Annotated in this window: 54 protein-coding genes and 3 pseudogenes (1 of these 57 cut by a window edge); 27 read left to right on the plus strand and 30 right to left on the minus strand. The window is 67.5% G+C overall.

Translation table 11 applies throughout. From position 1 onward, the window contains the following. Positions 1 to 64: 64 nt before the first annotated feature. A complete protein-coding gene (locus tag ABD225_RS07505) occupies positions 65 to 199 on the minus strand; it encodes a hypothetical protein (RefSeq protein WP_344083083.1) in 135 nt (44 codons plus the stop codon). 89 nt (positions 200 to 288) lie between these two features. Here ABD225_RS07505 and ABD225_RS07510 point away from each other — a divergent pair, with 89 nt between their 5' ends. Beyond that, positions 289 to 567, plus strand: coding sequence for a ribonuclease E inhibitor RraB (locus tag ABD225_RS07510; protein ID WP_344083086.1), 279 nt, complete (start codon positions 289 to 291; stop codon positions 565 to 567). Here the strand turns inward: ABD225_RS07510 and ABD225_RS07515 are convergent. From ABD225_RS07515 to ABD225_RS07525, 3 genes and pseudogenes are all read right to left on the minus strand, one after another. Beyond that, positions 555 to 1118, minus strand: a pseudogene (locus ABD225_RS07515) (GNAT family N-acetyltransferase). The gene ABD225_RS07510 and the pseudogene ABD225_RS07515 sit on opposite strands and share 13 nt — an antisense overlap. Further along, positions 1115 to 1492 carry a hypothetical protein gene (locus ABD225_RS07520; RefSeq protein WP_344083088.1) on the minus strand — a complete coding sequence of 126 codons (378 nt, stop codon included), beginning with the start codon at positions 1490 to 1492 and terminating at the stop codon, positions 1115 to 1117. The pseudogene ABD225_RS07515 and the gene ABD225_RS07520 overlap by 4 nt, the downstream one beginning before the upstream one ends. Positions 1493 to 1503: 11 nt before the next feature. After that, the gene (locus ABD225_RS07525; protein WP_344083090.1) at positions 1504 to 2070 is read right to left on the minus strand and encodes an NAD(P)H-binding protein; all 567 of its coding nucleotides are present in this window, start codon (positions 2068 to 2070) and stop codon (positions 1504 to 1506) included. Here ABD225_RS07525 and ABD225_RS07530 point away from each other — a divergent pair. Continuing rightward, a complete protein-coding gene (locus ABD225_RS07530; protein ID WP_344083092.1) occupies positions 2069 to 4012 on the plus strand; it encodes a glycoside-pentoside-hexuronide (GPH):cation symporter in 1944 nt (647 codons plus the stop codon). The genes ABD225_RS07525 and ABD225_RS07530 overlap by 2 nt on opposite strands. Before the next feature lie 78 nt (positions 4013 to 4090). Here ABD225_RS07530 and ABD225_RS07535 read toward each other — a convergent pair whose 3' ends face one another. The 5 genes from ABD225_RS07535 to ABD225_RS07555 are packed head-to-tail and all read right to left on the minus strand — an operon-like array spanning position 4091 to position 6362. Next, on the minus strand, positions 4091 to 4486 hold the full coding sequence (locus ABD225_RS07535) for a PIN domain nuclease (RefSeq protein ID WP_344083094.1): 396 nt from the start codon (positions 4484 to 4486) through the stop codon (positions 4091 to 4093). Then, complete coding sequence (locus ABD225_RS07540; RefSeq protein WP_344083096.1) at positions 4483 to 4692, minus strand: type II toxin-antitoxin system VapB family antitoxin; 210 nt, start codon at positions 4690 to 4692, stop codon at positions 4483 to 4485. The genes ABD225_RS07535 and ABD225_RS07540 overlap by 4 nt, the downstream gene beginning before the upstream one ends. After that, positions 4664 to 5854, minus strand: a complete 1191-nt coding sequence (locus ABD225_RS07545) for a hypothetical protein (protein ID WP_344083098.1) — start codon at positions 5852 to 5854, stop codon at positions 4664 to 4666. The genes ABD225_RS07540 and ABD225_RS07545 overlap by 29 nt, the downstream gene beginning before the upstream one ends. After that, on the minus strand, positions 5851 to 6228 hold the full coding sequence (locus tag ABD225_RS07550) for a sigma factor-like helix-turn-helix DNA-binding protein (protein ID WP_344083100.1): 378 nt from the start codon (positions 6226 to 6228) through the stop codon (positions 5851 to 5853). Before ABD225_RS07550 ends, ABD225_RS07545 begins: the two co-directional genes overlap by 4 nt. Then, on the minus strand, positions 6120 to 6362 hold the full coding sequence (locus ABD225_RS07555; protein WP_344083102.1) for a sigma factor: 243 nt from the start codon (positions 6360 to 6362) through the stop codon (positions 6120 to 6122). Before ABD225_RS07555 ends, ABD225_RS07550 begins: the two co-directional genes overlap by 109 nt. Positions 6363 to 6535: 173 nt before the next feature. On the opposite strand from ABD225_RS07555, the gene clpB reads away from it, so the two are divergent. Then, complete coding sequence (clpB, locus tag ABD225_RS07560; protein ID WP_344083104.1) at positions 6536 to 9094, plus strand: ATP-dependent chaperone ClpB; 2559 nt, start codon at positions 6536 to 6538, stop codon at positions 9092 to 9094. Between the two features lie 24 nt (positions 9095 to 9118). Here clpB and ABD225_RS07565 read toward each other — a convergent pair whose 3' ends face one another. Both ABD225_RS07565 and ABD225_RS07570 read right to left on the minus strand, forming a co-directional pair. Further along, entirely contained in the window at positions 9119 to 10084 is a 966-nt protein-coding gene (locus tag ABD225_RS07565; RefSeq protein WP_344083106.1) for an NAD-dependent epimerase/dehydratase family protein, read from the minus strand. 30 nt (positions 10085 to 10114) lie between these two features. Further along, positions 10115 to 13219, minus strand: coding sequence for a hypothetical protein (locus ABD225_RS07570; protein ID WP_344083108.1), 3105 nt, complete (start codon positions 13217 to 13219; stop codon positions 10115 to 10117). 102 nt (positions 13220 to 13321) lie between these two features. On the opposite strand from ABD225_RS07570, the gene ABD225_RS07575 reads away from it, so the two are divergent. Together ABD225_RS07575 and ABD225_RS07580 are read left to right on the plus strand one after the other, a co-directional pair. After that, positions 13322 to 14023: an LppX_LprAFG lipoprotein gene (locus tag ABD225_RS07575; RefSeq protein ID WP_344083110.1), complete on the plus strand. Its 702-nt coding sequence runs from the start codon at positions 13322 to 13324 to the stop codon at positions 14021 to 14023. Between the two features lie 64 nt (positions 14024 to 14087). Continuing rightward, positions 14088 to 14990: an MFS transporter gene (locus ABD225_RS07580; protein WP_344083112.1), complete on the plus strand. Its 903-nt coding sequence runs from the start codon at positions 14088 to 14090 to the stop codon at positions 14988 to 14990. Positions 14991 to 15151: 161 nt separating this feature from the next. On the opposite strand, the gene ABD225_RS07585 is transcribed toward ABD225_RS07580, so the two are convergent. Next, positions 15152 to 15277: a hypothetical protein gene (locus ABD225_RS07585; protein WP_344083114.1), complete on the minus strand. Its 126-nt coding sequence runs from the start codon at positions 15275 to 15277 to the stop codon at positions 15152 to 15154. Positions 15278 to 15563: 286 nt separating this feature from the next. Here ABD225_RS07585 and ABD225_RS07590 point away from each other — a divergent pair. The 5 genes and pseudogenes from ABD225_RS07590 to ABD225_RS07610 form a co-directional block, all read left to right on the plus strand. After that, positions 15564 to 16142: pseudogene (locus tag ABD225_RS07590) on the plus strand (AAA family ATPase); the annotation flags it as partial. Between the two features lie 132 nt (positions 16143 to 16274). Next, positions 16275 to 17678, plus strand: coding sequence for a GntP family permease (locus ABD225_RS07595; protein WP_344083116.1), 1404 nt, complete (start codon positions 16275 to 16277; stop codon positions 17676 to 17678). 12 nt (positions 17679 to 17690) lie between these two features. Then, the gene (locus ABD225_RS07600; RefSeq protein ID WP_344083118.1) at positions 17691 to 18227 is read left to right on the plus strand and encodes a gluconokinase; all 537 of its coding nucleotides are present in this window, start codon (positions 17691 to 17693) and stop codon (positions 18225 to 18227) included. A gap of 37 nt (positions 18228 to 18264) precedes the next feature. Then, positions 18265 to 18954 (plus strand): LppX_LprAFG lipoprotein, encoded by a 690-nt coding sequence (locus tag ABD225_RS07605; protein ID WP_344083120.1) that lies wholly within the window; start codon positions 18265 to 18267, stop codon positions 18952 to 18954. Beyond that, a complete protein-coding gene (locus ABD225_RS07610) occupies positions 18935 to 20671 on the plus strand; it encodes an MFS transporter (protein ID WP_344083122.1) in 1737 nt (578 codons plus the stop codon). Before ABD225_RS07605 ends, ABD225_RS07610 begins: the two co-directional genes overlap by 20 nt. A 252-nt stretch (positions 20672 to 20923) precedes the next feature. Here ABD225_RS07610 and ABD225_RS07615 read toward each other — a convergent pair whose 3' ends face one another. Beyond that, positions 20924 to 21808 (minus strand): META domain-containing protein, encoded by an 885-nt coding sequence (locus ABD225_RS07615; RefSeq protein ID WP_344083124.1) that lies wholly within the window; start codon positions 21806 to 21808, stop codon positions 20924 to 20926. A 116-nt stretch (positions 21809 to 21924) separates the two neighbouring features. Between ABD225_RS07615 and ABD225_RS07620 the strand changes: the two genes are divergently transcribed. Further along, on the plus strand, positions 21925 to 22875 hold the full coding sequence (locus tag ABD225_RS07620) for an intradiol ring-cleavage dioxygenase (RefSeq protein WP_344083126.1): 951 nt from the start codon (positions 21925 to 21927) through the stop codon (positions 22873 to 22875). A gap of 42 nt (positions 22876 to 22917) precedes the next feature. On the opposite strand, the gene ABD225_RS07625 is transcribed toward ABD225_RS07620, so the two are convergent. Both ABD225_RS07625 and ABD225_RS07630 read right to left on the minus strand, forming a co-directional pair. Beyond that, entirely contained in the window at positions 22918 to 23781 is an 864-nt protein-coding gene (locus tag ABD225_RS07625) for an alpha/beta fold hydrolase (RefSeq protein ID WP_344083128.1), read from the minus strand. Next, complete coding sequence (locus tag ABD225_RS07630; protein ID WP_344083130.1) at positions 23774 to 24559, minus strand: exodeoxyribonuclease III; 786 nt, start codon at positions 24557 to 24559, stop codon at positions 23774 to 23776. Before ABD225_RS07630 ends, ABD225_RS07625 begins: the two co-directional genes overlap by 8 nt. A gap of 194 nt (positions 24560 to 24753) precedes the next feature. On the opposite strand from ABD225_RS07630, the gene ABD225_RS07635 reads away from it, so the two are divergent. From ABD225_RS07635 to ABD225_RS07645, 3 genes are all read left to right on the plus strand, one after another. Beyond that, positions 24754 to 25989, plus strand: coding sequence for a putative glycoside hydrolase (locus ABD225_RS07635; RefSeq protein WP_344083132.1), 1236 nt, complete (start codon positions 24754 to 24756; stop codon positions 25987 to 25989). A gap of 138 nt (positions 25990 to 26127) precedes the next feature. Then, a complete protein-coding gene (gene pyrE, locus ABD225_RS07640; protein WP_344083134.1) occupies positions 26128 to 26682 on the plus strand; it encodes an orotate phosphoribosyltransferase in 555 nt (184 codons plus the stop codon). Between the two features lie 94 nt (positions 26683 to 26776). Beyond that, entirely contained in the window at positions 26777 to 27448 is a 672-nt protein-coding gene (locus ABD225_RS07645; protein WP_344083136.1) for a LemA family protein, read from the plus strand. Between the two features lie 86 nt (positions 27449 to 27534). On the opposite strand, the gene ABD225_RS07650 is transcribed toward ABD225_RS07645, so the two are convergent. Genes ABD225_RS07650 through ABD225_RS07660 form a run of 3 tightly spaced genes read right to left on the minus strand, consistent with a single transcriptional unit; the run spans position 27535 to position 30007 of the window. Continuing rightward, positions 27535 to 28710 (minus strand): acyl-CoA dehydrogenase family protein, encoded by a 1176-nt coding sequence (locus ABD225_RS07650; protein WP_344083138.1) that lies wholly within the window; start codon positions 28708 to 28710, stop codon positions 27535 to 27537. A gap of 47 nt (positions 28711 to 28757) precedes the next feature. After that, positions 28758 to 29558 (minus strand): PIG-L deacetylase family protein, encoded by an 801-nt coding sequence (locus ABD225_RS07655; RefSeq protein WP_344083140.1) that lies wholly within the window; start codon positions 29556 to 29558, stop codon positions 28758 to 28760. Between the two features lie 5 nt (positions 29559 to 29563). Then, positions 29564 to 30007, minus strand: coding sequence for a MarR family winged helix-turn-helix transcriptional regulator (locus ABD225_RS07660; protein ID WP_344083142.1), 444 nt, complete (start codon positions 30005 to 30007; stop codon positions 29564 to 29566). Between the two features lie 101 nt (positions 30008 to 30108). Between ABD225_RS07660 and ABD225_RS07665 the strand changes: the two genes are divergently transcribed. Continuing rightward, positions 30109 to 31953, plus strand: a complete 1845-nt coding sequence (locus ABD225_RS07665) for an ABC transporter ATP-binding protein (RefSeq protein WP_344083144.1) — start codon at positions 30109 to 30111, stop codon at positions 31951 to 31953. A 25-nt stretch (positions 31954 to 31978) separates the two neighbouring features. Here the strand turns inward: ABD225_RS07665 and ABD225_RS07670 are convergent, their stop codons facing one another. Then, positions 31979 to 32623, minus strand: coding sequence for a DedA family protein (locus tag ABD225_RS07670; RefSeq protein WP_425564364.1), 645 nt, complete (start codon positions 32621 to 32623; stop codon positions 31979 to 31981). Between the two features lie 176 nt (positions 32624 to 32799). Here ABD225_RS07670 and ABD225_RS07675 point away from each other — a divergent pair, with 176 nt between their 5' ends. From ABD225_RS07675 to ABD225_RS07690, 4 genes are all read left to right on the plus strand, one after another. Continuing rightward, positions 32800 to 34395, plus strand: coding sequence for an alpha/beta hydrolase (locus ABD225_RS07675; protein ID WP_344083146.1), 1596 nt, complete (start codon positions 32800 to 32802; stop codon positions 34393 to 34395). 96 nt (positions 34396 to 34491) lie between these two features. Further along, positions 34492 to 35433 (plus strand): ABC transporter substrate-binding protein, encoded by a 942-nt coding sequence (locus tag ABD225_RS07680; protein WP_344083149.1) that lies wholly within the window; start codon positions 34492 to 34494, stop codon positions 35431 to 35433. Positions 35434 to 35437: 4 nt separating this feature from the next. Further along, complete coding sequence (locus tag ABD225_RS07685; protein WP_344083151.1) at positions 35438 to 36301, plus strand: amino acid ABC transporter permease; 864 nt, start codon at positions 35438 to 35440, stop codon at positions 36299 to 36301. Beyond that, positions 36298 to 37077: an amino acid ABC transporter ATP-binding protein gene (locus tag ABD225_RS07690; protein WP_344083153.1), complete on the plus strand. Its 780-nt coding sequence runs from the start codon at positions 36298 to 36300 to the stop codon at positions 37075 to 37077. The genes ABD225_RS07685 and ABD225_RS07690 overlap by 4 nt, the downstream gene beginning before the upstream one ends. A 31-nt stretch (positions 37078 to 37108) precedes the next feature. On the opposite strand, the gene ABD225_RS07695 is transcribed toward ABD225_RS07690, so the two are convergent. The 4 genes and pseudogenes from ABD225_RS07695 to ABD225_RS07710 all read right to left on the minus strand — a co-directional run. Beyond that, the gene (locus tag ABD225_RS07695) at positions 37109 to 37741 is read right to left on the minus strand and encodes a TetR/AcrR family transcriptional regulator (RefSeq protein ID WP_344083155.1); all 633 of its coding nucleotides are present in this window, start codon (positions 37739 to 37741) and stop codon (positions 37109 to 37111) included. A gap of 154 nt (positions 37742 to 37895) precedes the next feature. Next, positions 37896 to 40664 carry a phosphoenolpyruvate carboxylase gene (gene ppc, locus ABD225_RS07700; RefSeq protein WP_344083157.1) on the minus strand — a complete coding sequence of 923 codons (2769 nt, stop codon included), beginning with the start codon at positions 40662 to 40664 and terminating at the stop codon, positions 37896 to 37898. A gap of 74 nt (positions 40665 to 40738) precedes the next feature. Then, the gene (locus ABD225_RS07705) at positions 40739 to 41545 is read right to left on the minus strand and encodes an LLM class flavin-dependent oxidoreductase (protein WP_344083159.1); all 807 of its coding nucleotides are present in this window, start codon (positions 41543 to 41545) and stop codon (positions 40739 to 40741) included. Between the two features lie 331 nt (positions 41546 to 41876). Beyond that, positions 41877 to 42221 (minus strand): annotated as a pseudogene (locus ABD225_RS07710) (AAA family ATPase); the annotation flags it as partial. Positions 42222 to 42279: 58 nt separating this feature from the next. On the opposite strand from ABD225_RS07710, the gene ABD225_RS07715 reads away from it, so the two are divergent. Both ABD225_RS07715 and ABD225_RS07720 read left to right on the plus strand, forming a co-directional pair. Continuing rightward, on the plus strand, positions 42280 to 43878 hold the full coding sequence (locus tag ABD225_RS07715; protein WP_344083161.1) for an alpha-amylase family glycosyl hydrolase: 1599 nt from the start codon (positions 42280 to 42282) through the stop codon (positions 43876 to 43878). 64 nt (positions 43879 to 43942) lie between these two features. Next, positions 43943 to 44866 carry an aminoglycoside phosphotransferase family protein gene (locus tag ABD225_RS07720; protein ID WP_344083163.1) on the plus strand — a complete coding sequence of 308 codons (924 nt, stop codon included), beginning with the start codon at positions 43943 to 43945 and terminating at the stop codon, positions 44864 to 44866. Positions 44867 to 44958: 92 nt separating this feature from the next. On the opposite strand, the gene ABD225_RS07725 is transcribed toward ABD225_RS07720, so the two are convergent. Beyond that, positions 44959 to 45420, minus strand: a complete 462-nt coding sequence (locus ABD225_RS07725; RefSeq protein ID WP_344083165.1) for a DinB family protein — start codon at positions 45418 to 45420, stop codon at positions 44959 to 44961. After that, positions 45417 to 45803, minus strand: a complete 387-nt coding sequence (locus tag ABD225_RS07730; protein WP_344083167.1) for a VOC family protein — start codon at positions 45801 to 45803, stop codon at positions 45417 to 45419. The genes ABD225_RS07725 and ABD225_RS07730 overlap by 4 nt, the downstream gene beginning before the upstream one ends. Positions 45804 to 45969: 166 nt before the next feature. On the opposite strand from ABD225_RS07730, the gene fbaA reads away from it, so the two are divergent. The 6 genes from fbaA (at position 45970) to ABD225_RS07760 (ending at position 51585) form a co-directional block, all read left to right on the plus strand. Further along, entirely contained in the window at positions 45970 to 47001 is a 1032-nt protein-coding gene (gene fbaA, locus ABD225_RS07735) for a class II fructose-bisphosphate aldolase (RefSeq protein WP_344083169.1), read from the plus strand. A 145-nt stretch (positions 47002 to 47146) separates the two neighbouring features. After that, on the plus strand, positions 47147 to 47551 hold the full coding sequence (locus tag ABD225_RS07740) for a DUF3151 domain-containing protein (protein WP_344083171.1): 405 nt from the start codon (positions 47147 to 47149) through the stop codon (positions 47549 to 47551). 15 nt (positions 47552 to 47566) lie between these two features. Next, entirely contained in the window at positions 47567 to 48367 is an 801-nt protein-coding gene (locus ABD225_RS07745; RefSeq protein WP_344083173.1) for a GNAT family N-acetyltransferase, read from the plus strand. Positions 48368 to 48588: 221 nt separating this feature from the next. Continuing rightward, positions 48589 to 49080, plus strand: a complete 492-nt coding sequence (locus ABD225_RS07750) for a SigE family RNA polymerase sigma factor (protein ID WP_344083175.1) — start codon at positions 48589 to 48591, stop codon at positions 49078 to 49080. Then, entirely contained in the window at positions 49077 to 50144 is a 1068-nt protein-coding gene (locus tag ABD225_RS07755) for a hypothetical protein (RefSeq protein ID WP_344083177.1), read from the plus strand. Before ABD225_RS07750 ends, ABD225_RS07755 begins: the two co-directional genes overlap by 4 nt. Positions 50145 to 50298: 154 nt before the next feature. Then, positions 50299 to 51585, plus strand: coding sequence for an adenylosuccinate synthase (locus ABD225_RS07760; RefSeq protein WP_344083179.1), 1287 nt, complete (start codon positions 50299 to 50301; stop codon positions 51583 to 51585). A 2-nt stretch (positions 51586 to 51587) separates the two neighbouring features. Here the strand turns inward: ABD225_RS07760 and ABD225_RS07765 are convergent, their stop codons facing one another. The 5 genes from ABD225_RS07765 to ABD225_RS07785 all read right to left on the minus strand — a co-directional run. Continuing rightward, positions 51588 to 51959, minus strand: a complete 372-nt coding sequence (locus ABD225_RS07765) for a GntR family transcriptional regulator (RefSeq protein ID WP_344083181.1) — start codon at positions 51957 to 51959, stop codon at positions 51588 to 51590. Then, positions 51956 to 52864, minus strand: a complete 909-nt coding sequence (locus tag ABD225_RS07770) for a hypothetical protein (RefSeq protein ID WP_344083183.1) — start codon at positions 52862 to 52864, stop codon at positions 51956 to 51958. The genes ABD225_RS07765 and ABD225_RS07770 overlap by 4 nt, the downstream gene beginning before the upstream one ends. A 139-nt stretch (positions 52865 to 53003) precedes the next feature. Then, positions 53004 to 55238: a HelD family protein gene (locus ABD225_RS07775; protein WP_344083185.1), complete on the minus strand. Its 2235-nt coding sequence runs from the start codon at positions 55236 to 55238 to the stop codon at positions 53004 to 53006. Positions 55239 to 55289: 51 nt separating this feature from the next. Continuing rightward, on the minus strand, positions 55290 to 55742 hold the full coding sequence (locus tag ABD225_RS07780) for a helix-turn-helix transcriptional regulator (RefSeq protein ID WP_344083187.1): 453 nt from the start codon (positions 55740 to 55742) through the stop codon (positions 55290 to 55292). A gap of 90 nt (positions 55743 to 55832) precedes the next feature. Beyond that, positions 55833 to 56140, minus strand: the 3' portion of a protein-coding gene (locus ABD225_RS07785) for a hypothetical protein (protein WP_344083189.1). It continues 154 nt past the right edge of the window; the window shows 308 of its 462 coding nt (coding positions 155–462); the start codon falls outside the window, past its right edge — the gene reads right to left on this strand; its stop codon occupies positions 55833 to 55835.

Consider the following 56140-nt stretch of genomic DNA (forward strand, 5'->3'; position numbering starts at 1 on the left):
CGAGCACGACACCAACGCTGATGGCTATTGATCAGCCCGGATGCCGAATTAACTCAGACACACCTCAGGAGGGCCGCACTTGGCGTCCCACGAAGAGGGTCAGGAAGATCGCGGTGAGCGCGCCGAAGGCATGAACCGTGGCCAATGCTCGGGCCAGGAAGGGCAACTGCCACGTGCGAGGTCGGGCACCGGGCGGCATATGGCGGAGCCTTTCGCGTCGTGGGGCGGCACCGCAAGTGCCGCTCACCGTCGGCGTTCGGCGCTCGCCGATCGTTAAGGTGTCGTCTCGTGAGCGAGCACTTGCTGGTTTTCCCTGAGCGCGACGATGCCGACGAGGTGGCCGAGGAGTTGCGGGAGGAGGGCTTCACCGAGGTCCGCGTCATCCGCCAGCCGCTGGCGGGGGAGGACGACGCCGAGTCCGATGAGTGGGCGGTCTATGTCCGCGAGGCCAATGTCGCCGACGAATCCGGGGCGGTTGCCTCAGGTCTGAAGGACCGGTTCGAGGCGACGGTCGAAGAGCGGGGCGGCTGGTACGACCCCGAACCTGAGCCGCGTTACGACCCCTGAGCGAGCCATTCGTCGCGGCTGATCTCGGCGAGCCACTCGCCCTGCTCGACGCCGGGCAACGGATCCTCCCAGGTGCGGTGCTCGATGCGGGTATGCCGCATGCCGAGCTTCACCATCACCGAACGGCTGCGTTCGTTGGCGACCATCGTTTCGCCCTTGATGCGTTCCAGGCCGACGGTCGTGAAGCCGTGCTCGATGACGGCCCGGGCACCCTCGGTTGCCAATCCGCGACCCCACGCGGATCGGGATAGGCGCCAACCGATTTCGGCCCATCCTGGCCCCTCGGGCGTAAGCAGCCACCAGCCGACGAAGCGGCCTCGGTGATAGCCGCACCACTAGCCGAGGCCCATCGCGTCGTGGGTTGGATCCATCCGCGCCAGCTGCCGCTCGCACACCTGTTCCGGCGTGCGGGGGCGGTCGAGATAGCGCATGACTTCTTCGTCGGCATCGAGTGCCGTCAGCTCGGGCAGGTGGTCCCAGGTCAGCGGCTGCAACTCGAGCCGGTCTGTATGCAGGACCGGCTTGCCTCGTGGCGGTCGGCGCGGGGTCATTGGCTAGCTCGCACGGTCGCGATCACGGCGTCGTCGATTGTTCTGGGGGACAGGCCGATTGCCTCGCCGAACTCGGTGGTGTCGAGGGAGAGGTCGGCGCCGATCAGGTCGTGCGGAAGGCGGGCGAGGTCGAGGCCGGAGTCCATTTTCTTCAGGCGCAGGCGAGCGGCTTCGGCGCGCATTCCCAGGGCCAGGGCGGCGTTGGGCACGCCGACGACGGGTCGGCGGGGATGGCCGAGGGCGCCGAGCATCACCCGGGCGAGCCGGTCGAAGGAATAGTTGTCCGTGGCGATCGGCATACTGCCGCTGATTCGGCCCTCGAGTGCGAACGAAACTGCCTGGGCCACATCGCGATCGGTGACGGCAGCGCTCATGCCGCGGGGCCCTATCCGACGGGCATCCGGCGGAGGGGGTCCACGAGGTAGGACTTCCACATCGGCACCACCCCAGGAACTGCGCCAAAGACGAAAGGGATTTCCAGGGTTGTCACGACCTCCGGGCCGGCGGCTCGGGCCTCGGCGGTCTGCTCGCGCCGGGCCTGGATATAGGGATGCGCACCGGCCAGGTTGAGCTCTGGGCGGAGCCGATCGAAGTGGCTGAAGTAGGACCCGAGGATCACCATCGTGCCCACCCGAGCTCGACGAGCGGCGGCGGCGACGGCGACGGTGGGAGCGACCTGCATACGCCGGAAGTAGTCGAGAGCAGGTGCGGGGACGCGCTCGCGATCGTCGGGACCGAGGCCATGGATAACGGCATCGGCGCCGTCCAGGAGGTCGTCGAGATCGCGGGGCGCGGCGCTGGTCAGGTCGAGGGCCACGGCGCTGGTGTTGGGGGCCTCCGGTGACGGCCGTCCCGATCGGGAGACGCCCACGACCTCATGGCCGGCCGCCGCGAGATGGGTCACGATGGAGCGACCGAGGAAGCCGGTCGAGCCGAGGATGATGACGCGCATGAGGGCCTTTCGAGGGGAGGGCGACATTCTCGCCCTCCGCTTCGGCACGCGCTTCTTCACCGGGTGGCCGGTGACCGCGATCCGGACCGGGGGGCCGGGGGATCCGCATACGGTCTGCACGGACGGGGGTGAGGTGCGGGCCCGCGCGATCGTCATCGCGACTGGGGTGGACTACCGGCGCATCGGCATACCGACCATCGACGAGATGGTCGGGCGCGGAGTGAACTATGGCGCCGCGATGACGGCGGCGCGCGAGATGGAGGACCAACCGGTCTTTGTCGTCGGCGGTGGGAACTCGGCGGGGCAGGCGGCGGTGCACCTGGCGCGCTTCGCCCGCTCGGTGACGATCCTCATCCGGCGGCCCGATCTGAGCGCGACGATGTCGGGCTATCTGATCGACGAGATCGACCACAATCCGCGAATCACGGTGCGCGGCAACGCTGCCGTCGTAAATGGTGGCGGGGAAGAAGTCCTGGAGTGGATCTCGATCGACGACACGCGCATCCTACCGGCCGGTAATCTGCGCGCCATGAGTGTCGAGAGCCCCGCCGACCTGCGCACCTCTGCCTCGCCGGACTTCCGCCGCAACCAGTGGACGTATGGCGTGGGGACCCTCGGGCGGGACGCGGTCTACACATTGGTCAGCTTCTATCTCGTGGTCTATCTGACCGAGGTCCTTAACCTCCCGGACTCGACGATGTGGTGGGTCTCCGGGGTGCTGCTCGCCGCGCGGCTGCTCGATGCCTTCCTTGACCCCGTGGTCGGCGCGCTCGTCGACAGCACACGCAGCAGGTATGGGCAGTTCAAGCCCTGGCTGCTCTTCGGTGGGCTGGCGTCGGGCATCGCCACGGTGCTGCTGTTCACGGACACCGGGCTGACGGGCGGCGCCTTCGTCGCGGTCTTCGGCGTCGTCGTGCTGCTCTGGGGGTTGATGTGGTCGGCGCACGACATCTCCTATTGGGGGATGCTCCCGGCGCTGTCGATCAATCCGGCCGAGCGGGAGCGGCTGGCGGCGGTCGCCAAGACCTTCGCCTCGATTGGTCAGTTCGCCGCCGTCGCAGGCGTGCCCGTGGCCGTGGCGGCGCTGGCCGGGGGCATCGAGGGCGGCACGACCGGCTCGTGGCGCACCATCGCCATCATCCTCGCCGTGATCATGGTCGCACTGATGCTGGTGCCGATCCTTGCCGTCCGCGAGCGCACCGATGTCGACCTCGAGGGGGAGCGCACGGGGCTGCGGGAGCTACTTCGCGCGCTCTTCCGCAACGACCAATTGCTCTGGGCCGCAGCGGCATACCTGCTCTTCATGCTCGGCTATGGCACGACCGGAGCTTTCGGTTGGTACTTCTTCAAGTACGCCTATGGCGACGAGGCCGTCTTTCCGGTCTTTGCGCTCTTCGTCGGTCTCGGCCAAATCGCCGGCCTTGCCACCTTCCCGCTCGCCCGCCGACGGTGGTCCCGCGGCCAGCTCTTCACCTGGTCGACAGCGCTCATCGTCGTGACGTATGCCGTGTTCTTCGTTGCGCCGATGAATATCGTCGTCCTCGGCGGGCTCGCGTTCGTGATGTTCTTCCTGGCGAGCTTCATCATGCTGCTCATGCTCGTCTTCCAGGCCGACACGATCGAGTATGGGCAGTGGAAGCTCGGCCGCCGCAACAACGCCGTGACCTTCGCCCTGCAGCCGTTCATCAACAAGACCTCGGCCGCGATGAACACCTGGATCGTGTCCGCGACGGTGATCATCGCGGGGATCAACGAGGCGGATACCGCCGCCGATGTCACCCCCGGCGGGATCACGATGATGAAGGTCGCAATGCTGCTCATCCCGGCGCTTCTCATTATCGCTGGGTATGCCGTGTGGCGCCGCAAGTTCGTCATCGACGAGTCCCTGCACGCCCGCATCGTGGCCGAGTTGGAGCCGGAGTTGCGCCCCCACGGCGGTTGATCGGGCTCCGCGATATTCGCGCGACCCCCTCGCGTGAGTGATAGCTGGGCAATAACCCTGCTTTCGCTCACGCGAGCGTCACATGACCCGGGCCACCGGCTGGCCCGTGACCCTGGAGATCGCCTCATAATCCCGGTCATCGGTCAGGACGCTGACTTTGGCCGATTCGGCGGTGGCCGCGATCACGAGGTCGATGGCTTTGGCCGAGCGATGCTGACCCGACTCGGTCAGGAACTGTTGCACCTCCTGGGCGCGCTCGAAGCTGCGCTCGTGCATGGGAATCCAGGTGAACGCTGCCTTGAGGAAGTCCTGCTTTCGTCGGCGATCCGCGAGCGACCGCGCGGAATAGAGAAACTCCAACTCAACTGCTGGGCAGATCGCGATGACTCCCGCCTGGATTTCTCGATCCCAACTCGTGAGTCCACCAAGAATTCGGAAAAGAGCAGACGTGTCGAGCAGATAGTGCGGCCTCATCGATAGCGGTCCGAGGCGCCGATGAAGTCGGCATAGTCACCGGCCTCGCCCATCGCGCGCAACTCCCGAAGAGCGGTCATCCGTCGGTGCTCGTCACGCACGTGACGCAGCGCCGCGTTGACGGTGTCCTTCTTGGTCCGGGTGCCGAGGGCATCCGCAGCGCCCGACAGCAGATCGTCATCGATCTCGATGGGGGTTTTGGTCATGGACATGGTGAGTCTCGATATCGTAGGTATCTTGCGTTGATTTCCAGGATACCTCGGGGTTGCAATGTTCGCACGCGACGGCGGTCAGGGGCGCTCGCGGCGGCGACGCACCGACGTGGTCGGTGATCAGCGGCCGGCCGTCCTGCCAGGCCGGCCGGCAACCCCACCCATCCCAGGAGGCGAGGCCCGTGCCCTTCTGGCCAGGCAGGGGTATGGCCGCCCCATCCGAAAGTCGGAAGGGCCGGGCCTGGGTGCGGCGCTCTTCATTGCTGGGTATGCCGTCCAGCGGCAGCCGGTCGAGCTCGGTCTGCTCCTGCCAGCGCACGAGAATGCTTTGGCCATCTGGACTGAGCGAGGCTGCGATCGCGTTCTCGCCCATGTGGCGTTGGGTCGTATCGCTGAGCGTCACGCCGGTCTCGCGCCACGCGGTGTCCCCAATCGTCCACGTGCTCGCGCGCAACTCCACAGTCGAAGGACTGCCGCTTGTGAACCCAAGCAGGGTGTCCCCGTCCAGCCAACCGGCGATGACGAATGGGGCTTTTGTTGGTGCGGGAAGAATGACGGGGGCCGCATCAGGGGCCTGGGTGTCGACCAACTGACCCTCGTCGACCTCACTGACGCTTTCGGGGAACACGACATACCGGGAATCGGGGCTCCACAATCCCTGACCTAGACGAGTATCGCCGAACGGGAAATTGATGTAGCTGCGACGAGTCAAGCCGTGCACGACAGCGTCAAAGCTGACCCATTGGCCATTCGGCGATACGGCGGGAGCAGAACGCGGTTGGGGCGCCATGTCGCCCCGCACCACGTCACCGTTGTGGCCCACAAGCCAGAGGGGACCGCCGTCCGTCGATATCGCCAACAGCTTGGGCCCGTAGTGGTCGGACGAGTACTTGCTCAACAACGGTTTCCCCACGGCCATGGGGTATGTCGTCTCCGTCGGACTCGACGTGCCGGCGGGTGGTGCGGAGTCGAGGGTGGTGGCCGGCCACACGGCATACCCCAGCGCCGCGGCGGCGGCCAGGGTGGCGGTGGCGCCGGTGACCCGACGACGCACGGTGGAGCGTCGCCCGGCGGCGAAAAGCGCCTCCGGGTCGGGGGTCGGGCTCGCATCGACGTCCGCGAGTTCGCGGAGCAGATCCTGCAGATCGGTGCTCATCGGGGCACCTCCTCCTTGCCGAGATGGATGGCGAGATCCGGTGCCACAGTGCGCAATCGGGCGAGGGCATCGCGGGTCTGGCTTTTGATGGTGCTCACCGATTTGCCGAGGAGGGCGGCCGTCTCGACCTCGGTGCGGTCTTCATAGAAGCGCGCGACGATCACCGCGCGCTGCCCGGGGCTCAGCTCGCGCAACGCCCCCGCAAGCCGCAACCGCAGGTCGACATCGTCGGTGCCATCCGGCACTGCGAGCGTATGCCGTTCGGTCACCTCGACCGGATCCGGCTGGTGGCGCCGCCAACGCCAGGCATCGATGGAGCGGGTGTACATGATGCGGCGGACATAGGCGTCGGGGCGCCGTCGAGTCGGTGCCAATGCTGCGCCGCCTTGATCAGGCTCTCTTGCACCAGATCTTCGGCCGCGTGGCGGTCACCGGTGAGCAGCACGGCTGTGCGGACAGGGGCAGGCCAGCGCGCTTGCACGTAGGCCGAGAACTCGTCGCGCTGCATACCCACCCCTTCCCGGTGCCGATTGTCCGTCTCGACGGCACATACGTCCGTAACCCGCGGTTTGGGTGGGTCGCGCCAGAAAGAATCCAAAGTTGAGCGGAATAGACTCAACTTGACTAAGGTTGATTAGACCAGAAACCGCCATCACCCCTGCTCAAGGAGTCATTCCCTTCATGGAACTCAAGCCGACCACGAAGGTTGCCGAGATCCTCGCGATCGCTCAGCGCGCGGCCCAAACGACCGGCAACCCCGAGATCACGCCCGCCCACATCGCACTCGCCGCGGTGGAGGTCCCCGAGACCACGGTGCCGGCCTTGCTGGCCGCCGGTGGCACCAGCCCCGAGGCGATCGCCTCCGCCGCGCGCGCAGAGATTGCCAAGCTGCCCAAGGTCAGTGGAGCGAGCAGCGGCCCCGGCTTCGGTCAGTCCGTCATGCCCGTGCTCAACCAGGCCGACACGCTGATGAAGGCGTGGGGCGACACCTATATGTCCGTCGACGCGCTGGTCCTCGCGCTCGCCGAAAAAGGCGCGCTGAAGGGTGTTGACGCCAAGGCCGTCGAGGCGCAGATCGAGCATCTGCGCGCCGGCCGCAAGGTCACGACCGAGAACCCGGATGCGACGAGCGAGGCTCTCGACAAATACTCCACCGACCTGACCCAGGCCGCCCGCGACGGCAAGCTCGACCCCGTCATCGGCCGGGACACCGAGATCCGTCGCGTCGTCCAAGTCCTCTCGCGGCGCACCAAGAACAACCCCGTTCTCATCGGCGAGCCCGGCGTCGGCAAGACTGCTGTCGTCGAGGGTCTGGCCCAGCGCATTGTCGATGGCGACGTCCCTGAATCGTTGCGGGACAAGCGACTTCTCTCCCTCGACCTCGGGGCGATGGTCGCCGGGGCGAAGTATCGCGGAGAGTTCGAAGAGCGGCTCAAGGCTGTCCTCGAGGAGATCAAGGCCAGCGACGGCCAGATCATCACCTTCATCGACGAACTGCATACGGTCGTCGGCGCAGGGGCCACTGGCGAAGGCGCGATGGACGCGGGCAACATGCTCAAGCCGCTCCTCGCCCGCGGCGAGCTGCGGCTTGTCGGCGCGACGACTCTCGACGAATACCGCAAGCACATCGAGAAAGACCCCGCCCTGGAGCGCCGCTTCCAGCAGGTCTTCGTCGGCGAGCCGAGCGTCGAAGACACCATCGCGATCCTGCGCGGCCTGAAGGAACGCTACGAAGCGCACCACAAGGTCGAGATCGAGGACAGCGCCCTCGTGGCCGCGGCCTCGCTGTCCGACCGCTACATCAGCGGCCGGCAACTGCCCGACAAGGCCATCGACCTCGTCGACGAGGCGGCCTCGCGCCTGCGGATGGAGATCGACTCCAGCCCCGTCGAAATCGACCAGCTGCGGCGGTCTGTCGACCGCATGAAGATGGAGGAGTTGCATCTCGCCCGCGAGACCGATGACGCCTCCAAGGAGCGGCTGGCCAAGCTGCGCAAGGACCTCGCCGACTCCACCGAGGAGTTGGGTGCCCTCGAATCCCGTTGGGAGGCAGAGAAGTCCGGCCTCAACAAGGTCGGTGACCTCAAAGTTCGCCTCGACGACCTGCGCACGCAGGCCGAGCGGCTGCAGCGGGAGGGCAACTACGAGCAGGCGTCGCGGCTGATGTATGGCGAGATTCCCGCCCTCGAGAAGGACCTCGCCAAGGCCAATGAGGACGAGATCGCCCGCGGCACAGCGGATTTGATGGTCAAGGAGCGCGTCGGTCCCGACGACATCGCCGAGGTCATCTCCGCGTGGACCGGCATCCCCGCCGGCCGCCTGCTCCAGGGCGAGACCGAAAAGCTGCTGTCGATGGAATCGATCATCGGGGCGCGCCTGATCGGCCAGGGCGGCGCCGTACAGGCGGTCTCCGATGCGGTGCGCCGCAGCCGGGCCGGCCTCGCCGATCCCGACCGCCCGACCGGCTCGTTCCTCTTCCTCGGCCCGACCGGTGTCGGCAAGACCGAGCTCGCAAAGTCGTTGGCGGACTTCCTCTTTGACGACGAGCGCGCCATGGTCCGCATCGACATGAGTGAGTATGCCGAGCGGCACGCCGTCGCGCGCCTCATCGGCGCGCCTCCCGGCTATGTCGGGTACGACGAGGGCGGGCAGCTGACCGAGGCGGTGCGCCGACGGCCATACAGCGTGGTCTTGCTGGATGAGGTGGAGAAGGCGCACCCGGAGACCTTCGACATCCTGCTGCAGGTGCTCGACGACGGGCGCCTGACCGACGGGCAGGGGCGCACGGTGGATTTCCGCAATGTCATCCTCGTGCTGACCTCCAATATCGGCAGCCAGTTCCTTATTGACCCGACGCTGTCGCAGGAGCAGAAGAAGGACGCTGTCATGTCGAGCGTCCGCGCGGCTTTCAAGCCCGAGTTCCTCAACCGGCTCGACGACGTCATCATCTTCGATGCCCTGAGCCAGGAGGAGTTGGCGCACATCGTCGACCTGCAGGTGCGCCAGCTGGCGACCCGCCTGCGCGACCGGCGGATCACCCTCGACGTCACCGATGCTGCCCGCGACTGGCTGGCCAAGACCGGCTACGACCCGGCGTATGGCGCCCGCCCCCTGCGCCGGCTGGTGCAGCGCGAGATCGGCGACCGGCTGGCCCGCGCGGTCCTCGCCGGCCAGGTCCGCGATGGCGACACCGTCACGGTCGGTCTCGACGCCGCCGGGGACACGCTCACGCTCGCCTGAGGGCGCGGCATACGCTCGCCGAGATCAGGCGAGCGACGCCGCGACGGTTGCGCGGACGGCATTGTCCAGTGAGCGGGGGGTCAGGCCCAACACCGGGGCGTATGCCGCGGGGTCCAGCCCGAGGTCCCGCGCCAGAATGTCTCGGGCGAGCCAACTCGTGGTGAGACCCGCGCCGGCGCCGGTCAGGCGCCGGCGCGCCTGCTCCGCGCGCAGCCCCGCGGCGAGCAGTCCGGTCGGAATTGTCACCACCGGACGGCGTGGCCGATCGAGCGCCTCGACGATCACCCGGTTGAGGCGCTCGAAGGTGTAGTTGTCGGTGACGACCGGGTGATCCCCGGCCGGGATCCACCCCTCGACCAGGCCCGAAACGGCCTGCGCGACATCGAGATTGGTTGCCGCGGCGTTCCGTCCGGCCGGCGAGAACACAACCGGGAACCGGCGGGCCGGGTCGATGAGATAGGACTTCCACATCGGCACGATCCCCGGCAGAGAACCAAAGACGAAGGGAATCTCCAGCATCGACGTGCTCGCGGCGCCCGCATCGGCGTGAACGCGGCGCTGTTGGTCCGCCCGCGCCTTGATATAGGGATGGCGCGCACTCAGTTGCCACTCCGGGTGGAGTCGGTCGAAGGCAGTGAAGTAGGACCCGAGGACAACGAATCGCGCCACGCCGCAGCGCCGCACGGCATACGCCACCCGCTCGGCCGGCGCGACGAGAAGGCGTTGGAAGAAGGTCGTGGCGGGACGCGGAATGCGTACGCGCTCATCGGGTCCCAGGCAATACACGACCGCATCGGCGCCGGCCAAGCAGGCGTCCAAGTCAGTGTCGCTCGCCTCCACCACATCCAATGAGTCGTATGCCGCGGCCGGGGCCTCCGGGCACGGCGCACCTTCGCGGGAGTAGCCGACAACCGCGTGACCCCTCCGCGCTAACTCGGCCACGATCGTGCGCCCGAGGAAACCGGTGGAGCCGAGCACTACCGCACGCATCAGGCAGCGACCTTTCGTCAGTGACTCGGCCTACTCACCAAAAATTCTGCCGAGGTCTGTCAGGCTGCCATACCCCTTCTCTTGCATCACGCCAAGCCCGCTCGCGGGGCTCTGATCGGCCGGGGTGTCACCCTTACGCGCAAGACGGGGCTGGTTCTTCGCAGCCCTTTCCAGCGCTCTGTAACTCGCTTCGGACAGAACCCACCCCAGCGGGGCAGAGGTCGAGGGTGCAGTGGCCTGATAGGCGACATAAGTCGTCGTTGGTCGCCATTTGTTCACCGCGGTGATCGCGGCAGCGCTGCCGCGACCGGCAAAGAGTTGGTCGGCCGCGAACAACTGCTGCACCCGACGCAATTGCGCGTCGGCGCCAAACAGGACCTTGGTGCCCCCGAGGAAGGTCTTCGGCGGGACCAAGAACTCCTGAGTGCGGCTGCTGGGCCGGGCGGCCAGGTCACTTCCGCGGCCGTTGTCGAAATACACCAGCACCGGCACCCACAGGGTGCCGGAGCGCATCGAAAGCACCCACGAGTTGTGGTTCCGGACCAGCGGGAGCCACTGCGGCGCGAGATCCGCCACGGTCCCAACTCCGGTGTTCTCGATATAGCCGCCGTCAACGAGTTGCTGGTTGGCGGCCGCGGAGCACAAGGCCGCGGACGGGGTCACGAACGGGAAACGCGCCGCCAGCATCGCCGCCGTGCTGGTACTCAGCGAGATGCCGCACGCGTCCGTCAGGCGAACCACATCCAGGCTCGCTGGCGACCGGCCCGTGACGGTGCAGTCATCGATAGGGCTCTTGGCCGGTGTGCCCGATGAAGGGTCCTTGATCCCGCTCAATTCGACCTGCGACACGAGGGCCCGGCATCGATTCGTGGCCGAGGTCGAGTTGAGGACCAGCGCGCCAGTGATGCCAGACGGCGCTGCCGTGCTGAGGAACGGCGACTCCAGTTTGGGGACCGCTCGTTCCCACGCCATCTCCATCTGCCCCGCGCGATCAAGCCAGCGCCAATCAGCTCCCACGCGGGCCAGGATTGGGACGCCGGTCGCGGCATACACGATGTCTGTAACGGTCAGGCCGACCGTCGCCACGGACAGCGCCTCGGGCCGGCTCATGCGCTCGGTTGCGGCTGCTGCGTGACCGGGCGGGAGGACGCTGGCGACGGCCAGGCCCACCGCGCCCCCACTGGCGCCGGACGACATGAGGGCCGTGGTGCATCCTGGCTTCCCCATGCTGGCGAGCCTGTCGAGGGCGAGCGATGTCCACACGGCGGCGCGGATCCCGCCGCCTTCCGCGGCATACACAAAGAGGGGGCGAACGTTGTAGTTCGTGTCCGGTAGGGGAATGTCGCAGGTGTTGGCGCGGGCCCAGTTCGCCAGCACCTGGCTCCAGGAATGACGGTGCGTCGGAACGAAATCGGGGAGGGTTCGGATGCCGTGGACGTCATCGCCGCCGCCCCGCACCGTGCCGAGAATTGTGGCAAGGATCAGCAATGTGGTCACGGGGGCCGAGGCTCGACGGACCAGGGGGAGCCAAAAGAACTCGGGCGCCCCTCCTTGTTGGAGGATGACGACGACCGTTCCGACGAGGCCCGAGATGATCGTGACGCCGACGAGAAAGGTCGCGATCGGGCCGAGGATCTGCGAGACATCCGCTGCGTACGAGCCGAAGGGAATCACCGCGAGCACCAAAATGCCGAGGAGGACTGGAGCCAGCCACTGTCGTGACGTCGTAAGCCCAGGAGTCAGGATGCGCAAGATGGCCGCCCAGACTCTGCGCGCTGGCATGGGCGCGCTCGAGGCGTGATTGAGGCGGTGGATGGCGAAGGCAGCGGTCGGCCAGCCGAACACGCAGATGACGATGCCGAGGGCGAGGAGCCACGATGCCATGGCCGGTCGGTCCCCGAGGGCCACTTCGCCGGCGAATGCGCGGATGAGTCCAACGCCCGGGAGCATGAGCAGGGCGATGGCCAGGCCGTCACCCAGGGCAATCGCTCGTTGTGCTTGTTCGATCGACACTGACGGCTTTGCCTTGCGGGACAACCACTTTGGGAGGTCGCTCGCGGTTGTCATGCGACCGGTGGCATCAGGGCTAAAGGTGTGATTGACCCATCGCACGGCGGTTGACACGGCAGCGATGACGAAGGGGATGCTCGCGAACAGCGCAACGCGCGACGAAGTGGGCGACACGCCACGTGCGTTGGCGATACCAGCGAGCAGGAGGACGGCCACCGGGCTGGCCCACCAGAGCCAAAGGACGGGTTTCGTATGGGGATCGGGCACCGTGGCACTGGCCCGCATCACGACGTTGTGGCTGCGCATGCGCCCGAGCACGAAGATCGTGCCAGCCACGAGCACGGTTGCCACGCTCGCCCACAGCAGGTGCGCCCAGCCACGCTGCTCGGCCCAGCGTCGCTCAATATCCGGGATCTGCTCCAGCAGGTCAGGTCCCTTGCCCAAGCCGAGTAGCGCCAACGGCAGCACGATCAGCAGTGAAAAGCGTTGGGCGTATGCGGCTTTCGCCCACCCGACGGCCACTCTTGCCGGAGCCAAGCCGAGCTCCCAGCGAGTCCTTCGGTCCTCGTTATGCGCGCGAACGGCAAGAACGCTGGCACCAAGGATCAGTAGCCACTTGAGTGCGGTGATGCCCGGAAGCACGGTGGCGGCTTCGGACGCCTTGAGAGCGATCAGCATCGCCGCGTTCTCGGTGACGTCGACGGCAGCTGCGAGCAGGACCACCGATCCGACCCGCGCCCAGCGGGCCGATCTCTCCCAGGTCGCCTCACCCGTGGGAGTCAGCTCGATCACGCTGACATTCGTCCGCCGACGAAGAAGCAAACCAACCGTGCCGTAGAGCGCAATGAAACAGAGGTCGAGCGCGGCATACGTCGTGATCCACGCGTGGCTCGGAAGGTCGGAGCGGCTTTGGAGGAGACTTTGCCAGTCGGACACGGTCTCTCCCCAGGCAAATGGGGCGCCGGGGCTCGTCAACGAGGTGGGGCTGGTGGTGCGTCCGCCGGGCAATAGCACCTGATCGAGCAAGCCGTTGACCTCACCCAGGGCCACGTAGGTCCCCACGATCATCCACGCGAGCGCGCCGCGCAGCCAGGGAAGGCGAGGAAGGGGGACGGGCAGCGGCATACCGGCACTCCTGTGGTCGTCGACGGGCAGCGACATCGTCTCGCTTCGGGCGGCGCCTGTCTCCCCTTTGGGAGTACCGGTCATAACCGTGGGCCGTCGGTGGTGCCGGGTATCGTCATCGCCAAGCGTCGACGCCTCGCTCTTTTCACAGCGCTGCTGTGCCTCCCGCTCGCCCTGGTTGGGTGCGAGGACAAGGCGGCCACGGCCGACCCGGCTGCGGCGCTGGCCAAGGCCAAGACCACCCTCGACACAGCCAAGGCCGTCACGCTCAAACTGACATCGAGCGCCTCGATCCCTTCGGGGCACAACGGTGTTTCGGGCGCGGAGGGCACTGGCCTCATCGATGCCACGACGCCGAAGTTCAAGGGCAAGGTCAGCGCGGTCGTCAATGGCACGCCGGCCACGGTCGACATGGTCGCGATCGGCGACAAGACGTGGATGTCGCTGTTCACACCCAAGCTCGTCCCGGTCGACCTCGAAGACCTCGGCGCGCCCAACCCGGGCAATCTCTTCAAGCCCGACGCCGGCCTGTCGAGCCTGCTGACCAAGGCGACGAATCCGGTCGCCGGGGCGGATCAGCGCTACGGCAAGGAAGTCCTGACCACCTACACCGCGAAGGTCCCGGGCAGCGTCATCAAAAGCTTGCTTTACCTCGGCGACGACGCGGCGACCTTAGGCATCGAGAAGACGAGCGGCCAACTGCGGCAGGCCAAGCTGACGGGGGAGTTCTATACCGGGACGCCCGCGACCTACACCGTCGTCCTCACGGATTACGGGAAGACCATTGCCATCCCGGAGCCCTGACGCGTCTGCCGGGCCCGCTGGCCCGTCCGGCTCGGCCGGCTCGATTGGTGCGGCTGGCTCGGGCGTGACCGAGGTGAGCACGCGTGCCCGAACGCTGCTGACCTTCGCCGCCATCGCCGTCGCGTTGGCGGCCGCCGACACCTATGTGGTCGTGCTCGCCCTGACCGACATGATGCAAGGCGTCGGTCTCGGCATCGAGAGCCTCCAGCGCGCGGCTCCGATCATCTCGGGCTTCCTCCTGGGGTATGTCGCGGTGCTCCCCCTTATCGGCCGCCTCGCCGACCTTCTCGATCGCCAGCGCGTTCTGCTGGGATGCGTGGCGATCTTCGTAGTCGGCTCCGGCGTCACTGCCCTGGCCGTGGACCTGGCCGTCCTAGTCGCCGGCCGCGTCATCCAGGGCATCGGTGGCGGCGGCCTGGTCCCGGCCACGCTGGCCATCGTCGCGGCGCTCTGGCCGGAGGACCGCCGCGGCCTCCCGCTGGGGATCGTCGGCGGAGTCCAAGAGCTCGGCTCCGTCCTGGGCCCCATCCTGGGCGCCCTCATCCTCGCCGTCGCCGACTGGCGGGCAATCCTCTGGCTCAACGCTTTTGGTGGAATCGTCTTGGCGCTGCTGATCGCGCGCGTGGGCGGGCGGGGCCCTGATTCCGGTAGGACAGCGAGTGGCGAGGTGGCTTCCGGGGGGCGAGCGCGCGGCATGCGTCGAGTAGTTGTTGGGGCGGCACTCGTCTTTCTCGGCCTGGCGCTCTGGGCACCCGATTTCCTGGCCAGCAGCGTGAGCCTGGGTGGCCCGTTCGTGCCGTTCGGGACGAGCACCGCGCGCTTGATGACGCCGATCGGCGTCGTCGGGCTCGTCCTGGCCGCCGCCGCGCTCGTCCTGGTCGTTCGGCACGCCTGGCCCGTCCTGCGCCGCGCCGACCCGATCGGCGCCGGGCTGCTCGGCCGGGCGCTGGGGTGCATCGTGTTTTAACCTTTGCCGCGTCCGACCCGGAACGCGAGATCGTCGGCCCGCTCGGCTTTGCGCTGGTGCTGCTGGCCGTCATCTGTGCCCTCGCGTATGCCGCGGTCCACCGCCGCTCGCCCGATCCCGTCATCCCGCGCGGAGTCCTGCGCGGTCGAACGGTGTGGTCGCTACTGGTGTCCTTGCTGGTCGGGGTGGCCCTCGTCGCCGTGGTCGTCGACGTGCCGCTGCTCGCCCGGCTGATTCACGAGCAGGTGCGGGGGCGGGTCGAGTCCGGCGACGGAGGGCGCGTTCATCCTGGTGCGCTTCCTGCTCGCGGTCCCGGTCGGCGCCGTCGTCGGAGGAGCGCTTTTGCGCCGGCTGGGGGATGGGCTCGTGTCCGGTCTGGGTCTCGTGCTGGCCACGATCGGGCTCGCCGTGATGACCACCTACGGCCGGGGTTCCTTCGCCGACTTCTCCTCGTATGCCGTGCTCGCCCTCGCCGGGTTCGGCATCGGTCTCGCGCTGGCCCCGGTCAACAACGCCGCGCTCGCGGATGCCCCGCAGGACGCCCACGGCACTGCGTCCGCGCTGGTCGTGGTCGCGGTGCGCCGACGGCCATACAGCGTGGTCTTGCTGGATGAGGTGGAGAAGGCGCACCCGGAGACCTTCGACATTCTGCTGCAGGTGCTCGACGATGGGCGGCTGACCGACGGGCAGGGTCGCACGGTGGATTTCCGCAATGTCATCCTCGTGCTGACCTCCAATATCGGCAGCCAGTTCCTCATCGACCCGACCCTGTCGCAGGAGCAGAAGAAGGACGCCGTCATGTCGAGCGTCCGCGCCGCCTTCAAGCCAGAGTTCCTCAACCGGCTCGACGACGTCATCCTCTTCGACGCCCTGAGCCAGGAGGAGTTGGCGCACATCGTCGACCTGCAGGTGCGCCAGCTGGCGACCCGCCTGCGCGACCGGCGGATCACCCTCGACGTCACCGATGCTGCCCGCGACTGGCTGGCCAAGACCGGCTACGACCCGGCATACGGCGCCCGCCCCCTGCGCCGGCTCGTCCAACGCGAAATCGGCGACCGGCTCGCCCGGGCGGTCCTCGCCGGCCACGTCCGCGATGGCGAGACGGTCACCGTCGGCCTCGACCCCGACGGGGATGCGCTCACGCTGGCCTGAGCGAACGCTCACGGGGAAAGCGTCGTGCCGACGCAGATTTTCCCCGGCTGGCACCCCATCGTGGGTCGGCCGCCCACTACAGTTGAACCGTCTAGGCGGCTGACTCGATGGGGAGGGCTCACGGTGACACACGTGCTTTTGGTAGCGGATGAGGTTGAGCCAGCGTACGGTTCGGCCGCCTTACTCTCGATCGCCTTCGTCGCGGTCCTTGTCCTGCTCTTCCTGATCATGAAGCTGAAGCTGCATGCCTTCGTGGCATTGATCCTGGTCAGTTTCCTCACGGCGCTGGCGACGAAGATTCCGTTCGCCGAGGTCGTCCCAACGATGCTGACGGGCTTTGGGAACACCCTCGCCAGTGTTGCTTTGTTGGTCGGCCTCGGCGCCATGATCGGGCGGCTGCTCGAGGTGACCGGCGGAGCACAGGTGCTCGCCGACACGCTGGTCAATCGCTTTGGCGAAAAACGTGCGCCGCTCGCCCTTGGCGTCGCGTCCTTGCTCTTCGGCTTCCCGATCTTCTTCGACGCCGGCTTGGTCGTCATGCTCCCGATCATCTTCAGCGTCGCACGCCGTTTCGGCGGATCGGTTCTGACCTATGCCTTGCCAGCCGCCGGCGCATTCGCCGTCATGCACGCCTTCGTGCCCCCGCACCCGGGGCCGGTGGCCGCGGGCGAGCTGCTCGGCGCCGATATCGGGCTCGTTCTCGTCATCGGCCTTCTCATCGGCATCCCGACGTGGTTCATCGCGGCATATCTCTTCGGCACCATGACCGGACGTCGGATTCACGTCCCCGTGCCCGAACTGCTCGCCGGTGGCGAGGTCGAGCAGGCTCAGGACGCCGACACCCGCCCGGCACCCAGCTTCGCGGTGGTGCTCTCGGTGCTGCTCCTGCCACTCATCCTGATCTTCCTCAACACCGGCCTGAACACCCTCGCGACCGCCGGGCGGGTGGACGGTGACGCGACCTGGGTTGCGGTCGTGCGGATGTTCGGTCAAACCGCGATCGCGCTGCTGATCACCGTGCTGTATGCCATGTTCATCCTCGGGCGGGGGCGGCGCAGCAAGTCGGATATCGAGCACATCGTCAACAGCGCCCTAGGGCCGGTCTGCGCCATCATTTTGATCACCGGTGCCGGAGGCATGTTCGGTGGTGTGCTGCGCGCCTCGGGGATCGGTGAGGCACTATCCGGCAGCCTCGAGGGGCTCGGCCTGCCGGTGATCGTGGCGGCCTTCGTCGTGTCCACGGCCCTGCGAGTCGCGCAGGGCTCGGCGACCGTGGCGCTGACGACCACGGCCGGCCTGATGGCCCCGACCGTCGCCGCGACCAGCGGTCTAAGTTCCGTCGACCTCGCCGCCATCGTCGTCGCGATCGCCTGCGGCGCCACCGTGCTCTCGCACGTCAATGACTCCGGCTTCTGGCTGGTCGGACGCTTCCTCGGGATGGATGAGAAGACCACGCTCAAGACCTGGACCGTCATGGAAACGCTCATCGGCGTCGTCGGCTTCGCTTTCGCCGCCGTCGTGTCCATGCTTTTCTGACGAGGAGGCGCCATGAGCGTGCACCACATCCCCGAATCGCGGATCCGCACCCGGCATGTTGTCGTCATGGGCGTTTCGGGCTGCGGCAAGTCGACGGTCGCCAAGGGCGTGGCCGAGGCGATGAACCTGCCCTTCGCGGAGGCCGATCGCTTTCATCCCGAAGAAAATGTCGCCAAGATGGCCGCAGGCATCCCGCTGAACGACGACGACCGCTACCCCTGGCTGCGGGACCTCTCGGCCTGGATGGCGACCCAAGCCGCGCAAGGCCAGTCGACGACGATGGCCTGCTCGGCCCTCAAACGCGAGTACCGCGACATCCTGCGCGCCGGTCCACCGGAGCTCTGCTTCATCCACCTGAACGGCCCGATGGAGGTCATCGCCGAACGGATGGCCGCCCGCACGGACCACTTCATGCCGGTCTCCCTCCTGGCCTCCCAGTTTGAGGCGCTGCAACCCTTGGAGCCGGACGAAGTAGGCGTGGTGCTCGATCTGCGCAAGACGCCCGAGGAACTCATCGACGAAGCGGCGACCTGGCTGCGGGATCGGTGAACCGGCGCGTGGCCCCGCCACAGGTATCGTTCGGCCCATGCGTCGTCGTGCCGTCCTGACTGCCGCCCTCGTCGGGCCCCTCGCCCTTGCCGGGTGCTCGAAGGGGAGCGAGGCGGCCGACCCGAGCGCCGCACTGGCCAAAGCCAAGACCACGCTGGAGGCGGCCAAGGCGGTCACCGTGGATCTGAAAGCGGACAAGCCGATTCCGAGCGGCCACAATGGCGTGTCGGCCGCCAAGGGCGTGGGGCTCATCGATGCGACAAACCCCAAGTTCAAGGGCACGGTGAGCGCGGTCGTCAGCGGCGCGCCCGTAACCACCGACATCATCGCCATCGGCTCCGACACCTGGATGAAACTCTTCACTCCGACCTTCAGCAAGGTCGACCTCAAACCGCTTGGCGCGCCGAATCCGACGGGATTCTTCGTCCCCGGCACCGGGCTCTCCTCGCTCGTCGACCAGGTGGGCTCGCCGGCGGGCGGCGCGGAGAAGCGCTTCGGCAAGGAAGTGCTCGCCAGCTATACCGGCACCGTGTCCGGTGCCGTCGTCAAGCGCCTGCTCAATCTCGGCTCGGACAGCGCGACCTTCCAGGCCGAATTCGGCATCGTCCCCGCGAGCGGCGAGTTGCGCACGGCCAAGCTCACCGGCCCCTTCTACGACACCGGCGACTCGAGCTATTCGGTCACGCTGACCGACTACGGCAAGACCGTTGACATCACCGCGCCCTGACGCGCGACCGAGGGCACTGCTGACCCTCGCCTCGCTCGCCATCGCCCTCGCGGCGGCCGACACCTATGTCGTCGTCCTCGCGCTGACCGAGATGATGCAGGGCGTCGGCGTGGGGGTGGAGTCCCTTCAGCGCGCGGCCCCGATCATCAGCGGCTTCCTGCTGGGGTATGTCGCGGTGCTGCCCCTCATCGGCCGGCTCGCGGATCTCGTGGACCGGCAAAGGGTTTTGCTCGGGTGCCTCGCGATCTTCGTCGTCGGGTCGGGTGTCACGGCCCTCGCCACCGATCTGCCAGTCCTCGTCGCGGGGCGCGTCGTGCAGGGCGTCGGGGGCGGGGGATTGGTTCCCGCGACTTTGGCCATCGTGGCTGCCCTCTGGCCGCCCGAGGCACGGGGTATGCCGCTCGGCATCGTCGGCGCCGTCCAAGAGTTCGGCTCGGTGGTTGGGCCGGTGCTCGGCGCGGCCATCCTCGCCGTCGCCGATTGGCGAGCCATCTTCTGGCTCAACGCGATTGCCGGCATCCTGCTCGCGATCGCCATCGCCCGGGCCGGGCGCGCGAGCGGCGCGGCGGCGGGCGGTGCGGCGGCGGGGGAGGTGAGCGGGCGGCATACCACCGGCTCCCGGGCGGCGTGGGTGATCTGGGCCGGCGCGCTCGGCGTCCTCTGGCTGGCGCTGGCGGCGCCCGAGATCTTCACGACGAGCGTGGCGCTCGGCGGGCCGTGGGTGAATGTCGCGGACACGAGCGCCCGGCTGGCCACGCCGATCGGCTTCGTGGCACTGGCGCTGATTGTTGGCGCGCTCGGCTGGTCGCTCTGGCGGGCGTGGCCATCCCTGCGGGCGGCTGGCCCCCTTGGGGCCGCACTCCTCGGCGGGGCGCTCGGCAGTGTCATTTTGACCTTCGCCGCGGCCGAGCCGGAGAAGGAAATCGTCGGTCCGCTCGGCTACGCGTTGCTGCCGGTGGGTGTGCTCTGTGCCGCCGGGTATGCCGTGCATCACCGCCGCTCCGACAATCCGGTCATCCCGCACGGCGTCCTCGGGGGTCGGACCTCGTGGGCGCTGCTGGTGTCCTTCTGTGTTGGCGCTGCGCTGGTCGCGATAATCGTCAACATCCCGCTGCTGACGCGGCTTGCGCATCCGAGCGGTGACGGGGTGCCGGCATATACCGACGCGGAGGGCGCCTTGGTTTTGCTGCGCTTCCTGCTCGCCGTCCCGGTCGGCGCGCTCGTCGGGGGCTGGGCGCTGCGGCGCCTCGGCGACGGACTGGTGGCAATGATCGGTTTGGCTTGCGCCGCACTCGGTCTCGCGCTGATGACCGCCTGGGGCCGCGGGATCTTTGCCACCTTTGTGTCGGTGATCGTGCTCGCAGCGACGGGCTTCGGCATCGGGCTGACGCTCGCGCCGGTGAACAATGCGGCGCTGGCGGCCGTGCGCGCCGATGCGCACGGCGCGGCCAGTGCTCTGGTGGTCGTGGCCCGGATGGTCGGCATGGTGCTCGGGCTGGCGTTGCTCACGGCATACGGCCTGCACCGCTATTACGGCATCGTTGCCGGCCTGCCCGACCCAACGGACAAAGAGGCGCTGAAGACCGCGGCGATCCTGCAGGTGCACGCGGTCTTTTGGGGGGCCGCCGTGGCCGCCGCCCTCGGTGCGCTCGCCTCGATCCGCCTTGGCCTGCGCCGCGTCGGTCAGGTCGAGGGCCAGCCCACCTTCGGCCTCTGAGCGTGCCTGGCCGGGGGTTTCTAACCTCTGCTAACACCAGTTAGGTGACTGTGCACGCGTTGCAACCTGTGCACAGTCACCTAACTGGGTGTTAGGACACCCCACGAAGTTCGCCCACGCAGTGCGTGGGACCCACGCTCGTACCGCCCACGCAGAGCGTGGGACCCAGCTCCGATACTTCGCGGGGACCCCGTCCACGACTTACGTAACAGGCCCTAGCAGAGGTTAGACGACCCGGCTCAGGTGGACCGCTCAGGAGGACGGGCTGTCGGAGGAGCTGACGGGCTCGTCGGGGTTGGCGGCTGGGCGGGGGGCCGGGCCGGTCAGGGTGAAGTCGATGGAGCCGGAATCCCAACTCAGGGTGAGCTTTTCGCCGTCCTGGGAGACCTTCGTCTGGTTCCCCGCGAAGAGCTTGGAGAGCCAATCGTCCTGCTCCATCAATGCCTTGTCGCAGCCCATCTCGGTCATGGACAGGCCGTTGGTGATGAGGATGTTGTCGGACAGACGGGCGCTGCCGGCGAGGGTATTGCATCCCGCGCTGACCATGAGTCGATCGGACAGGATCGTCATTGTCATGGCCGCCCCGGGCACCATCTTCTGCGGTGCCTTGTTCACATCGGACGCCGTCCAGACGCCGGAGATCGGCGTCAGATCCGTGGATCCGGGAACCTCTGCCACGGCGCCGGGCGCGGGGAAGGCCTTGTTGGACTTTTCAAAGCCGAACCAGCCGTCATCCCAATTGAAGGCCACCATCGGTCCACCCTGATCGACTTGTGGCTTCTTCATCAGATATTCACCGATCCACTTGTCCTGGGCAGCCAAGGCATCGGAGCACTTCTCGTCGGTGACCGAGAGCCGATCAACGATCAAGAGCCGGTTATCGACCTTGCCGGTGACATCGAAGACATTGCAGCCCACCCACAAGCGGAAGCCATCGTCGCGAATTTGCAGAGCCTGCTCGGTTCCAACCATCGCTTTCGGCGCCTTCACCGCGCTGCCCCAATAGGTCCCCGTGACGCTCGCGAAGTCTTTGACCGGCTCCATGCCGCCCTGGTTCGAGCCGCTTCCGTTCCCCTGACCGCAGGCGGCCAGCGCAAGGACCGAGGTGAGGGCGAGGGCGAGGCTACGGCGCGTCATACGCATTCGACGGGGCAGGCGGTGGCGCGGTTCCCTGGCATGTCCATAAACGAACCATAGGAGGTGCACAGGTTCGCGCGGAAGGATATAAGGCCGCACCTACCGAGAGGATCACGATGAGCGACGAGGTCGAACCCCGCACGCCGAGCTTCGAAGGCCGCCCCCTCCCGAAGCCCGACGAGGAGGTCTTCGACCAGGGTCTCGCCTTCGACCTGGAGACGATGAACCGCCGGAAAGTCTTGCGGTACATGGGGATCGGCGCGGGCGCGGCCGTGCTTGCCGCGTGCGGGAGCTCCGATGGCGACGGCTCCAGTTCCACGACCAGTTCGTCGTCGTCGACCACCTCGTCCACGACCTCATCCTCCAGCAGCACGTCGAGCACCTCGACCAGCAGCGAGGACCTGACCGAGATCCCCGACGAGACGGCCGGGCCGTATCCCGGCGACGGCTCCAATGGTCCCAATGTCCTCACGGAGGATGGTGTTGTCCGCCAGGACATCACCACGAGCTTCGGTGACTACTCCGGCACTGCCGAGGGAGTGCCCGCCACGATCGAACTGACCATCCTCGACATGGCCAATGACAATGCGCCCTTCGCCGGGGTCGCGGTCTACGTCTGGCACTGCAATCGCGATGGCAACTACTCCTTGTATTCCGAGGGCATCACTGACCAGAACTACCTGCGAGGAGTCCAGATCGCTGACGACTCCGGCAAGGTCAGCTTCACGTCGATCTTCCCCGCGTGCTATTCCGGACGCTGGCCGCACATCCACTTCGAGGTCTACCCCGATCAGGCCAGCATCTCCGCGTCGAGCAATGCCATCGCTACCTCGCAGATCGCCATTCCGCAGGCAGAGTGCGAAACGGTCTATGCCACAACGGGTTACGAGCAGTCCGTTACTAACCTGTCGCAGCTCTCACTCGCTACGGACAACGTCTTCAGCGACGACTCTGGCGCGAACCAGCTGGCGACCATGAGCGGCAGCGTCGACGCTGGCTACACGATCGCGCTGACGGCCGCCGTCGACACGACGACCGCACCGACGGGCGGCTCGGCGCCCAAGTGAGTCCCGGTCCGGGCGGTCCGTGCGGGCCGCCCGGACGAGGACTCAGTCGGCTCCGAGCAGCAGGTCCACCACGAGGTCCGTGGCCTCGAAGCCGAGCATGTGCCCCTTGCCCGAGAGTTCGATGAGCCGGGAGCCGGGTATGCCGTCGTGCAAGGCCCGCCCATAACGCGGCGGTGTCAGGCGGTCCAGTTCCCCGACGACGATGGTGGTCGGCACCCGCCCGAGGACGGCGAGCGAAGCGCGTTCGTCATGCGCTTCGAGCGCAGTAAAGTAGCGGCCCATATCGCGAATCGACGTGCCGGCCGTGGCCTTTCGCACCAACCGCACATCGCGGGGGTCCGGGTCATCGCCAAAGTTCAGGTGCCGCAGATGGCCCTGGCGCACAAAGACGCCTGCCTTGATTCGGGGCCCACGTGCCGCGATGTGCATGACACCCATCTCCACCTTGCCGGCCCATCCCGGCCGCTCGACATCGGCGGCCGCTGTCCCGAGCAGGATCACCCGATCCGCGCGGGCTGCCAGATCATCGGGGAACTGGCCGGCGTAGGCCATGATCGTCATACCCCCCATCGAATGTCCGCCCAGGACAACGCGATCGGTGTCGACGGTGGCCTCGATGACCGCGGCGAGGTCGCGGCCAAGACGGGCGATCGACGCCGCACCCGTGCCAGACGTCGAGTGGCCGTGGCCGCGCTGGTCATATGCCACCACGCGCACGCGAGCCCGGGCATGCAGACCGCGAATGACGCGACTCCACAGAGTGTGGTTCAGCGTCCAGCCGTGCGCGAGGACGACGTTCGGCAGTGTCGAATCCACCTCTCCCGCAGGCTCATAGACCTCTCCAGCGAGCGTGGCCCCATCCTCGACGGCCAGTTGGAACGGGACGCCGCGCAGCGGATCAGGCATCCGCGAGATCCACGACGACGGGCGCGTGATCGGAGGCACCCTTGCCTTTGCGCTCCTCGCGATCGATGAGGGCGCCTGTAACCCTAGCGGCCACATCGGGCGTCGCGAGGATGAAGTCGATCCGCATACCGCGGCCCTTCTGGAAGCGCAGTTGTTGGTAGTCCCAGTAGGTGTAGACCTTCGGCCCCGGGTGCAGGGGGCGCACGAGGTCGGCATACCCCGCCTCGACCACGGCCCGGAATGCCGCACGCTCCCGCGGGCTGACATGCGATTTGTCCGCATAGAACTCCATGGACCACACGTCCTCATCCTGCGGCGCGATATTCCAGTCGCCCATGATCATCGTGGGCCCCTGAGCGGCCCAGGTGAGCGCGGCATCCCGAAGGCGCGCCAGCCACTCCACCTTGTAGTCCATGTGCGGGTCGACGAGATTGCGGCCATTCGGGACATAGACGCTATTGATGCGCAAGCCGCCGCACGTCGCGGCGAGGTGTCGAGCCTCGGGCGTCTCGCCTTCGCCCCACAGCGGCGCACCGGCGAAGCCCGCCTGCACATCGGACAGCCCCACGCGCGAGGCAATCGCCACGCCATTCCACTGATTCAGGCCGTGGTGAGCCACCTCATACCCGATCTCCTCGAACCGGAAGAATGGGAACTGGTCCTCGCGGGTCTTGGTCTCCTGGATGGCCAGGACGTCCACCTCGGTGCGTTCCAACCATGGGATCACCCGCTCGATTCGGCTCCGGATCGAGTTCACATTCCACGTCGCGATGCGCACGGCCCCCACCTTAGGGCCCGCTCTTTCGAGCCGTGGATTCGTGAGCGGGCTGGTAATCCCGGCCGATTCGGGGCATCCTGAATGAGGCGCCACACCGACGGCGCCCGTGGTCGATTGCACAATCGGCCCCGAAAGTCGCCGTAGCATCGCTCGGCAATAGGACAGTCTGTCCCCTCCCCCCTGGAGTTCTCCCGATGTCTGAAGCCCCCCGTATGCCGCGCCGTGCCCTTGCGCTCGCCGCCAGCGGTGCCACCGTGGCTGGCCTGGTGGCCGCCTCCGTGACCCCCGCGACCGCCGCGCCCGTCGCCGCCGAGTCGAGCACCGCGACCGCGGCCCGCGCTGACGGCAAATTCCTCAAGCTCTGGTCGGCCGAATGGATGGCGGGCCAGAAGTCCTTCACCACGGCACAGGCGCAGGACTTCGCGCGCCGGATGACGGTCATCGTCGCGATGCGGGGCAAGTTCACCAAGGAGATCGCGGCGATGAAGTCCGCGAATCCGGCCCTGAAAGTCCTCGTCTACCGCAATGCCACCTTTGGCGGCAAGGGCTATGCGGACAGCCTCTACGCGAAGAACAAGAGCGGCCAGAAGATCTACGCGCGCAAGTGGCCGACGACCTTCCTGATGAACATCAGCAGCCCCGCCTGGGCGAGCGAGGTCGGGCGCTCCTGCGTGGAGTTGATCAATGTCAGCAAGTACGACGGCTGCTTCCTCGACGTCCTCGGCTCCGGTCCGCTGATGGGCAACTACCTCTCCTCGATGCCGGTCACCGGCGGCAAGACGTGGACGCACAGCCAATGGATCAACTGGGCTGACGACATCACGGTCGCGGCGAAGAAAGCCACCGGCAAGATCGTCATGGGCAATGGCCTGGGCAATGGCCGCCGCTACTACTCCACGACGATGAGTTCCAAGGGCCTGGTCGCCGGCAATGACGGCATGGAGCCGGAGCTTTTTGTGCGCGAGGCCCACTCGTCGGTCGGGTCCTACTACAGCGAGACCACCTGGAAGCAGGACGTCGACATGATGATCGATGTTCAGAACAAGGGCAGCCGCGTGCTGTCGATGACCAAGCTGTGGACCAGCGCCACCGAGACCCAGAAGAATGCGTGGCACAAGTACGCCCTGGCGACCTTCCTCATGGGCAGCAATGGCAATAGCTACTTCTGCTTCCTGCGCGACAAGAACTCCGGCGCCTCCTGGGGTGCACACCCGTACAACCAGATCGACATGGGCACCCCGCTCGGGGCGTACTCGAAGATCGGCACCGGCATGTATGCCCGCACGTTCACCAAGGGCAAGGTTGTCGTGAATGTCGGCAAGTCCGCCTCCGGCCTGCGCCTGGACGGCAGCTACCGCACAGCCGACGGCGCCCGCGCCACCGGCACCTACACCTTGGCCCCCCACACCGCCGAGTTCTTCCTCAAGTAGGAAGCCGCCCGGGGCGTGATGTAGGTTTCCCGCCGAGTGCCACAAACCCCTCCTTTGTGTCAGAAAGCTTTCGGCACAAAGGAGGGGTTTGTGGCATCGGGCGAACCTACAAGCAGCCGCGCCTCTAAAATCAGGGGTATGACGGATGTCGCCGAGGACCGGGAAGCACTGCTCGCGCTGATCAAGGGCAAGGCGATCGTGCATGGGCGGGTCACCTTGTCCTCGGGCAAGGAGGCCGACTATTACGTCGACCTGCGCCGGATCACCCTGGACGGTGAGGCGGCGCCGCTGGTCGGGCGCGTGATGCGGGATCTGGTCAAGGATCTGGACTTCGACGCGGTCGGCGGGCTCACGCTCGGCGCCGATCCGGTGGCCACCTCGATGTTGCACGCCGCCGCGGCGTCGGGGCAGCGACTCGACGCCTTCGTGGTTCGCAAGGCCGGCAAGGCGCACGGGCTGCAGCAACGCATCGAAGGCCCGTCGATCGCCGGGCGCCGAGTCCTGATCGTCGAGGACACGTCCACAACAGGTGCCTCGCCGCTCGATGCCGCCGAGGCAGCGCGCGAACTTGGAGCCGAGGTCGTCGCGGTCGCGACGATCGCCGACCGGGCGACCGGTGCCGCCGAAAAGTTTGCGGCCGCCGGCCTCGAATACCGCCACGCCTTCACGCTGAGCGACCTGGGACTGGCATAACCGCGCCGACAGCGCCCTCGGACGTTAGGATCACTGACGGTAGGTTGCGCGCCCGCTCCCATCCCGGGCGCCACGACAACAAACGGGAGACCTGATGCTCATCGCGTTGCTCGTCATCCTCGGCCTGATCGTGCTCTTCGCGCTCTGGGCCGTGGGCGTCTACAACGGCCTGATCAAGAAGCGCAATCTGGTCCAGGAGGCCTGGCGCCAGATCGATGTCGAACTCAAGCGCCGTCATGACCTGATCGGCAATCTCGTCGAGACCGTCAAGGGTTATGCCGCCCACGAGCGCGGCACCCTCGAGGACGTCATGAAGGCCCGGAGTGCGGCCATGGCCGGCGGCCAGACCCCCGGGCAGCAGGCCCAGTCCGAGGGCATGCTGTCCGCCGCGCTCGGTCGGTTGATCGCCGTCGCGGAGGCTTACCCGGATCTGAAGGCCAACCAGAACTTCGCCGCCTTGCAGAACGAGCTGACCTCCACCGAGGACCGCATCGCCTCCGCGCGCCGCTACTACAACGCCAATGTCCGCGAGCTCAACACCAAGGTCGAAACGGTCCCGAGCAATTTCGTGGCCGGCATGTTCAACATCAAGCGCGAGGAGTACTTCGAGGTCGAAGGTGCCGAGCGCGACCCGGTCAAGGTCGACTTCGGGCAGAGCACCTACAACATCCCGCCGCCGGCCGGCTACAACGCGCCCCAGGACACGGCCCCCGCGCAGATTCCGACCCCTCCGCCGCCCGGCCAGCTGCCGCCCAGCCAAGGCTGAGGGCGGCTAGCCACCCGTCATACGGCATGCGCAAGGCCCGGGACCGACAGTGGTCCCGGGCCTTGCTCATGTCGTATGCCGCCCGCTCACCGAAAGGCGGGCAGTCCCGTCAGTGCCTGGCCGATCACGAGCGTGTGCATCTCGACCGTGCCTTCGTAGGTGAGCACGGATTCCAGATTGTTCATGTGCCGGATGACGGGAAACTCCAGGGAAATACCGTTGGCGCCCAAGATGGTTCGCGCGGTGCGGCAGATCTCCAAGGCAGCGCGGATGTTGTTGAGCTTGCCCAGGCTGATCTGCTCGGGGGTGACCGTCCCAGCGTCCTTGCGTCGCCCGAGGTGCACGGCGAGCAACAGGCCCTTGGAGTATTCGAGGTACATCTCCGCGAGCTTTTGCTGCGTGAGCTGGAAGCCCGCGATCGGCTTGCCGAACTGCTCGCGCTCGATGCTGTAGGTCAGCGCGCTCGCGAGGGAGGAGCGCGCGGCGCCGAGCGAGCCCCACACGATGCCATAGCGTGCCTCGGACAAGCAGGACAGGGGACCTTTGAGGCCCCGCACCTCCGGCAGCATCGCGTCGGCGGGCAGGCGCACCTCGTCGAGGACAAGTTCGCTAGTCACCGAAGCGCGCAACGACATTTTGTGCTTGATCAGCGGCGCGGAAAAGCCGTCGGCCGAGGTCGGCACCACGAAGCCGCGGATGCCCTCATCGGTCTGCGCCCAGACCACGGCGACATCGGCGATCGAGCCATTGGTGATCCACATCTTGCGGCCGGTGAGCACCCAGTCCGCGCCATCGCGGCGGGCTCGGGTCCGCATACTCCCGGGGTCGGAGCCGTGGTCCGGCTCGGTCAGGCCGAAGCAGCCGATCGCCTCGCCCGCGGCCATCTGCGGCAGCCAATGTTGCTTGTGCTCCTCGGACCCGAAGCGCCAGATCGCGTACATCGCCAGCGAGCCCTGCACCGAGACGAGGGAGCGGACGCCGGAGTCGCTCGCCTCCAACTCCAGGCAGGCCAACCCATAGTCGACGCAGGAGGTGCCCGCGCAGCCATACCCCTGCAGGTGCATCCCGAGCAGGCCGAGGCTGCCGAGTTCGCGGGCCAGCCCGCGGATGTCGTCGACCTCGCCACGCTCGAACCAGTCGGCGACATAGGGGTCGATGCGGCGGCGGCAGAGTTCGCGCACGCTATCGCGGATCGCGAGTTCGTCGGCGGTGAACAGGTCGTCCAAGCCCGCGAGGTCGAGGGCGGGGGGCACAGCGGTCATCTCGGCTCCAGCATCGTCGGGGTCTCCTGCGAGCGTATGCCGCCCGTTCAGGTGCGCGTGAACGGCCAGCCGAGTTCCATGGCGGCCATCCGGTCTGGCTCGATGTAGTGCTCGTGGCCGAAGGCGATCGCGAAGACCTCCTCGGGCATGCCGAGCAGGCCCTCGATATCGGTCTTCTGGCTGGCGTGCGCGGCGAGGGCGGCACGCTTCTGCGGCAGGTAGTCGCGGACATCGACGGCCCAGTGGATCTCGTGTTCGCCGCTGCCGAACGGATTGCCGTCGTCCATCGGCTGGTCCGGATCCCAGGCCTGATCGCCCTGCCCGGCGTCGAGCGCGCCTTGATAGAGCCGGCGCATGACATCGCGGTTCATCGTGCCTTCGAGCACCCGCGGGCGGCGGGCGGCGAGCCGGGCTGCGGCATGGGTGACGTGGTGGACCTTGACGTGGTCGGGGTGGCCGTAGCCGCCATGCCAGTCGTAGCCGACGAGCACATCGGCGTCCTCGCGGTCCAGGATCTCCGCGAGCCGCAGTCCCGCCTCACTCAGATTGGCCTGGTGGAAGGCGGCCGCGTGGCTGTTCTGCTCCCAGCCGTTCATGCCGGAATCGGAATAGCCGAGCCATTCGATGCGGTGCGTGCCGAGGACGGCGGCCGACTTCTCCGCCTCCTTGCGGCGCCGCTCGATGACCGTCTCACCGGGCGCGAGGTCGTCGGGCACTTCCCCGTGTTCGCCATTGGTGGCATAGACCACGACGACGCGATAGCCCTCGGCGACGGCGCGCGCCATTGAGCCGGAACTCTGCGAGGCCTCGTCGTCGGGGTGGGCGTGGAAGAAGACGATGGTCGGCACGAGAACTATTCTCCCGGCTCGCTCAAGGTGCTCAGAATGCGCTGCAGAGTGCTGCGATCCTGAGGGGACAAGCGGCCGAAGAAGACCTCCGCCTGGGCGCGGCGGGCGGTTGCCACCTGCTCGGCGATATCGCGGCCAGCCGAGGTGATGCTCACCAAGGTGGCGCGGCGGTCGTCCGGGTCGGGGGAGCGCTCGATCAGCCCTCGCTCCTGCAGGGCATCGGCGACTTCAGTGGCCGAGCGGGGCGCGATATGCAGTTGCTCGGCCAGTGCCGACAACCGCAGCGGACCTTCGCTGCCGATGATCCGCAGAGCGCGTCCCTGATGCGGGGCCAGGCCGAGGTCGGCGCCGTGCTGGGACCAGGTATGCCGCAGCATCCGGAAGGTGCGCGCGAGGAGGGCATCGAGCGGCTCGGGGGACCGCTCCGGTGGGCTGACCTCTCGGGACATGCGGGGCAGCATACCGCCGATTTGTGAGGTAGCAAGACCATGAGGTAACCTCTGTAAATAGTGGGGCAACCTCACGACATACCTTTGCGAAAGGAGGCCTCATGCCCGAGGACTTCACCTCACCCGGGGGCCGCGGCGGCCGGGGACCGATGACGGTCGACCCGCGCGATCGAGCTCAACTGGAGCTCTCGCCGGTGGCGCCGCGCCGCATCCTGGCGCTCTTCGCCCCCCACCGCGTGCCCATTGCGATCGTCATCGCGATCATCGTCGCGTCGTCGACCGTGGCGCTCGCGCAGCCCTTCCTGGTGCGCGCCATCATCGATGATGCCTTGCCGCACAGCGATATTCGTCTGCTGATCCTCGCGGTTGGCGGCATGCTCGCCGTCACCATCGTGACCGCCCTGCTCGGTGTCGCGCAGACCTGGATTTCCACGCGCGTCGGCCAGGAGGTCATGCACCGGCTGCGCACCGATGTCTTCGCCCACCTGCAGAAACAATCGATGGGCTTCTTCACCCGCACCCGCGGAGGCGAGGTTCAGTCGCGCATCATCCAGGACATCGGCGGGATGCAGTCGGTCGTCACGTCGACGGCCACCTCGATCGCGTCCAACCTGACCACTGCCGTCGGGACCGCTATCGCCATGGTCGCCTTGAGCTGGCGGCTGTCGCTGCTCTCGCTCATCGTGCTGCCGCCGGCGATTTGGCTGACGCGTCGAGTTGCATTGCTGCGCAAGGAAATCACCGCACAACTGCAGCGGCGGCTCGCGGATATGCACGTCCAGGTCGACGAGGGGTTGTCGGTCAGCGGGGTGCTGCTGACCAAGACTCTCGGCGCCGGTGGCGCGGCGACCGACCGGTTCGCCGCCACGTCATCCGCGCTCGTCGACCTGGAGCTGCGCTCGCAACTCGCCGGCCGCTGGCGGATGGCGACGATGTCGATCGTCTTCGCGACCATCCCGGCCCTGCTCTACCTCGCCGCCGGCTTCCCCGCGACGAGCGGGGGTATGACGATCGGCACCCTCGTCGCCTTTACCGCCCTGCAGGCCGGCATCTTCCGGCCGGTGATGGGGCTGCTCAATGTCGGGGTGCAGTGGGTCAGTTCGATGGCCCTGTTCAGTCGAATCTTCGGCTATCTCGACCTCGTGACCGATGTTCCCGCGCCGGTCGCGCCGGTGACGCTCGACCTGGATCGGGTGCGCGGCGAGGTCGCGTTCTCGAAGGTGACTTTCCGATATGCGGACAGCGCCGCCCCGGCGGTCGATGGGGTCACGGTGACCGTGCCGGCCGGGACCAGCTTGGCGCTCGTCGGCGACACCGGCTCAGGGAAATCGACGCTCGCGTCGCTCGTCTCGCGGCTGCGCGATCCGTCCAGCGGATCGGTGACGATCGATGGGATCGACTTGCGGCGCATGGATGAGGCGACGGTCGCGGGCATCGTCGGCGTGGTCTCGCAGGAGACCTATCTAGTCCACGACAGCATCCGCGCCAATCTGTTGCTGGCGCGGCCCTCGGCCAGCGAGGGTGAACTGTGGCAGGCCTTGGCCGCGGCGCAAGTGGCGGACCTGGTGGCCGGACTCCCGGACGGCTTGGACACCGTCGTCGGGTCGCGTGGCCATCGATTCTCCGGTGGCGAGAAGCAGCGGCTCGCGGTCGCACGGACCATCCTGCGCGATCCGAAGGTGCTCGTTCTCGATGAGGCCACATCTGCGCTCGACAATCGCACCGAACGCGCGCTGCAGGCGGCGCTGGATCAGCTCAGCCACGGCCGCACGACGATCACCATCGCCCACCGGCTCTCCACCGTCCGCGAGGCCGACCAGATCGCGGTGCTCCAGGCCGGCCGGACCGTCGAGATCGGCCGCCACGAGGACCTGCTAGCCCGCGGCGGGCGCTATGCCGAACTGGTCGCGGCCAGCGAGCCCCCGGCATACGCCTGCGCCGCATGAAGCGTCAGCGCCCGCCGGCGTCAGATCAGGCGTCGACGGAGGCGCGGGCGGCCTCGCGGCGGTGCTTGACGAACTCCAGAATCATCGGGACCACCGAGACGGCGACGATCAGCAGGATCGCGGCCTCCAGGTGGTCCTGCAGCACCGGGAAGGCCTGGCCGAGGAAGTAGCCGGCGAGCGTCACGCCCGTGGCCCACAGCACGGCGCCCACGCCGCTCCAGACGAAGAAGTGGCGCCGCTCCATTTTGCCCACGCCCGCGACGACGGTGATGAAGGTGCGCACGATCGGCACGAACCGCCCGAGGACGAGGGCCTTGGCGCCATACCGCTCGAAGAAGGCGTGCGTCTTGTCGAAGTTCGCCGTGTTGATGAAGCGACCCTTCCGGTTGTACAGCGGCGTGCCGACGGCGCGGCCGATCTCGTAACCGACGACATTGCCCGCGAACGCGGCGATCGAGAGCACGATGCAGGCCGTGACGATATTGAAGTTCAGCGAGCCGTTGGCGATGAACAACCCAATGGCGAAGAGGAGGGAGTCGCCGGGCAGGATCGGGAAGAGCAGGCCGCACTCGACGAAGATGATCGCGGTGCTCACCCAGAAGAACTGGCTGCCGAATCGCTCGAGCAGCCAGGCGGGGTCCATCCAGTCGGGGCCAAGGGTGGGCATCATCACCAGATAAGGGTAGGCGGTGCTCCCTGTGAGCTTGCTGTATGCCGCCCGTGCCCCGGATATGTCGAGTGACTGAAGCACCCCCTTGCGCCGATGCCCTTGGCCGGGTTGGCTGGTTCCGGTGGCCTCGACGCAGAGGCCCCCGGCGCGTTGCGCCGCAGCGAAGGGGAGTGCGCATGTCTCGTTTGAAGCAGGGGACCGGTCTGGCGCTGAGCGCCATCGTCGCGGCGGGGGTGATCCCGAGTCTCGGCGCCGCTGGGGCGGGTGCCGCGCCGCCGGCGAAGGCCACCGAAGTCCAGGCCCCGGTGCCAGACATCACGTGGAAGTCGTGCGGTGACGACCTTCCCGGGGAGTGCGCCACGGCGCTCGCACCGCTGGATTATGACAACCCGTACGGGCCGGCGATCCTGCTGGATCTGCGCAAGGTGCCAGCCAAGCAACAGAGCCGCAAGCTCGGCTCGCTCTTCGTCAATCCCGGCGGTCCGGGTGGCAGTTCCACGGGCTTCGCCCCGTGGGCGGCCCAATTGCTCGGCCCCACCGTCGCCGCTCGCTATGACGTCATCGGCGTCGACCCCCGCGGCGTGGGGGAGCACTCGCAGATGGTCTGCAAGAACGCCAATCCGGTCCCGCCCTTCCCGATGACGCCCTACCCGGAGACGGTCGCGCAGTCCAAGATCGCCTTCCGGTCCGCGGAGTATGCCCGCTCGGCTTGCACCCGCAATCCGAGCCCGATCGTGAGGCATATGTCGACCGCCGACACCGCGCGGGATATGGACCTGATCCGGCAGGCCGTGGGTGACCCGCAGCTGAACTATTACGGCATCTCCTATGGCACTCAACTCGGCTCGACCTATGCCTCGATGTTCCCGAGTCGGGTCGGCCGGTTCGCTGTCGATGCGGTCCTCGACCCCGTAGCGTGGTCGACCGGCGGACCGTCGAATCTGCCTGCCACGCAGCCCTTCTCGACGCGCCTGCGCAGTGCAAAGGGTGCCTCGGAGGCGCTCCTGGCCGCCCTCAAGGAATGCGACCGGGTGGGCCGGTCACATTGCGATCTCGCGCCGGGGGCGTCGGCCAAGTGGGCCAAGATGTCCGCCGCTGCCAAGGCTGGGACGCTGACGGCTGGGGGTGAGCCACTGCCATACTCCGTCCTCATCGGCGGGGTGCTGGGCTATCTCTATGGCCAGAGCTACGACGGACTCGACACCACCTTGCAGATGATCTATGACGAGAACTTCGGCACTCGCGCCCGGGCGGGAGCGAGCGCGCTCGCGACGCTGCGGGCGAAGGCGGATCGCGTCAGGGAGGCGCCCTACACCAGCCCGCTCGGTCAGGTGCAGATCATCTCGGATGCCTTCATGGGCGTCGGGTGCGCCGACACGCGCAATCCCGAGACGCGCGAAGCCTGGTGGAATGCCGGGCGCGCGCAGGACAAGCTGTGGCCCGGCTTCGGCTCGTTGTGGACCTGGGCAACCCCGGCGTGCGCGAAGTATCCGATCAGCACCAAGGCCGACACCTGGTTCGGTCCCTATGGCGGTGCCACGGCCAATCCCATCCTCGTCGTCGGCAACACCTATGACCCGGCCACGCCCTATCACGGGGCGCAGGCGGTGGCTGGGATGTTCCGGGGCGCGCGGCTGCTGACCTACAACGGCTGGGGTCACGGCGCACTTGGCAATAGCTGTGCAACGGCGGCCTTCGACCGGCTCTACGCGACCGGTGCCCTGCCGGCGCGAGGTGCCGTCTGCCAGCTCGACCGGCCGCTGTGGGGCTGACCAGCGGTTGACCGGGCGTGACCTGGTGCGCGGGGCGGCGGATAGCATGCGCTCGTCGCCGCCCCGCGCATCACGCACGCAGTTCCAGGAGTTTGTATGACGCTCGTCCCCGCCCGTTCCGCCGCCCTCGCCGGGGTGCTCCTCGCCACCGCCGCGCTCGCCGCCTGCGGTGAGCCGCAGGCCGGTTCGGTCGCGACCAGTTCGACGAGCAGCAGCGCCTCGTCGTCGACAACGGCTTCGTCGTCGTCCACGACGCCGTCGGCGTCCGACTCCGCGGCGGTGCCGATCTCCGGCGACTGCCTCAAGGGCACCGTCAAGACCCTCGCTGACGGCAAGCTGACGATCGGGACCGACAATCCGGCCTACGAGCCGTGGTTCTCCGACAACGACCCGAGCAATGGCAAGGGCTATGAGTCGGCCGTCGCCTATGCGATCGCCGACAAGCTGGGTTTCAGCAAGGCCGATGTCACGTGGGCGAAGGTGCCCTTCAACAAGGCCGTCCTGCCCGGCAAGAAGGATTTCGACTTCGACGTCAACCAGGTCTCGATCACCGACGAGCGCAAGAAGGCTGTCGACTTCTCCTCCGGCTACTACGACGTCGTGCAGAGCGTCGTGTCCTACAAGGGCAGCCCCATCGACGGCAAGACCACGGTCGCGGACCTCAAGGGCGTCAAGCTCGGTGGTCAGGTCGGCACCACCTCACTCACGGCGATCACGGATCAGATCGGCGCCAAGAGCAGCGTCTATGACACCAATGACGCAGCCGTCCAGGCCCTCAAGGCACACCAGATCGACGGCATCGTCGTCGATCTGCCGACGGCCTTCTATATGACGGCCGCGCAATTGGATGACGGCATCATCGTCGGTCAGTTGCCGCTCGTCGGCGGCACCCCTGAGCAGTTCGGTGCCGTGCTCGACAAAGGCTCGGCGCTGACGCCGTGCGTCACCGCCGCCGTCGACGCCCTGCGCGCCGACGGAACGCTGGACAAGCTTGTCGGAGAGTGGCTTTCGGCGCAGGGCGCGCCAGAACTGAAGTAGTCCGATGCCGGACGCCCCCGCGGCGACCGACGACTGGGTGCCCTCCGCTCTCGAACGGGAGCGGGCGGCATACCGACTGCGCGCGACGCGCCGATCTGTCCTCATCGCGGCAGCGGCAACTGTCGTCGCCCTGCTCGTGGTCGGCGTGGCGATCACCTCGTCGCCGGGCTGGCCGGCCTTCCGCGAGACCTTCTTCAACTGGGACAAGGCGATTTCATCGCTGCCAGCCGTGCTGGCGGGTCTGTGGCTGAACATTCGCGTGCTGCTCGTGTGCTCGGTGGCCATCGCCCTGATCGCTATGACGATCGCGATCCTGCGCACGCTGCGTGGACCGGTCTTCTTCCCGTTGCGCGCGCTGGCGACGGCCTATGTCGACATCTTTCGCGGGCTCCCGTTGCTGCTGCTGCTCTTCCTCTTGGGTTTCGGTATGCCGGCGCTGCGCCTCGCGGGTCTGCCCAATAGCGCGATGTTCTGGGGCGGCTTGGCCATCACCTTGTCCTACTCGGCCTATGTCGCCGAGGTGCTCCGCGCGGGCATCGAGTCGATCCATCCATCGCAGTGGGCGGCGGCCCGTTCCCTTGGGCTGAGCTATCGCAAGGCTCTGAGGTATGTCGTTCTGCCGCAAGCAATCCGGCGGGTCACGCCGGCCCTGATGAATGATGTCGTGTCCCTGCAAAAGGACTCCGGCCTCGTGGCTGTCCTCGGAATCGTCGACGCGATCCGCGCCGCGCAGATCGAGACCTCGCTCGACTACAACTACACGCCCTATGTCGTCGCTGGGGTGCTCTTCCTGATCCTGACGATCCCGATGGCGCGCTTCACCGACTGGCTCGCCCGTCGCCAGGGCCAGCACGGAGGCATGCTGTGAGTGAGATCGGTTCATCGCCCCAGGACGAGGCGCCCAGTCCGCTGCTCAGTCTGCAGAAGGTGCGGAAATCGTTCGGGGACAATGTTGTTTTGCGCGATGTCTCGCTCGATGTCGCCGAGGGCGAGTGCGTGGTCCTCATCGGCTCGTCGGGCTCGGGCAAGTCCACGCTCTTGCGCTGCATCAACCTCTTGGAGCGAGTCGACGATGGTGTCATTCGCCTCGATGGTGAGGACATCACCGATCCGCGGGTGGACGCCGATGCGACCCGGGCCCGGATCGGCATCGTTTTCCAGTCTTACAACCTCTTCCCCCACCTGAGTGTGCTCGACAATGTCATGCTCGCGCCGGTGCGTGTTCACGGCATCGATCGCGAGGTTGCCCGCGCCGATGCCAAGCTCATGCTTGAGCGAGTCGGCCTGGCGGACAAGGCAAATGCCCATCCTGATGCGCTCTCTGGTGGACAGCAACAACGCGTCGCGATCGCCCGCGCCCTCGTCAACAAGCCCCTGCTGATGCTGCTCGACGAAGTCACCTCGGCCCTCGACCCGGAGCTCGTCGGCGAAGTGCTCGACCTGTTGAAGGACCTGAAATCCGAGGGCATGACGATGGTGCTGAACACCCACGAGATGGGATTCGCTCGACGCGTCGCCGACACCGTGTGCTTCCTCGACGGCGGCGGGATCCACGAACAGGGTTCGCCAGAGGCGGTTCTCGGTTCACCGGCCCAGGAGCGGACCCGACAGTTCCTGCGACGGCTGCACACCGATCAGGCTTGAGCCTGTTGCGCGGCGGCGTCCCTGATATGGATCAGCGGCGCGACTGCAGCCCGTGGCGGAGGGCCAGAAGCATCATCATGGTCAACTGATCCTCCGACGGATCATCCTCCCCAAGGTCGATCAGACCCTCGGTGAGCATCACGGCAAGGCCGTGCGCGCCCGTCCAGGCGAGCAACGCCCACGGCTGCGGCGGACCGGGGTCGATGGCGCCGGCCTCCTGGCATACGACGACCCCTCGCTCAAGGACCAGAAGGCACCGCTCCGCCGCCGCCTCCACCTCGCCGTGGAAGATGTCCTCCCGCGGATTGCGCAACTCCGGTCGGCCAAGGATCGTGAAGGCGTGCGGGCGACGTCGGGCGAATCCGACATACGCCCGGCCCACGGCGATCAAGGCCAACAGCGGATCCCGAGAGCCTTCGGCGAGCATGCTTGTGTCCCAGGCATTTTGCAGCTCCCCGGTGAGCGCCTCATAGCCCTGGACCACCATGGCGGCCAGCAGCCCGCCTTTGCCGCCGAAGTGATGAGTCGGGGCGGCATGACTAACCCCCGCCCGCCGCGCCACGGCGCGCAAGGTGACCGCATCCACGCCGCCTTCGTCCAGCAACTCCCATGCCGCCTGCAGCAGTGCGCGGTGCAGATCGCCATGGTGATAGGGACGGGACACGAGTTAAGCGTACGGAGATCTTGTCATCGCCAAGATGGCGGGTATGGTGTGCCGAACGGATCGATTCCCAGGAGGCTTTGAGGCTGGCCGGGGCGGGGATCGACCACCAGCCGTCGGTGACCGCAGGGGGTCGCCGGCGGCAGGGCCCTCTGGTTCAGCCCGTATTGCGCAGGCCGGCGGCCACGCCATTGACCGCCAGGAGCAGCGCGCGTTGCAATTGCGGGTCGGTGTCGCCGGCGCGAATCCGAGCGAGCATCGAGACCTGGAGATAGGAAATGGGGTCGAGATAGCGGTCGCGAACCTCCAAGGTGCGCTTCAGCGTCGGCTGCGCCTCGAGCAACTCGCCCTCGCCGGTGATTTCCAGGACGGCGGCGACCGTCCGGGCATACTCGGCCTTGATCTCCTCAAAGATCACATGCAGTTCCGGGTCGACGAGGGCACTGACATACTCCTCGGCGATGTCGAGCCGGGTCTTTTTGCACATCATTTCGACATTGCTGATGAAGGTGCGGAAGAAGTGCCAGCCGGCGTACATCGCGCGCAGCTCGTCGAGGCGGCCATCGTCGAGGGCGGCGCGCAGCCCGGTGCCGACGCCGAACCATCCGGGGATGATCTGTCGCGACTGCGTCCAGCCGAAAACCCATGGGATAGCGCGCAATCCGGACAGGCCCTGCCCGCTGTCAGGGCGCTTGGACGGCCGTGAACCGATCTTCAGATCGCCCAATTGCTCGAAGGGTGTGGACTGCGCGAAGTAGGTCGGCAGTTGCGGATTGTCGACGAGGCCGCGGTAGGCCGTGAAGGCGGCATCGCTGATGCCGGTCATGATCGCGTCATAGCCCTCCAGGGTCGCTCCTTCGACCCGGGCAGAGGTATGCAGCGCGCTCGCCTCCATGACGGCGGCGAGGGTGAGTTCGAGGTTCTCGCGCGCAAGGGCCGGCAGGAGGTACTTGTCGGAAATGACCTCGCCCTGCTCGGTCACCTTGATCTCGCCGGAGAGGGTGCCCCACGGCTGGGCGAGGATCGCCTCGTGGGTGGGGCCGCCGCCGCGCCCGACGCTGCCGCCGCGGCCATGGAAGAGGCGCAGTTGGATGCCGTGCTTGGCGCAGATATCGCGCAGCACGCGCTGGGCGCGGTGGATCTCCCACTGGCTCGTCGTGATGCCGGCGTCCTTGTTGGAGTCGGAATAACCGAGCATGACTTCTTGGACTCCGCCGCGGGCGTCGACGATGGCGCGATATGCGGGCACGCTGAGTAGCTGGTCGAGAATCGTTCCAGCAGAGCGCAATTCCTCGACTGTTTCGAGGAGGGGGACGAAACCGATGTCGGCGCGCGGCTGCCGTCCGCTGGTGAGGTCGACGAGTCCGGCTTCGCGCGCGATGATCGCCGGGGCCAGCAGATCGTCGGCGCCCTGGGTCATCGAGACGATATAGCTCTCGATGACCTCAGGCCCGAACCAGCGCTGCGCCGTGCGGATGGCGGTGAAGGTCTCGAAGGTGCGCTGGCCTTCGGCGTCCAGCGGCGGCGGGAAGGGAGCGAGGGGTCGCCGGCCGGCCAGCTCCTCGCCGAGATATGCCAGTCGCTCCTCCCGGGAGCGGGCGGCATACTCCCCGGCCGTGCCGGTGACCCGATCGGCGAGCTGGGCGAGCACGTGGTGGTGGGCATCGCTGTGCTCGCGGACGTCCATGGTGGCTACCTGCGGGCCGAAGGCGCTCGCGGTGCGAATCAGGGTGGCCAGGGCGCCCTGTGCGATGAGTTCGCCGTGGTTGGCCAGGAGTGAATCGCGGATGAGCAGCAGATCGGCGAGCAGCTCGTCGCGGCCGACATAGTCCTGCCCGGGGCGCGGTTCGGCACGACGCGCGATCCGATCGCGGGTGTTCTCCAGGCGTTTGCGGATGCACGAGAGCTTGAGGCGATAGGGCTCCTCGACATTGAGGCGCCGGATGCGCTCCTCGATGTCGAGTTCGTCAAGATCGTGCGCGAGCGAGGCGGCGAGTTCGGGCGTGACGTCCACGAGTTTGGTCGACATGGACACCTCGTCGACGCATTGCTGCACCATCGCGATGAGTCCGCGGATGCCGACGGCATGTTGCATGACGAGCACATCGAGGGTGATCTCGGGCGAGACATTGGGATTGCCATCGCGGTCGCCGCCGATCCAGTTGCCCAGGATGAGGGGGCGCGCGGTGGGTGGGAGGTAGGCGCCGCGGCGGGCCGCCTCCTCGGCCAGATCGGACAGCAAGCCCGGCACGGTTTCTTCAAGGAGGCCCTCGACGAAGAAGAGCATGTTTCGTGCTTCGTCGGCCACCTTTGGCTGGTCGACGCGCAAGTCGTCACTCTGCCAAATAGATTCGATGAGCTCGGCGAGTCGGCGGTCGCGACGCCGCTCGTTGCGGGCGGTGGGCGCAGCGCGATAAGCAATGAGGGCGTCGGCGATTTCGCGCATCTTCAGCAGCGCCGTCCGGCGGCTCGCCTCGGTCGGGTGCGCGGTGTAGACCGGGCGGACGGACAGGCGCGATAGGGCCGTTGTGAGGGCGGCGGGACCGCGCGCTTCGATGATCCGATCCATCGCCTGGTTGATCCAGTCGGCATCCTCGGGGCGCTCCGCGAGGTGGGCCGCGCGGTCGACCTGCTCGGCGATATTGGCGAGGTGGAAGTAGGTCGCGAAGGAGCGCACAAGGAGCATCGCGTGCTGCAAATCCACGGTTGACAGACTCTTGGCGAGCTCGCGCGTCGCACTCTCGTCGCCGCGCTGGGCGGCCTTGGTCAACTGCCGGACGTTCTCGACCTGGTCGAGCAAGCCCTGGCTTTCCTGGCGCACCAGGGTTTCGCCGAGCAGTTCCCCCAGGCGCCGGATGTCGCGGCGCAGCTTGGCATCCTCGGGGGCGACCGGGCGGCCGGGCGGGTCCACGGGCAGGCTGTCCATGGGTCGAGCGTATGGAACCGCTTTCATGCCCGGCAAGCGGATGTCAGGGTATGGCCGGTATATGGCCGGTGTTGTCATGGGGTGAGCAGGGGGCGAAGGCGGTCCAGGTCGGAGGCGCCAGCGAGGTCGGGGAGGGCGAGGAAGATGGTGCCGACGCCGAGGTCGGCCAGTCGGTCGCGGCGACGGCGCTGCTCGTCGACAGTGCCCGCGTGATGCCGTCGGACGTATGCCGCCGCGCTCGTCCGTCCGCGCAACCGCTCCACGCGGCGGGCCACGTCCTCCCGGTCCTCACCGGTCACGGAGACATCGAGGACCGTGATGGCGAGGGTCGCGGGGTCACGCTCGGCGGCCGCGCAGGCGGTATGCAGTTCGGCCAGCTTGGCGCTCAGGGTCGCCTCGTCGCTCGGAAGGTTCACGGCGTCCGCGTGGCGTGCGGCGATTCGCAGGGTGCGAGATCCGTTGCCACCCAGAATGATTGGGAGCCTGCCGATGGGCCGGGGGTAGCACGTGGTCTCGGGCAGCGAGACGCGGCGTCCGGCATACGGCTTGGTGCCGGTGGCCCACAGGGCCCGCATCGTCTCGATGGCTCGCTCGACCTCATCGAGTCGCTCGCGGGGTTGCGGGAAAGGCAGGCCGTATGCCGCATGCTCCCGCTCCCACCACCCCGCGCCGATGCCCGCGAAGGCCCGTCCTGCGGTCAGGACATCCAAGGTGGCGAGGGATTTGGCGAGCACCCCGGGTTGGCGGAAGGTCACAGGGGAGACGAGCGTGCCGAGCCGCAGGTCGGTGCCGAGCGCGGCGAGGTGACCGAGGGTGACATAGGGCTCCGGGATCGGCTCCCACGCTCGGTCGACCTGGGGGATCTGGATGAGATGGTCCATGAGCGCGATGCCGACGAAACCGACCCTCCGCCGCGGCGAGTGCGATATCGCGCAGCCAGCTGGCGGGATCGGTGCCCCAGGGGAAGCGGGAGAGGTTGAGGATGTAGTCGATGCCCTGGCCGGGCAGGGGCGGCCACGAGGTAGATGTTGCTGCTCGTGCTGCGACGGGCGGCGTCGGCGTGGGCGGGCCCCCGTCAGCAGCCAGGGTCGCGTCGATCGACTGGACACGGTCCCAACCTTCGACGGCAAGTTCGGCGGCCAGTGCGGCGGAACGTTTGACCTGCTTTGAGAGCACCGACGCGGGAACGCGACGGTCGCGCTTCGCGTTGCGGGCGCGGCATACGGCGTGAGGAGTGGTGAAATGCACTGCAACGCAGGGGCTTCCAGCGGCCCGTCCGAGCGCGAGGTAAGCGAGGCGCCGGTCGCGATCGAAGCCGAGCGTGTCGATCACCGTGGTGAGGCCACGCCGAAGACGGGCCGCGACGATCAGATCCAGGACGGAAAAGGCATCCGTGGAGGCGTCCAGGTCGCCCGTCCCCGACCCGACGATCGCCCGCAGCGCGTCCGACGACACGATCTCCGCGGAGCGGTAGTGCGCGGCCGCCCACGTCGACTTGCCCGAACCGGCCGCGCCGACGAGCACCACCAGCGCGGGATCGGGGATGTCGTGCGGCACGTGCCCAGTCTGCCGGTCAAGGCGCCGCTGGCCCGGGGATTGCGGGCAGGATGGCCGGATGAGCGCCGAATGGTTCCGCGATGCCGTGATCTACGAGATCTATCCCCAGTCCTATGCCGACAGCAATGGCGACGGGATCGGGGACCTGCGCGGGGTGATCGACCGCCTGGACTACATCGCCTCGCTCGGGATCGATGCGATCTGGTTCAACCCGTGCTTCGCCTCGCCCTTCTTCGACGCGGGCTATGACGTGGCCGACTACCTGCGCATCGCGCCGCGCTATGGCACCAACGACGACCTCGTCGAGTTGGTCGAGAAGGCGGGGGCGCGCGGCATACGCATCTTCCTCGATCTCGTCGTCGGGCACACCTCGATCGAGCATCCGTGGTTCCAGGCAGAGCTGCAGGCGGCCGGGCCGAGCCCGGAGGGTGACCGGTACGTCTGGAGCGAGGTTGAGCCGGCGGGTTGGGGGATCGATCTGCCCGGCATCCCCGGCTGGGTGAAGTCGCCCGGGCCGCGGCCGGGGTGGTATCTCAAGAATTTCTATGAGGAGCAGCCGGCGCTGAACTTCGGCTGGGTGCGGACGAATCCGGAGCAGCCCTGGCGCGACGCCATCGACGCGCCCGGCCCGATGCGCAATCGCGCTGCGCTGCAAGAGATTCTGGACTTTTGGCTCAGCCGAGGCGTCGCGGGCTTCCGCGTGGACATGGCCTTCTCGCTCGTTAAGGACGAGGTGCTCAGCGACGGCCACGCGGCCTCCGCGGCGATCTGGCGCGACCTGCGGGAGTGGCTCGACACGGCATACCCCGAAGCGGTGCTGATCCCGGAAGGTGAGGAGCCGCGGCTCGGGGAGCGGCTGGCGTTCGATGCCGACTTCGCGCTCGTGATTTCGGCGCCGCACGCGAGTCTGTTCGACGACCATTTCGCCGGGACGCTGCCCTGGCATTTGCCGCGCGAGCCGTTCTTTGCCGCCGAGGGTCAAGGTTCCACCGACACCTTCCTCGCGACCTGGAACTGGCTGCGCTCGGTCGATCCGGACCGCCCGGTGATCATGGCGACCGCGGATCACGACTTCAACCGATTGCGTTGTGGCGGAAGGACTCCCGAGCAACTGGGGGCGGCTCTGACCTTCCTGTTCACGTGGGGGAGCATCCCGAGCCTGTATTACGGCGACGAGATCGGCATGCGATACCTGCCCGATATGCCGAATGTCGAGGGCGCGATCTGCAATCCGTCCTACAACCGGGCCGGTTGCCGCACGCCGATGCAGTGGGACGACTCGGTGAATGCGGGCTTCTCCACCGCGGCCGCCGATCAGCTGTATTTGCCGATCGATCCTGACCCGTTGCGGCCCACGGTGGCGGGACAGGACGGAATACCCGGCTCGACACTGACGCTGGTTCGAGACCTGCTCGCGCTGCGCCGCGCGACCCCGGCCTTGCAGGGGCACGCGCCGACTCGCGTTGTGCACGAGGGATATCCGTTCGCGTATGTCCGTGGTGACTCCCACCTGGTGGCCATCAACCCGCGCCGGGAGTCCGCTGCCGTCGACCTCGCCGAGTTCGCCGAGGCGACGCAGGTATGGGGAGCCGGGGCCACCATCGATGCCGGCCGCCTTACCCTCGACGGCTTCGGCTACGCGATTCTTCGGCGCTGAGTACGACGATCGGCGGCGTCTGGCCCGCCGATCGTCGTACTCAGCGTCGCGTAGGTTCGTCGGTATGCCGCACCCGCTCATCCCCGAGAGCTTCCGGGCGCTCGTGGCGGGGCGGGCGGGGGAGCCGGATGTCACGGGCGACGATTGGTTGCGGCGGCTGTCGGGGCTGATCGACGAACATCTCGATCGATGGTCCGCGACGCCCGACGGGGAGGTGCGGCACGGGGAGTGCGCGATCGTCATACCGGTTCGCCTGCGGGACAACGGGACTCAGGCGGCGCTCAAGCTCACCTGGCCACATGCCGAAGCGCGCCACGAGCACCTGGCCCTGCGGCATTGGAATGGCGAGGGTGCGGTCCGGCTGCTGGCGGCCGACCCCGCGGCATACGCCCTGCTCCTGGAACGACTCGACGCGAGCCGGGAGCTCACCTCGGTCTCCATCCTCGAAGCCTGCGAGGTGATCGGCGGGCTGTTCCGCACCCTCGACCGTCCCGCGGCGCCGCAGTTCGACCGGCTCTCGGATCGCGCGTCTCGGTGGCGTCCACTCCTCGACGCCGGCCACCCGCTCGTCCCGCGACGCCTCACCGAGCAAGCGTCGACCACCCTCGGGCACCTCCTCGACGGCGCTGTCGACGGGCGCCTGGTCCACGAGGATCTGCACGACATGAACGTCCTCGCACCGCTCGACCCGGCGCGCGGCGCCTGGCTCGCGATCGATCCGAAGCCGGTCTCAGGGGAGTGGGCGTATGCCGTGGCCCCCATCGTCTGGAATCGCGCGGAGGCGAGCGCCGCGGCATACAACTTGCGGGTGCATGTCCGGTTGCGTGCCGACATCGTCGCGGAGGCGGCGGGTCTCGACCCCGACCGGGTGACGCACTGGACCTTCGTCCGGCTCGTGCTCAACGCCCTTTGGGCGGCGCCGCACAGCCCAGGCAGCGACGGCTTCCGTGCGCGAATGATCGCGCTGGCCAAGGCTTTTGCGAACTAGGCCGTCCGGCTAGCGAGATCCGTGCGCCCACAGATCGCGCAGCAGCGCGACCTCCGCCAGGTGATGGAAGACCTCGCGGTTGATGTGCAGGATCAAGGTCGCCATCGGCAGATCGGCAGATCGGCATACGGCCCTTCGGCCGGGCCGCAGGGCGCGGCGAGCTGCGCGGGACCCAGTGTGCGAACTCCGGCGAGCCACGCGGCATACGCCTCATCGAGCTGAGCCAACGCCTCCGCGGCGGTCGTCGCCCACGGCCAGCTGTCGTATGCCGCGGGCGGGCCACCGAAGTGACTCGCCGTCCGCATCGCGAAGACCCCCACGATGACGTGCCCGAGTCGCCAGGCAATCGTCGTGACGGGCGGCGGTTCGGGGGCGGGGTAGGCCCAGTCGATGGTGGGCGGCTCGGCATCGGTGCGAATCGACCAACAGCCGGGGACGGGCTCCCAGAGGTACTCCGCGTCCGTCAAGCCGACCAGACGGGGCCGCGCGAGATTCGTCCAGTACCAATCCAATTGGTCGCGAAGCTCTGCGGTCCAATCGACGGGCGAGGTCACGCCGGCTTGGCTTGGTGGCGGCGCAGCACGCAGAACTCATTGCCCTCCGGATCCGCGAGCACCGCCCAGCCCTTGTCCGGTCCGTCGCGCAGGTCGTTGACCATCGTCGCGCCGAGGCCGAGGAGACGCTCGACCTCCTCGTCGCGGTGCCGGTCGGTCGGGCGCAGGCAGATGTGCATGCGGTTCTTGATGCTCTTGGGCTCGGGAACTTTGAGAAAAAGCAAGAACCGATCATCGGGCCCGGCGAGGCCGCACTCCTCGTCGCCCGGCTTCATGTCCCAGTCGCTCTCGCGGACGAAGTCCTCAAGGACCTGCTCCCACCATTCCATCTGGGCATAGGGGTCGTGGGCGTCGATACAGAAATTCGATGCGCGAGAAGCCATGAGTCGATCCTGCCCCACCGACCCCAGGGACAGCTGTCTTAGGGGCCGGACGGCACGGCATATGGGGGCATACAGGATGAGACGGGAGCGGGCGGCATGCGCGGCTGTGGGAGGATCGGAGGCGGAGAAAGCCACCTCATTTGGCACCCGCACGAAGGAGCAAAAAGTGCCCATCGCAACTCCCGAGGTCTACGCCGACATGCTCGACCGAGCCAAGAGCGGCTCGTTCGCCTACCCGGCCATCAACATCACCTCCAGCCAGACCGTCACCGCCGCGATCCGCGGCTTCGCCGAGGCCGGTTCGGACGGCATCATCCAGGTCTCGACGGGCGGCGCCGAATACGCGTCCGGCTCGACGATCAAGGACATGGTGACCGGTTCGCTCGCGCTCGCGGCGTATGCCCGTGAGGTCGCCAAGAATTACCCCGTCAATATCGCGCTGCACACCGACCACTGCCCCAAGGACAAGCTCGACGGCTTCGTCCGCCCGCTGATCGCCGCCTCGGCCGAGCAGGTCAAGGCGACCGGTCTGCCGATCTTCCAGAGCCACATGTGGGACGGCTCGGCCGTGCCGCTGACCGAGAACCTCGAGATCGCCCAGGACCTGCTGGCGCTGACCCGCGCCGCCAAGATCATCCTCGAGGTCGAGATCGGTGTGGTCGGTGGCGAAGAGGATGGTGTCGCCAACGAGATCAACGACAAGCTCTACACCACTCCTGAAGACGCGCTCGCGACCGTCGACGCGCTGGGTCTCAGCGAGAACGGCCGCTACATGGCCGCGCTGACCTTCGGCAATGTGCACGGGGTCTACAAGCCGGGCAACGTCAAGCTGCGCCCCGAGGTGCTGCGCGCCTGCCAGGACGCCATCATCGAGGCCCGCGGGCTCGAGGCCGGCAGCAAGCCGCTCGACCTGGTCTTCCACGGCGGCTCCGGCTCGCTGCCCGAGGAAATCTCGGCCGCCGTCGACTATGGCGTGGTGAAGATGAATGTCGACACCGACACCCAGTACGCCTTCACCCGCCCGGTCGCCGACTGGATGCTCAAGCACTATGACGGCGTCCTGAAGATCGACGGCGAGGTCGGCAACAAGAAGCAGTACGACCCCCGCGCCTGGGGCAAGGAAGCCGAGGCCGCCATGGCCGCCCGCGTGGTCGAGGCCTGCCAGAACCTCCGCTCCGCCGGCACGCACGTCGGCTGACCGACGTTCCCGCGGCGGGGGCGCACATTCCCGCCCATTGCCGAAACATGGACGTACGCAACGGATCTGTTCCGTTGCGTACGTCCATGTTGTCTCCCATGACTCTGCCCATGACCACTGCCCGTCCCGCCCTAGAGTTGCCTGTATGACGGACCTGCTCGGCATCCCCGAAACATTCCTCCCCGAGGACCCCGCGGCGGCGATGATCGCGGCGGGTGTGGATCGCCCGGGGCGGGTGGCCGCCGCATACCCCGCCTCCTCGCTCGCGTGGGCGGTCCTCGCCGAGGCGGCGCTCGACGCCGACCACCCGGTCCAGGCCTACGCGTATGCCCGAACGGGTTACCACCGCGGGCTCGACGCCCTACGGCGCGCGGGCTGGCGCGGCCAGGGCCCGATCCCGTGGAGCCATATGCCGAACCAGGGCTTCCTCCGGGCGCTGGCCGCGCTAGCCAAAGCCGCCGGGGCGATCGAGGAAGAGGACGAGCGGGCCCGGTGCACCGAGTTCCTGCGCGCCTCCTCCGCCGATGCGGCCCGCGAACTTGGCCTTTAGATTTCGGGCCTGCGGATGACCCCCGACGACCTGCTCGCCACCTTCCACCAGCAGATTCGCCTCGATGCGGGGGAGGGCTCGCCGCGGAGCACGCGGACCCGCCACGGCCAGGTCTTCCGGATCTTCTCCACCGACCCCGACGATCCGTGGGCGATGGTCGATTGCCCGGAAGGCCTCGGCGACGACCCTAACCACGTGATCGCGGGGGAGCGCGACCACTTCGAGGGGCTTGGCATACCCCTGGAGTGGAAGACCTATGCGTATGACGAGCCCGCCGACCTCGGCGAGCGCCTGCTCGCTGCGGGGTTCAGCCAGGGTGATGACGAGGCGCTGATGCTCGGGGAGCTGAGCGACCTCGCCCACGACGTCCCGCTGCCTGCTGGGGTGACCATCCGGCGCGTCGCCACGCGGGGCGACCAGCGCCGCATACGCGCGCTCTATGACCTCGTGTGGGAGGGGGCGTGGGGTCGGGCAAGCGCGGATTCCGCCGACGACGCCGAGCCGGTGGCGACCGATCCCACGGAGTATGCGCTGCTCGCCGAAGGCTCTCCGGATGGCCCTATCTTGTGCGCGGCCCGTCTAAACCTCACTCCCGGAACGGAATTCGCCGGCATGTGGGGCGGCTCGACTCATCCCGACTGGCGCCGGCGCGGCCTCTTCCGGGCGATGCTCGCCGAGCGTGCCCGGTGGGCGCTGGCGCAGGGTTATCGGTATGCCCGCGTAGACGCCTCCCCCGATTCCGAGCCGATCCTGCGCTCGCTCGGGCTGCACCGGGTCTCGACGACGGTGCCCTTCGACTACCCCGCGAAAGGCTGATGTCGGCGGGCTAGCGGTTGATATTGAGCGGGCGGCGCACGGACCAGCGGGCCAGGAGAATCAGCAGGGCGCCGGCGGGGCACGGCATACAGCCACTCGACGCTGGCCGGTGCGGACCACTCGGGGTGGCTGGCATGGACGCCCGTCGATCGCGGTCCCCTGCCGGTGCAGCACGAAGGCGTGATCAGGTCGTCTAGTCACCAACGGAGGTGAGGCGAGGCATGACATTCGAGGCGTATGTCGAGGCACGTGGCGCGGCGCTGCTGAGACTCGCCTACCTGCTCACCGGGCACGCACAGGATGCCGAGGACCTGGTGCAATCGGCGCTGCTGGATGCCCTCCGGCACTGGCGTCGCGTCGCGGCCTCGGCCTCACCCGATGCCTATGTCAAGAAGATCCTGGTCAACCGGCACCTGACGAACCGCCGACGCCGTTGGCATGGGGAGCGTCCGACGGATTTCGCCGACCCCGACGCGCCGCACGTGCCCGTTCTGCCGAGGTCGGACCTCGAGGACCGCGAGACCTTTCACGAGCAGCTCGGCCACCTGCCGCCGCGCGGGCGGGCTGTGCTGGTGCTGCGGTATTACGAGGATCTCGCGGATGAGCAGATCGCCGAATTGCTGGGCATCGCCGCCTCAAGCGTCCGGGCAACGGCCAGCCGAGCGCTGGCCGCTCTACGCGCGCAGGCAGATACATCGGAGGAACGACGATGAACGATTCGGATGAGTACCGGATTCGCAGTGCGCTCCTGGCCGAGGCCGCGCAGGCCCCTGCACCGGACGGTTTGCTGGAGCGGGTCCAGGGGGCGGCTCGCGCTCGCCGTCGCCGGGTGCTGGGGGTATGGAGTGCGGCAGTCGCGTGCGTAGGGATCGTCGTGGCGTCGGTCGCGCTACGGGGTGTCACCGGCCCCACCGCGCGGCCAGCCGCCCCGGGCGATGGGCCGACGACGGTGGCGGCAGCTCCGGCATACATCTCATGCGGCACAGGGGTCGACGTCGGCGAGCCCCTGCCCCAAGATCTTCCGCAGCCGAAGGGGGCCTATCTCTGCGCTTGGGGGCAGCGCACGTATCCAGGGGAGGGGACCTGGGAAGTCGTGGAGCTGCGCCGGGTGACGGGTGGCCTATCCGAAGTCTTGGCTGCATTCTCGGTAGTCGAGCGCGTCACGCCGGCACCACCCACGGGCTGCCCGTATGACGGCGTCACGGGACCTCCCACCGTCATCCTCGATCTGGGCGACCATGCGGTCCTGGTGAGCCCGCGGTGGGGCGAGACGTGCAATCGGTATGTGGACTCGATTCGGGCTGTTGAGGCGATGGTGACCGAGGTGGTGTCGACCACGCGGGTGGGACAAATCGCGAGCCCGATGGCGGCGGCATCCGGGTGCCAAATGGCATACAAGAACGTTCTTGCGATGGAACCGTCGAAGGATGTTCCGGCCCTCCTTCAGATTGCCGCCCAGACCGGCCCGGTGACGGTGTGCGCGTATGACGGGAGCGATAGCAGCGAGCCGCCCCGGCTCGACGGGGCCGTCGTGCTCTTTCCGCGCGAGGTCGAGTTGCTCCGCGCCGAGGTGGCCTTGGCCCGCCGGGACACCTTCTGCCGGGGAAACGAGCACTCGCTCTTTGCGATCGTCACCGGTTCCGATCCCGTGGGCTTCTCGCTCGCGGTGGCGCTGGACGGGTGCGCGGTGGGCGACTGGGGCAAGGTCTATCGCGGCAGTGATCGGCTGCGCGCCATCCTCAGCGACGCCCTCGCTGAGCATCCCGTGCGTCCCTGACGCGCATTTCTCGCCCACTGTGGGAGAGAACCTGGACATACGCAACGGTAATGATCCGTTGCGTATGTCCATGTTCCGGCAATGGGCGGAAATGTGCGCGGGGGCGGGGGCGGCTAGCCTTTCGTCGGTTGACCCACCGACGAAGGAGTAGGACATGCCGGCGATCGTGCTGGTCGGTGCCCAATGGGGCGATGAGGGCAAGGGCAAGGCGACCGACCTCATGGGCTCCGATGTCCACTATGTCGTGAAGTTCAATGGCGGCAACAACGCCGGGCACACCATCGTCATCGACGGCGAGAAGTACGCACTGCACCTGCTGCCCAGCGGCATCCTCACCCCGACGTGCACGCCGGTCATTGGTAATGGCGTCGTCATCGACCTCGAAGTCCTCTTCCGCGAGATCGACGGGCTGGAGGCGCGCGGCGTCGCCACGGACAAGCTCGTCGTCAGCGCCAACGCGCACATCATCGCGCCCTACAACCGGACCCTCGACAAGGTCACCGAGCGCTTCCTCGGCTCGCGCAAGATCGGCACGACCGGCCGCGGGATCGGCCCGACGTATGCAGACAAGATGTCCCGCAACGGGATTCGCGTACAGGACCTCTTCGACGAGCACATCTTGGAGCAGAAGGTCGAGGCCGCCCTCGGGCTGAAGAACCAGGTCCTCACCAAGATCTACAACCGGCGCGCGATCTCGGTCGAGGAGGTCATGGACGAACTGCTGCCGTATGCCGCGCGCCTCGCCCCGATGGTCGCCGACACCTCTCTCCTGCTGGAGCAGGCACTGAACGACGGCAAGAACGTCCTGCTTGAGGCCGGCCAGGCCACGCTTCTCGATGTCGACCACGGGACATACCCCTATGTCACCTCCTCCAGCGCGACCGCCGGCGGCGCGTGCACGGGCTCCGGCATCCCCCCGACGCGGGTCTCCCGCGTTATCGCGATCCTCAAGGCCTACACCACCCGCGTCGGCGAAGGACCTTTCCCCACAGAGCTTTTCGACGATAACGGTGAGTTTCTGCGCAAGACCGGCGCCGAATACGGCACCACCACCGGCCGGCCCCGCCGGTGCGGCTGGATGGACACCGTCATCGGCCGCTACGCCACCCGGATCAATGGCGTCACCGACTTCGTCGTCACCAAACTCGACGTCCTCACCGGCTTGGAGAAGGTCCCGATCTGCGTGGCGTATGACGTCGACGGCGTTCGCCACGACGAGATGCCGGTCAACCAGAGCGACTTCCACCACGCCAAGCCCATCTATGAGGAAATGGACGGCTGGTGGGAGGACATCAGCGCCTGCCGCAGCTTCGAGGAACTTCCGGAGAACGCCCAAGCTTACGTCCTGCGCATCGAGGAACTCATCGGCGCCCGGGTCTCCGCCATCGGCGTCGGACCCGCGCGCGACGAGATCATCGAGCGCTTCCCGCTGCTGGACTGACGTCAGCGAATCACGAGGGCCAGCGCCTCGTGCGCTTCCTCGGCGCCGAAGCCGAGAGAGCGGGCGGTGTCGGCATACGCCCTGGCCGCCGACTCCAACCGATGTCGGGCCAGCCGCGCTGGCGGGACATGCAAGGCTGCGACGGTCGTTCCGCCGCCGCGGCGGGTCTCGACGAGCTTGGCCGCTTCGAGTTCCTGATAGGTCCGCGCGACCGTGCCATTGGCGAGCCCGAGGTCCTTGGCCAGTTGGCGCACCGGCGGAAGTCGTTGTCCCGCAACGAGTTGCCCTGTCTCGATCATGGTCGCCAGCTGTCGGCGCAACTGCTCATAAGGCGGCGTCGGATCGCTGAGGTCGATGGCGATATCGGCGCTCATCGAGATGCCCGGACGCTGGCCATCGTGTCGGACGATGCCTTGTCGACCTTGCGGGGAAGCAGGACGTTTGCGAGCAGGACGGCCGCGACGACGAGGCTGATCAGGCCAGCAACGACCAGCATTCCCGCAAAGAAGTCGCCGCCGCTGAGGCAATCGTTGCTGGTGAGTGCAGTGGCCATGACGAAGGCGATCGGCGCCGCCGTGCCATATGCCGTAGCCCCCACGGCGCTCACCACGCGGCTCATCGCGTCGCGTCGCAGGCCGGTGTCGTATGCCGTGTGGCCGGCATCCGGATTCGCCCGGTCCCGGATTGCTCGGCCGGCGACAACGGCGCAGCAAATGGTGGCGATCATGGCGAGGGCGGCGGGGATGGCATAGAAGCTTCCGGGGTAAGGGCCATTGGTATTGGTCTGCATCGTCGACTCACCCCCGGGCAGGTCGAACAGGCAGGAGGCCGTCAGGGCTCGTCCGGCCCGGCCCATGTCGTCCGGCGAAGCGGTCAGCACTCCCACGAGCAGCAGCGTGCCGAGCAGGACGACACCCAGGCTGGCAATCCACGTCCGCACGCGAGGGAGTAAGTCCGCGATCGTGCGGGTCAGCAGCGTGGCCGTCCGTCGCTCGGCCTTGGGCCGGCGAATCGTCAACTCGCCCAGCATGATGGCGAGCAAGACCGCACAGCCGGCGATTGCGGGTGCCGACATCGCGAGGCGCCCGAGCCCGACCTGCTGCGCGTTCAGCGCACCGATCGCCAGGGTCGCGCCCACCGCGATGCCGATCCAGCGCCATAGTGTCGTCCATTGCTCGACCGCGGCCAGGTCGGCTCCCGCCGCTTCGGCGCGCAGGCCGCGCGCGCTCACGAGGCGAATGACGGCCACGACCAGAACGGCCAGGAGAGCGAGACCCATGAAAGGGAATAGGAGTTGGACTGACATGCGACGCCTCCGTCTTGTATCGTTGAACTGATACAAGAGAGCATGAACGCACAGAAGATCTTGTGTCAAGTGATTGATACAAGTTTCTTTGTGGTTCGCCCCCGGGGCGAGGTCAGCCCCGGCGCAGCACCGTCATTCGGTGCGCCGCGCGGGTCAGGGCAACATAGAGCACCCGCACCCCACCTGGGGCCTCGTCGATGATGGCCTCGGGATCGACGATGATCGTTGCGTCCCACTCCAGGCCCTTGGTCGACATGGGGTCGATGACGACGACGCGGCCGTCGAGGGCGCCGTCCAGCGGAGCCAGCCGATCGGCATACCGCATGGGCGTGATGATGGCGATGGAGCCCGCGACCTGCTCGCCCAAGACGTCCAGGGCATCGCGGACTGAGACGAAAGTGTCCAGTGACAGCGGAGCCTCGGTCGGTGCAATACCCGTCTCGCGCACCGCATTCGGGATGTCCGCATCCGGCACGAGGGGGAGTATGACGTCCCGCGCGTAGTCAAAGATCTCGCGGGCGTTGCGATAGTTGGTGTCGAGGTGGAAGAGCCGGCGCGGCTGCGAGCCGAAGGCCTCCTCACGCGCGGCTACCGCTTCGGCAGCGTCGGTCCAGGAGGCCTGCGCGGCATCACCGACGACCGTCCAAGAGGCGTATTCAGCTCGGCGGCCGATCATCCGCCATTGCATGGGCGAGAGGTCCTGCGCCTCGTCAACCAGCACGTGGGCGTACTCGGCCGGTTTCCCAATTTGCCCGCGTAGCAAGGCTTCTCGAGGGTCTCCAGGGGCGACTGCGGCGCCCGTTCGCATCGAGAGCGGACCGCCGAGACGCGCCCCATCCGGGCCCAATCGATCGTCCAATTCGTCGATCTCGTAGAACCCACGATCCTCGTCTTGACCCTCTTGGACTGGCCCGACATGGGCGGACAGGGCATCGATCAGGGCAACATCGGCCACTGTCCATTGACCGCACGCCAAGGCATCGCGCATCGACTGCGCGAAGGCCGCCAACTCGCCGTCAGTGAATACTCCACGACCATGGCGGTACGCCAGATCCGTGTCCGCGAGCCACAGCAAGACCTCGCGCGGATCGACTTGCGGCCACCACGCCTCCAGGAAGTCATCGACCGCCATCGACTGCTCGAAGGCCTCGAAAAAGTCCGCGCGTTCGCCAATGCGATGGGTGGCCCACGCGGCTTCCGCGAGCATGGTGCGGACGGCCTTCGCGGCCGCATTGCGGGCGTGTCCACGCAAGGCGCGGCGCCGAATGTCATCCAGCACATGGACATTCAGGTTGATGGCCTGGCCGCCAACAAAGGCCCGGAAGCTCTCGGGTGCGCCAGGAACCCGCCCGCCGGCGGCGCGTTCCAACAGTCGACGCACGCGCAAGGTGCCCTTGATGGCCGACACCTCGGGGCGATCGAGTCGGCCCGTCGACACGGCGTCGACGACATCACCGAGTGAGCGCAGCGTGACCGAGTCCTCGCCGAGCGAGGGCAGGACGCGCTCGATGTATGCGGTGTAGGCACTCGAGGGACCGATGACGAGGACTCCTCCGGCCTCATACCGCCGCCGCTCGTTGTAGAGCAGGTATGCCGCCCGGTGCAGCGCCACGACCGTCTTGCCCGTGCCGGGGCCACCGGTGATCTCGGTGACGCCGCGGCCAGGGGCGCGGATCGCCTCGTCCTGGTGCCGCTGAATTGTCGCGACGATATCGCGCATCCGCGACCCGCGCGTGCGCGTCAGAGCGGCCATGAGCGCGCCATCGCCCGTGATCACCAAGTCGTCGGGGGCCGACGGCGCCATGAGATCGTCTTCAACACCGATGACCCGAGAACCACTGCTGCGCAATACTCTTCGCCGGATGACGCCCATCGGCTCGACCGGAGTGGCGCGATAAAAGGCCGATGCCGCGGGGGCGCGCCAATCCACAACCAGCGGTTCGTAGTCCTCATCGCGCACGCCGAGACGGCCGATATAGCGCACTTCCCGATCCGCGTCGAGCCACCACTCGTCGGGCAGGTCGGCTGCGGGCGTGCCGCGATTGGCGCCAAGATCCACCATGTCGAGTCGGCCGAAGACGAGACCTTCGTATTGCTGATCAAGGGTGGCCTGGCGGCGCGCGGCGTTGAAGACGAGCGCATCGCGTTCGAACAGGCCGGTGATCTCCTCGTCGCGGATGTCGCCGCGCCGGTCGGTGCGGCCGCGCGACATCCCATCTGCGGCAACGAGACTCGCGCGGTCACTGGCGCGGCTCAACTCGGCATACACGCGGTCCACGTGCGCTTGCTCATGGGTGATTTCCCGGGCGACCACATCGGCAGTCGACGCAGGGGAGGGGTTGCTCACGACGAACTCTCGATCGGGCGGGGAAAGCTGCGAACGTAAAAGTCTAGGCCCTCACACGAGCCCCTGGCGCGCGGCCTCGACGCCCGCCTGGAAGCGCGTCTCGGCCCCGAGGGAATCCATCAGGTGACGGACGCGCCGCTCTACGGTGCGATGGGAGATCCCGAGGCGGCGCGTGATCGTCGAGTCGGTCGCGCCGCTGGCCATCAACTTCAGAATGACCGCATCGCGACTCGCCGTCCCGCCGGCATCTCGGTCCATTTCCGCGGCCATCGGCACGGCGAGGGCCCAGAGGGTGTTCATGATGCGCACGAGGGCGGTGACGAAGGCCTTGTTGCGGACGAGTAGGGAGCCGTGACCGCTGGGATCAATATTGCTGAACTCGACCACGGCTGCTGATTCGTCGACGATGACTGTTGAGAAATGGACCGGTCCCATCAGCCGGACCTCCTCACCACCGATGATTCGCTCCCGAAGTGCATCGAGGGTCCCCGGGGTGTCGAGCACCGCGTGGTCATAGATGGCCCGGATGTCGATCGCCTCTCCCCGGGCGTTCCGGAAGGTCTCTTTGTGTGAGTTGTAGGGGTCGAGAAGGAGTTAGCGGGTCCGGCGCGAGTCCGCGCGGATGCACAGAATCTCCTTGTTGGCGGCGGCCGTGATCGTCGCCGTCGCGGAGGCGATATCGGCCAAGCTGCCGATATCGCGGTTCCCGGCGTCTGCGGGCTGAACCTGCCGGGCGGCGGCATACACCTGATGCAGTTCACTGGCCGTGGCGCGCCAGGCGCGAGCGCGTCGCTCGGTGTCGGCGGCCCAAGCCGGCAGGGCGATGTCCGGGGCCGGGACCTCCCACGATCCGTCCGGTCCGATGATCACCAAGCCCCGCGTATGCAGCACGAGCGCGGCCT

Origin of the sequence: Nostocoides veronense (genome assembly GCF_039531185.1) — a bacterium.
Classification (GTDB): Bacteria; Actinomycetota; Actinomycetes; order Actinomycetales; family Dermatophilaceae; genus Nostocoides_A; species Nostocoides_A veronense.

Coding starts and splice junctions, on each gene's coding strand:
- ABD225_RS07660 (WP_344083142.1), bottom strand. CDS start 30,007: ATGTCCCGAGAGGTCAGCCCACCGGAGCGGTCCCCCGAGCCGCTCGAT.
- ABD225_RS07730 (WP_344083167.1), bottom strand. CDS start 45,803: ATGGCTTCTCGCGCATCGAATTTCTGTATCGACGCCCACGACCCCTAT.
- ABD225_RS07745 (WP_344083173.1), top strand. CDS start 47,567: ATGACCCCCGACGACCTGCTCGCCACCTTCCACCAGCAGATTCGCCTC.
- ABD225_RS07520 (WP_344083088.1), bottom strand. CDS start 1,492: ATGAGCGCTGCCGTCACCGATCGCGATGTGGCCCAGGCAGTTTCGTTC.
- ABD225_RS07530 (WP_344083092.1), top strand. CDS start 2,069: ATGAGGGCCTTTCGAGGGGAGGGCGACATTCTCGCCCTCCGCTTCGGC.
- ABD225_RS07525 (WP_344083090.1), bottom strand. CDS start 2,070: ATGCGCGTCATCATCCTCGGCTCGACCGGCTTCCTCGGTCGCTCCATC.
- ABD225_RS07565 (WP_344083106.1), bottom strand. CDS start 10,084: ATGCGTGCGGTAGTGCTCGGCTCCACCGGTTTCCTCGGGCGCACGATC.
- ABD225_RS07680 (WP_344083149.1), top strand. CDS start 34,492: ATGACGCTCGTCCCCGCCCGTTCCGCCGCCCTCGCCGGGGTGCTCCTC.
- ABD225_RS07670 (WP_425564364.1), bottom strand. CDS start 32,623: ATGATGCCCACCCTTGGCCCCGACTGGATGGACCCCGCCTGGCTGCTC.
- ABD225_RS07665 (WP_344083144.1), top strand. CDS start 30,109: ATGCCCGAGGACTTCACCTCACCCGGGGGCCGCGGCGGCCGGGGACCG.
- ABD225_RS07675 (WP_344083146.1), top strand. CDS start 32,800: ATGTCTCGTTTGAAGCAGGGGACCGGTCTGGCGCTGAGCGCCATCGTC.
- ABD225_RS07615 (WP_344083124.1), bottom strand. CDS start 21,808: ATGACGCGCCGTAGCCTCGCCCTCGCCCTCACCTCGGTCCTTGCGCTG.
- ABD225_RS07765 (WP_344083181.1), bottom strand. CDS start 51,959: ATGAGCGCCGATATCGCCATCGACCTCAGCGATCCGACGCCGCCTTAT.
- ppc (WP_344083157.1), bottom strand. CDS start 40,664: ATGGACAGCCTGCCCGTGGACCCGCCCGGCCGCCCGGTCGCCCCCGAG.
- ABD225_RS07505 (WP_344083083.1), bottom strand. CDS start 199: ATGCCGCCCGGTGCCCGACCTCGCACGTGGCAGTTGCCCTTCCTGGCC.
- ABD225_RS07540 (WP_344083096.1), bottom strand. CDS start 4,692: ATGACCAAAACCCCCATCGAGATCGATGACGATCTGCTGTCGGGCGCT.
- ABD225_RS07605 (WP_344083120.1), top strand. CDS start 18,265: ATGCGTCGTCGTGCCGTCCTGACTGCCGCCCTCGTCGGGCCCCTCGCC.
- ABD225_RS07705 (WP_344083159.1), bottom strand. CDS start 41,545: ATGGACCATCTCATCCAGATCCCCCAGGTCGACCGAGCGTGGGAGCCG.
- ABD225_RS07715 (WP_344083161.1), top strand. CDS start 42,280: ATGAGCGCCGAATGGTTCCGCGATGCCGTGATCTACGAGATCTATCCC.
- ABD225_RS07545 (WP_344083098.1), bottom strand. CDS start 5,854: ATGAGCACCGATCTGCAGGATCTGCTCCGCGAACTCGCGGACGTCGAT.
- ABD225_RS07650 (WP_344083138.1), bottom strand. CDS start 28,710: ATGACCGCTGTGCCCCCCGCCCTCGACCTCGCGGGCTTGGACGACCTG.
- ABD225_RS07620 (WP_344083126.1), top strand. CDS start 21,925: ATGAGCGACGAGGTCGAACCCCGCACGCCGAGCTTCGAAGGCCGCCCC.
- ABD225_RS07685 (WP_344083151.1), top strand. CDS start 35,438: ATGCCGGACGCCCCCGCGGCGACCGACGACTGGGTGCCCTCCGCTCTC.
- ABD225_RS07585 (WP_344083114.1), bottom strand. CDS start 15,277: ATGAACGCGCCCTCCGTCGCCGGACTCGACCCGCCCCCGCACCTGCTC.
- ABD225_RS07635 (WP_344083132.1), top strand. CDS start 24,754: ATGTCTGAAGCCCCCCGTATGCCGCGCCGTGCCCTTGCGCTCGCCGCC.
- ABD225_RS07755 (WP_344083177.1), top strand. CDS start 49,077: ATGAACGATTCGGATGAGTACCGGATTCGCAGTGCGCTCCTGGCCGAG.
- ABD225_RS07625 (WP_344083128.1), bottom strand. CDS start 23,781: ATGCCTGATCCGCTGCGCGGCGTCCCGTTCCAACTGGCCGTCGAGGAT.
- ABD225_RS07750 (WP_344083175.1), top strand. CDS start 48,589: ATGACATTCGAGGCGTATGTCGAGGCACGTGGCGCGGCGCTGCTGAGA.
- ABD225_RS07770 (WP_344083183.1), bottom strand. CDS start 52,864: ATGGGTCTCGCTCTCCTGGCCGTTCTGGTCGTGGCCGTCATTCGCCTC.
- ABD225_RS07555 (WP_344083102.1), bottom strand. CDS start 6,362: ATGCAGCGCGACGAGTTCTCGGCCTACGTGCAAGCGCGCTGGCCTGCC.
- ABD225_RS07740 (WP_344083171.1), top strand. CDS start 47,147: ATGACGGACCTGCTCGGCATCCCCGAAACATTCCTCCCCGAGGACCCC.
- ABD225_RS07600 (WP_344083118.1), top strand. CDS start 17,691: ATGAGCGTGCACCACATCCCCGAATCGCGGATCCGCACCCGGCATGTT.
- pyrE (WP_344083134.1), top strand. CDS start 26,128: ATGACGGATGTCGCCGAGGACCGGGAAGCACTGCTCGCGCTGATCAAG.
- ABD225_RS07720 (WP_344083163.1), top strand. CDS start 43,943: ATGCCGCACCCGCTCATCCCCGAGAGCTTCCGGGCGCTCGTGGCGGGG.
- ABD225_RS07760 (WP_344083179.1), top strand. CDS start 50,299: ATGCCGGCGATCGTGCTGGTCGGTGCCCAATGGGGCGATGAGGGCAAG.
- clpB (WP_344083104.1), top strand. CDS start 6,536: ATGGAACTCAAGCCGACCACGAAGGTTGCCGAGATCCTCGCGATCGCT.
- ABD225_RS07535 (WP_344083094.1), bottom strand. CDS start 4,486: ATGAGGCCGCACTATCTGCTCGACACGTCTGCTCTTTTCCGAATTCTT.
- ABD225_RS07645 (WP_344083136.1), top strand. CDS start 26,777: ATGCTCATCGCGTTGCTCGTCATCCTCGGCCTGATCGTGCTCTTCGCG.
- ABD225_RS07570 (WP_344083108.1), bottom strand. CDS start 13,219: ATGCCGCTGCCCGTCCCCCTTCCTCGCCTTCCCTGGCTGCGCGGCGCG.